The sequence below is a fragment of the Halalkalicoccus paucihalophilus genome (assembly GCF_001593955.1).
Taxonomy (GTDB): domain Archaea; phylum Halobacteriota; class Halobacteria; order Halobacteriales; family Halalkalicoccaceae; genus Halalkalicoccus; species Halalkalicoccus paucihalophilus.
In genome coordinates, this window is sequence record NZ_LTAZ01000001.1 from 488496 (window position 1) to 541466 (window position 52971).

The window sequence follows — 52971 nt, forward strand, 5'->3', positions numbered from 1 at the left end:
GACGTCATCGCGGCCGATCCCGACGCCGAGCGGGTCGTCGGCCACGCGACGCTCGTCCCCGACGGCAATGAGGCGGTCGAACTGGCGATCTTCGTCCACCAGGACTACCAGGGCGCGGGCATCGGCTCGCGGCTCATCCGTGCGCTGTTGGGCTACGGCGCCGAGCAAGGGATCGAGAAAGTCTGGCTCACCGTCGAGCGCTGGAACCACCCCGCCGTGAACCTCTACGAGTCGGTCGGCTTCGAGTCGAGCAGTGTGGAGAGCTTCGAACTCGAGATGGCGTTGCGGTTGAACTAGGTCGAGAGGACGGGCTGGCTCGCGTACAACAGGACGTACTCCGCGGCGCGTTCGAGGACGTCACCGGGCCCGTCGGTCGAGGGTTCGCGGGGGATGACGAGGAAGTCGGCGCCGACCTCGTCGGCACAGTCAAGGACGGCGCTGCCGGGATGGCGGGTCTTCTGGGTGGTCGAAAAGCCGTACGCCGAAGAGGAGGTGACGGAGACGCCGGTTCCCGCGGCGGTCTCGCTCGCGGTCTCGGCGAAGGCCTCGGTGTCGGCGGCGACCGCGTCCCGGTCGACCGTGTCGGTTTCGATCCCGCGGACGATCTCCTCGCCGAGGACGTGGACGACGTGAACCGCGGCCCCGTACTTCTCGGCGATCGCGACGGCGTACTCGATCGCAGTGACCGACTCGTCGCTCCCGTCGACCGGGACGAGGACGGTCTCGACGGACAGTGGCTCGCTCATGAATACCCCTGTGTCACCCCGCATCAAAAACCCACCTCCCAACGGGTGGTCAACGGGTGGTTTTATTCTCGCGGGGGCAGTATCGCCGCCATGTTCGATACCGTCGTCATCGCCACCGACGGCTCCGAAAGCGGGAGCCGGGCCGTCAGCGTGGCTCTCGATTTCGCCGCGCGCTTCGGGGCGAGCGTCCACGCGCTGTACGTCGTCGACGCCGCCGAGATCGACGCCTCGCCCGAGGGGCTCCGCGAGGACCTGCATGACGCCCTCGAAAAACAAGGTGAAGGCGCACTGGAGTCCATCCGCGAGGAGGGAAGCGGCGAGGTGATAACGAGCGTTCGCGAGGGGAGGCCCGTCGCGGAGATCTGTGCGTACGCCCGCGAACACGACGCGGACGCCGTCGCGACCGGGACGAGGGGACGCCACGGCGAGAACCGCCTGCTTCTGGGAAGCGTCGCGGAGGGCGTCGTCCGGACCTGCCCGGTGCCCGTCCTGACGGTCCGCCAGCTCGAAAACGGAGCTGAAGCGTAGGAAAAAATATACGATACGGCATGCGAGTGGCCGTATGGCCGCCATCGAGTTCGACGGCGTCGCAAAGCGCTTCGGGAGCGTCCGCGCACTGGAGGACCTCTCGCTTTCGGTTGAGGCCGGCGAGGTCTTCGGCTTCCTCGGGCCCAACGGCGCGGGCAAGTCCACCACGATCGACATCCTCCTGGATTACGTCCGGCCCACCGCGGGGTCGGTCCGCGTCTTCGGTGCCGACGCCCAGCGCGAGACGCGGGCCGTCCACGAGCGCGTGGGCGTGTTGCCCGATGCCTATCACACCTACGACCACCTGACCGCCCGCCAGCATCTCGCCTTCGCCGTCGAGGCACGGGACGCCGACGAGCGCCCGCTCGCGCTGCTCGACCGGGTCGGACTCGCCTACGAGGCCGACCGCCCCGTCGAGGGGTTCTCGAAGGGGATGACCCAACGGCTCGTGCTCGCGATGGCGCTGGTGGGCGAGCCGGACCTCCTCGTGCTCGACGAGCCGACGACGGGACTCGACCCCAACGGCGCCCGCGAGATGCGCGCGGTCATCCGCGCCGAGCGGGACCGCGGCGCGACGGTGTTCTTCTCCTCGCACATCCTCGAACAGGTCGAGGCGGTCTGTGATCGGGTGGGCATCCTCAGCGGCGGCGAGCTCGTCGCCGTCGACTCGATCGAGGAGCTCCGGGAGGCCGTCGGCGCGGGCACGACCTTGACGGCCACGGTCGATCGGGTGCCGACCGATCTCGATCGGGTACGCGCCCTCGAGGGCGTTTTCGCCGTCTCCGCGGACGGGACGACACTCACGGTCTCGTGTACGGAACGGGCGAAGAAACCCGCGCTCGACGCGCTCGAAGCCGCCGGAGCGAGCATCGAGGGATTCGAGACCGAGGAAACCCCGCTCGAGGAGCTGTTCGCCGCCTACACGGGGGAAGCGTGAGCTGGCGCGGCGTGGCGAGAAAGGACGTCCTCGACGCCTACCGGACGTGGCAGTTGGGGTTCGCCGCGGCGTTTCTCGCGCTGGTGTGTACGTTCCCGGCGTTCGTCGCGGCCAGCGGCCCCACAGGGGGCGGGTTCGTCGGCTCGCTCGGACTCGTACTCTTTTTAGTACCCGCTGGTCGCGCTGCTGCTGGGCCACGGCGCCGTCGCCGGCGAGCGCGAGCACGGCAGCCTCAAACTCCTGTTGGGCCAGCCCCACACCCGGCTGGACGTGGTCGTCGGGACGGCCGTGGGCCGCGCGGCGGTCGTCGCGGTGGCCTCGCTCTCGGGCGTCCTCGCGGCGGCGCTCGTGTTCCTCGCGGTCGGCGGGACGCTCGATCCCCTCGAGGCCCTCGCGTTCTGCGCGCTCGTAGTCCTGCTGGGGACGGCCTACAGCGGGCTGGCCGTCGGCGTCTCGGCCGCCTCGAAGACGACCAGCCGCGCGATGACCGGAAGCGTGATCGCGTTCCTGCTCACCGTGAGCTGGTCGTCGATTCCGCGGCTGGTTCGCTACGTCCTCGGGGGGTTCTCGACGCCGAGCGGGCCGCCTCCGGAGTGGAGCGCCGTCTTCGCGACGCTGGGACCCGTCGACGCGTACAGTACGCTCGCGGCGGGGTTCCGGGAGGGCGGCGGGACGCTGGTTCGATCGAGCGACGCGTTCTATCATACCACCTGGTTCGCCCTTGCCGTCCTGCTGTGCTGGGCGACGATGCCCGTCGCGTTGGGCTACCGCCGGTTCGAGGGGGCGGACCTCTGAAGGCGTCGGCGAACCGGGGACCCTTTGCCCTCGCGGGCGCTCGTCCCCGTATGGACGAGACCCTCATCGACGACCTGCCGCTCGCGCGAAGATCCGTTCTGCCGGGCGCGGGCTTCTTCTACCCCGACGAGTTCGAGGAGGCCGCCGAGGACGCCGCCGCAGAGGAGGCGCTCGCGGGCGTCGAGACAGCGGTGATCGCCGACCCCGACGCCGACGGGCTGGCCTGCGTCGCGATCCTCCGGGAGGTCTACGGGGCTGCCGCCCTGCTCCCGACGGGGCCCCACGAGATCGAGGATTCCTTGGAGCGAGTCGCCGAGTACGGCGGGGCGGGGATCCGGCTGTTCGTCTGTGATCTGTGTCCCGACCGGTACGAGTACGTCGACGAGGAGCTCGACGCCGCGATCGAAACCGCAAGCGAGGTCCGCTGGTTCGACCACCACCAGTGGGACGCCGAGGTGGCAGAGAGCGTCCGGGAGGCCGGCGCCGACCTCGTCGTCGGTGATAGCGACGAGGAGTGTACCGCGGACGTGGCGGTGCGCACGCTCGAGACCGATATCCCGCGCCACCTCGTCGAACTCGCCGCGGTGACGCGCGATCACGACCTCTGGCTGCGCGAAGACCCCCGAAGCGACGACCTCGCGGATTTCTCTTATTGGAGCGAACCCGAGGACTACGTCGAGATCGTCGCCGAACACGGCGCGGACTTGCCGGAAGAAGTACAGGAATTCCTCGCCGAGAAGCGCGTCGAGAAGGAGGCGCTGATCGAGTTGGCGGTCAAACGCGGCGAAACCAAGGAGATCGGGCCCTGGAAAGTGGGCGTCACCTACGGGCGGTGTTCGCAGAACGAGGTCGCAGAAGCCATGCGCGAGCAGGGCGCGGACGCCTCGGTGATCGTCAAACCCGCCGGCTCGGCCTCCATTCGCGGTACGGAGGCGTTTCAGCGGTGTCACGAGGTCGCGGGGGAGGTAAACGGGGGGGGCCACCCGAAGGCCGCGGGCTGTAAGCCCGACGTCTACGACGACATGCTCGATTACGCCCACCACTGGACGACCCGCGGGGCGGTAACGAAGCAGGTGATCCTGGACGCCTTTCGGACGCTGGCCGAGGAGGAGGACGCCGAGGGCGAGGACGAATCAGTCGAGGAGTGACCCGCCGGTTTCGAGCGCGCACTCGATGGTGGAGGCGTCGAGATCGGGGAACGCGACCGGCGGATCCGGATCCGCCGGTCGTTCGTCGAGCATTTTCTCGTACCACCGGACGTCGTGCCAGTTTCCACGTTTGTAGCCGACGCCGTGATACGTTCCGACCGGCTCGAACCCCATCGCCTCGTGGAAGCCGGTGCTCGCGGGGTTCGGGAGCGCGATCCCCGCATAGGCGTTGAACAATCCCTGTTCTCTCGACAGCGCGAACAGCGCGGTGTAGAGCGCGCGGGCGATCCCACAGCGGTGGTGGTCGGGGTCGGCGTAGACCGAGACGTCGACCGACCAGCGGTAGGCCCCGCGCTCGCGGTGGGAGGTGGCGTAGGCGTAGCCGACGGTTTCGTCGAGCGCGCAGACGAGCCACGGGTAGCGCTCGGTGTTCGTCGCGATCCGGGATTCGATCTCCTCGGCGGTGGGAGCCACGGACTCGAAGGAGACGACTGACTCGGAGACGAACGGGGCGTAGATCCGGGCGATTCCGGGTGCGTCGTCTGCTGTTGCGGGACGGAGCGTCGGCATCACAGCTATCTCTCGAAACGGCGGACGAAAAACCTCGCGCTCACTCGCGGCGCGCGAGGAGTCGAAGAACGATCTGGAGGACGTGGACGAACACACCCATCACGGCGATGTAGATCCCGATCCCAGCGAGCGTAGTAGAGATGTCCCGGCGTTCGCGCACGCGCCAGATCTCCCAGCCGAGTCGGAAGAGGAAGCCCGCGAAGACCAGAACGAACCCCGCGAGCAGCAGGGCGGGTGCGACGAACGTCCCGATAGCGATGGCGACGATCCCGAGCAGGAACGAACCAGTGGAAAACGTCGACCAGCGGGCGAAGGACTTCGAACGAGCGTAGACGTAGAGGGCGATGAGGAACGTGAGGCTACCGGTAACGGCGGCGGTGATCGCGAGCGCGGGGATCCGGATGTCGGGCGGCGCAAACGAGAGGACGCCCGCGCCGAAGGTACCGAAGGCACCCTGTAAGATCACCAGTCCGACGAACGCCAGCGGCGCGTTTCCGTCCGTGACGCCGCGTTCGGCGACCCACTGGCCGACGAACAGCGCCGCGCCGTAGACGAGCACGCCGAGGATCGGCGCGGCGAAGAGCGTCGCGTTGATCGCCGCCAGCGGCGTGGTCGCGAGGACGGCCATCAGCGCGACGTTGAGCACCACCAGCGCGGTCGCGACGAGGACGACCTTCCACTCGCGCGTCGAGAGGAGCAATCCGCGGCGGGTCTCGCCGCCCGTTTCGTAGGACATAGTCGAACTAGCCGCCGGAGCCGAATAGACTTCTCGACCGTCTCAGCGCTCGCCGGCGACCCAGCGATCCGAGAAGGCGCTCGAACAGCCACACCGGGCGTAGGCGTGGATCACGTCTCCCTCGGCGTACAGACCGCCGACCTCCTCGTTTCGCTCCTCGGCGAAGGCGAAGACGTAGTCGAGATCGTCGGCGCCACAGGCGGGACACACGCCCCCGGTGAGGTCGGCGTCGATCTCGCCCTCGGCGTCCATCGCCTCCTTCGCAAAGGCCATCGCGTCCGTGCCGGCGACCTTCGAGAAGGCGTTTCGCCCGCTCTCGCCGGGAACGACCAGCACGATCCCCTCTCCCGCGTCCTCGCCGTAGTCGGCGAGTTTGCCGATGTCGTCGACGACGTCCTCGGCAAGGTATATCGCGACGTCCTCGGGCCGGTCGCCCGCCAGAAACTCCTCGCGGCGGCTCATTGCTCCTCCAGATCGCGGGCGATGTTCGCGAGGCTCTCCTTTGGCTTCTCGACGGCCTCGTAGACGACCTCTTCGCCGGGCTTGCGCAGGCCGTAGGCGAACTCGGGCTCGATTTCGTCGAGGAGCACCGAGCCGCCGACCGGGCGCGCAGCCTCGTCGAGCCACGTCTGGAGGTGATTCGGTCCCGATCCCTCGCGGGCCATCTCCGGCGTCTCGTAGGCCCCGCTGATGTGTGGATCGCCGGCGAACCCACTCTCGATCCGTGCGTGGTACGTGGTGTCGTCGATGACGAGGCGGACAACCTCGCCCTCGGGCAGCGAGTCCTCCGGGAGGGCGATCCGCTTTCGGCGCGCGCCGTGGCGGGCGACGCGCGCGCGGAGCGTCTCGACTGCCGGGTTCTCGCTCGAGATGCGGTCCATGAGAAGGGGGTTACTCGTCGTCGTCGTCCTCGTCGCCCTCGCTGAAGAGGTCCTCGACGCTCTCATCGCCGTAGGCGCTGATCTTGGCGTTGATCTGGACGACCTCCTCGCTGATCTCGCGGCCCCGGACGGTGACGCGCTTTCGCTCGCCGTCGCGCTTTGGCTTGTAGCCGGTACCGCCCGTCAAAAGGACCTGTTTGAGGTTCGGGCCCGATACATCCGATCGGAGGGGGCGACCCGCCTTGTCCGACCCGCCGGTGAGTTCGAGCGAGTAGTCCGAGAGGCCCACGGCGCTCCCGTCGACCTCCTCGCCGAGGTCGCGGCCGAGGAATCGGTTCGCGTCCTGCCCATCTACGTCGCGCTGGTAGGTCGCACCCGTTTCGGGGTCCGAGACGACGACCTTGAAGTCTGCCATGCCCGAAATCAGACGGGCGCGGGTAAAAAGGGTGTTGAACCGGGACCGACCCCATCTACCGGCGTTCGGACGTATCGACGGGACCAAATCGCCCGACTTCCAGAGAGGAGGTAATGGACATCGAGTTCCTCGGCGGTGCCGGGGAGATCGGCCGCAGCGCGCTCCTCGTGACGGGGAAAGGAGACAGCGGTTCCCTTCTGCTCGACTTCGGCATGAGCACCGACAACCCCCCGCGCCTGCCGCTCGACTGTGAGCCCGACGCCGTCGTCGTCTCGCATGGCCACCTCGACCACGCCGGGGCGGTGCCCGCCTTGCTGTCGGGTGAGGAACGCCCGCCGGTTCACTGGACACCCCCCACTAGGGAGCTCGCGATTACGCTCGCGCGCGATACGCTGAAACTACACGGGGGAAGCTACCGGTGCCCGTTCACCGAAACCGACATCGCGCGCCTCACGCAGGTCTCCGAAACCCACGGGTATCGAGAGCCCTTCGAGGCGGCGGGCTACGAGGTCACGCTCTACGACGCGGGCCACATCCCCGGGAGCGCGCACGTCCTCGTTACTGACGGCGACACCCGACTGCTCTATACGGGCGATTTCCACACCGCCGACCAGCGACTGGTATCGGGCACGACCGCACGCCCCGACGCTGACCTCGTGATCTGTGAGAGCACCTATTCGGACGTGAGCCACGACCCCCGCGCCGAGGTCGAACAGCGGTTCGCCGAGAGCGTCAAGACCACGCTCTGGGAGGGCGGCACGGTAGTGATCCCGGCGTTCGCCATCGGTCGCACCCAGGAGATGCTGCTGGTCTGTGAGGAGGACGACATCCCGTGTTACGTCGACGGGATGGGCAAGGGAGTCACCGAAATGCTGCGACGGTACCCGGAGTTCCTCCGGGATCCCGAGGCCTTCCGACGGGCGACGTCCCACGCGCGGTTTGTCACCGGCCGGGACGGCCAGCGAAAACGGATCGTCGAGCAAAAGGCGGCAATCATAACCACCAGCGGGATGCTCTCAGGCGGCCCCGCCATGACCTATATCCCCGAGATCCGGGACAATCCCACCAACAAGATCACGATGACCGGCTATCAGGTCGAGGGGACACCGGGACGCGAACTACTGGACACCGGTAGCGCGGAGATCGACGGCCGAGTGATGCCCGTCGCCGCGCGGGTCGAGTCCTACGACTTCTCCGCCCACGCCGACCGCGAGGGACTGTTCGAGTTCCTGTCGAGCTACGAGGACACCCCGATTCTCGTGAACCACGGCGACCGCTGTGGGGCGTTCGCGGCGGAACTCCGCGAGGAGGGCTACGAGGCGAGTGCGCCCGAACTCGGGGAGACGGTCACAGCACCGTCGTCCACGCGAGCACAGCGATGAAGAGGCCGATAACGAGCGCGGAGACGACGTCGAGGGCGAACCCGCTCTCCCCGCGGATGTCCCGGGTGGTGAACGCGAGCGCGAGCAATCCCCCGACCGTCACGAGCAACACGAGCGCGACGTAAACGGCGTTGAGCAGTCCTGCCATGCTCGCGCTATCGGCGGGGTGCAACTAAGCGTTTCGGGAGTCACAACCGTAATGGCTCCACACGGAGTAGCCCGACCATGCGACTGGAACTGCGGATATGCAAACACTGTTTCAACGGCGAACACGGCAACCCCGAGAAGACGGCCGTAACCCAGGACATGGTCGAGTGTGCGAAACGAGTGAGAGAATACAAGGACCTCATCGGCCTCGAAAGCCTCTACATCACGATGGTCGAGGAGGGAGACACGGGCGGTGCCGAAGCGCTTTCGGTCATCGTCGCGAGCATCGACGGCAACCGGGTAACCCTCGCGGACACCCAGCTCGTGATGGAGGACGACGAGGGCAACATGTTGGTGTACCCCGAGCCGACGGACATCCTCGAGGTCCTGACGCGCAACCTGGATCAGATCGACGGCCAGACCAGAAACGACGTAATGGTCGAACTCTCGGAGGAATCGACGGAGCTGGTGGGATAGCGAGGCGAGCCGTTCGATCCGTGCGGGATCGCCTCGTGACCCGACGTGTTCCGAGGCGGCTTGCTGACGCGGGGCGAGGGCCTTTACCTACGCCTCGGATAGAAGGGGTATGGGAACGGATACTGGCGACGGGGACGACTGGAGCGATGGAGGAGACGACTGGGAGGACGGAGCCGATGGGGTCGGAACCGACGGCTTCGAGTGGAGCGTCGAGGACCTCCCGCTATCGGGCGACGTCGAGGCGACCCTCGAGCGTATCGAGTGGGTGGGCGACCTGCTCGACGAGGCGGTCCCGATACCGGGGACGGACTACCGCATCGGCCTCGATCCCCTGCTGGGGATCGTCCCCGTGGGCGGGGACGCCATCGCGACGGTGATCTCGCTGTACATCATCGGGGAGGCCGCCCGCGTCGGGGTTTCGAAGTCCACGATTGCGGTCATGATCGGGCTGGTCCTCACGGACGCCATCGTCGGCTCGATCCCGGTTCTCGGGACGCTGTTCGACGCGGTCTGGAAGGCCAACAAGTGGAACGTCTCGCTGCTCAAGCGGGAACTCGACGCCTAACGGGACGACACTCTCGTCTCAGCGCCCGATTTTCGAGAGATCTTTCGAACGATCGAGAGCGCTGGCTCCGAACTCTCCGGCGGTCCGAAAAATTGACCGATAGGAGTCGGCGCGTCGTCAAGCGGATGAACGCCGTTTTCGACGTAGGTCGGTCAGTCGTCCGTCCTGCCACCGTCGGACCGCTTTACGGTCCGACGTGAATCGCGCTCGCTTACTCGCGCTCACCGCCATCCGTGGCGGCCGTTCGGGCCTCCTGACGACGCTGGCGCATGTAGCGCGCCCGGAGGACGTTGCCGTACATCGAGAGAAAGAGCCCGATGAAGAGGACGAGGACCCCGATGTTGACGCCGACGGTCCGGAGCAGGCTCCCCTCACCGAAGACGAGCGTCCGGCTGATGGGGTAGCCGCCGTAGCTCATGCTCGTCAGCAGGATACTGACGATCCCGATGATCGTGAGCACACCCATGACGTTGGTCACCCAGCCCCAACTGGGCTTCAGCCGGAGGCGCTCGATGCCCGTAACCGACTCGGCCCCGCCGTCGTCGCCATGGTACTCGGGCGTGTCGGATTTCGGGAGGAAGGCCTTCATCTCGACGGGGTAAAAGGCCGGATGGAAGCCGTGTTCGAACGTGTGGAACATCACGCCCATCAGCATGATCACGCCCAGCGCGCCGTGGAACGTGACGAACGCGATGACGACCGACGGGGAGTTGTAGAAGTCGATCAGCATCGCCTTCTGCCAGATGAGGAGGCCGGAAACCATCAACAACAGCAGTTCGACGGCGAAGATGGCGATCACACCCTTGCCCACGTACGAGAGTAGCGGGATCTCGTCGGCGGAGTAGCCGGCGAACTGCCGGGCGTTGGGGTGGCGCTCCTCTGCCATCCCGGCCGCGAACTTCACGTCCTGGACGAACGCGGCGACGTCGCCGGGCGTGGGCAGTACCTCGGTGAGACTGACCGAGCCGCCGACGCGCAACAGCATGTAGAACACCCAGAAGGCCGTCAGGAAGATTAGCGCGAACCCGGCGACGCGGTGGACCGCGAGCACGCCCGTATTGCCGCCCATGAGTTCGACGAGCCACCAGAGTTCGTCGTTGAACGCGACGGCGTAGCCCGTAAAGAAGAGCAGGAACACCGTCAGCGCGAGCAGCGAGTGGAACACCGTCGTCACGCGGGAGAACTTCCCGTGGTCGAGGGTGGTCATTCGGCGTCACCCCCGGCGTTTCCGCTCCCGTCGGTGGCGACGGCCTCGCCGCTCCGGCGCGGGGCGTCGGGCGGGCGCATTCGCGCGGCCAGCCGGCGAAACGCGATCCAGTGAACGAACACCATCACGAGGATGAACACGCCCATGACCACGTCCGCGAGGTGGATCAGCGTGATCAGCCAGTTGAGGATCGGCTCCGTGTTGCCCTGGACCCAGCCCGTGCCGACGCCGCCGCCTTCGACGGTCGGGCGCACGCGTTGGAGCGCCTCGAACTGGATCGCCCGGACGCCGATCAGCCAGACCGACCCGACCGCCAGCGCCAGTGCCAGCACCGCGCTGATCCAGAAGGCGGCGCGATCCGAGAGCCCGCGATTCCCGCTTCCCGAGTCGCCGTGGTCCGATCCGTCGGCCCGCCGGTCCGAACGGGTGGAATCGTCGCTCATCGCTCGAACATCTCCGCGTCGTCGCCGAAGATGATCTCCATAGCGGTGTCGTTGAAGAACGCTCCGCTGTCGCGTTTCTCGAGTTCGTTGGCGATCTGGCCCGGCGAGCCCACGAGGATGGCGTCGGTCGCACACTCCTCGGCGCAGGCCGGTCCCTTGCCGACGTCCTGGCGCTCCTCACACCCGGTACACTTGTCCATCGTCCCGTCCGAGCCGACGACCGCGGTCAGTCCCTCGTTCGACTCGGGGAACTGCGGTGCGCCGAACGGACACGCCGACAGGCAGTACTGACAGCCGATACAGAGGTCGTCGACGACCTCGACGAAGCCGTTGTCCTTTTTCTGGAGGGCGTTGGTCGGACAGACCGACACGCAGGGGGCGTTCTCGCAGTGGTAACACTGCATCGGGAGGCTCGTCTCCCCGGGGTTCATCCCCTCCTCGATCGCGCTGACCTGCCGGCTGTTGAACCCGCTCTCGCCCTCGACGCCCTCGAGCATCGTCGTGATGTCGATGCGCTGGTCGTCGACCGGGACGTCCCAGGTGCGCTTGCAGGCGACCACACAGCCTCCACAGTCGATACAGGCCTCGACATCGGGGAAGATCCGCATCCCGTCGCCGGTGCCCATGACGCCCTGACTGAGTCGCTCTCGTGTCGATTCGTTCGCTGACATTCTAGTCGTCCCCCGTCTGTGGTTGCATGCTCTGATTTCTGACGTCCCACTCGTAGGAGTCGCCGAGTCCGGCCTCCTCCTGTGGGTAGTCGATGAACTCCATGTTCAGTTCCTCGATGCGCTGTTCGGTCGCCTTCTCGACCCGGACGAGCCCCGCCTTCGTCTCCTGCATCTGGGTCTCCGCGTCGAACCCGCTCGACGTGATGAAGTTCGCACTGTCGCCGATCGCGAGCGGCTTCGACCCGTCGGGGTACTTCTCGCTCATGTTCTTCCCGTGTGCGATCCCGCCCCAGTGATACGGCATGAAGATCTCGTTGGCGCCCTGCGGACGGTAGGTGACCTTCGCTTTCACGAGGATCGAGCCCTTGTCGGCGTCCGCGGAGGTGATGATGACGTGGTCCTCGCCGCCGACGAGGTCGAGGTCCTCGGCCATGTCGGGGTGAATCTCCGCGTACATGTGGGGCTGGAGGTCGGCCGTGTACTGGTTGTTGCGCGTCTCGGCGCCGCCACCCTGGTGTTCGACCTGCCGACCCGTGGTGAGGACGGTATCGATTCCCTGATCGTAGGCGCGCTGGGTCGCCTCCTGCTGGGTCGCCGCGTTGTTCTGATCCAGCCGGAAGAAGTTGGTCTGTTGGCCGTTCGCGGGCCACTGCTCAGCCAGATCGGGCCGCGGGCTCTGGATCGGCTCGCGGTGTATCGGGACCGTATCGATGAAGTTCCAGACGACCGCTCGCGCCCGGCCGCGCCCAGTCGGCGGGTCGGGCTGGGGGTTGTCGTACTGCTCGTAGAACGCCAGGTCGTGCTGGTGGCCCCGCTGTTCGTTCAGCGCGGCCGCACAGTCGTAGATCGAGACGTCCTCGCGAAGCGCGTACTCCATCGGGATCGTCATCGAGGAGGCGTCGGCCGGGTCCTCGGGCAGCGTCGTCGTGAAGCCCGGATACTGCGGGACGCCGATGACCTCGCCGTCGAACCACTCGGGCTGGTAGGACTCGCGAAGCATGTCCAGGCCCGCCTCGCCCTCCTGGGCGACGGTCTCGGCGAGCGGGTACTCCTTGTCGACGCCCGTCGACTCCCACTCCCCGGGCGTCGGGGCGTCGATACCCCAGTTCGCGCGGAAGTCGTGGCCGCCCTCGGCGGGGTGGACGTCGTCGCGCCAGATGATCGGCGTTCCGGGGTGTTCGTCGCCCCAGCAGGGCCAGGGCAGCCCCCAGAACTCGCCGCTGACCGGCAGGCCCTCGCTCTCGGCGCGAATGGTCTCGGTGCTGAACGCCTCGTCGTGTTCCTTCTGGCGCTGGAGGCGTTCGGGACTCTGCTGGTAGCCGACCGTGCGAACCCCGAGGTTGATCTCCCGGAGCGCGTCCTCGTAGGTGCTCTTGCCGTTGTAGAGTTCGGGGCCGCTCCCCCAGTCGAAGTGCTGGCCGAAGCCGAAGCGATCGGCCAGTTCCTGCATGATCTGCAGGTCGGGCTTGGAGGCGTGGGCCGGCGGGGACACCGGCTCGCTCCACTGGACCGAGCGATGGGAGTTGGTCACCGAGCGGTGGTGCTCGTACTGGCTCGATGCCGGAAGCAACAGGACGTTGTCCGCCTCGGCGTCGGCGAGCGTCCCCGCGACCGCGGGGAAGACGTCGACGACCACCAGCAGGTCCAGCGCCTCCATCGCCTGTTTCATCTTGTCCATCTCGGTGATGGAGTTGGCCGAGTGGCCCCAGAAGAAGGCCATCTTCAGCGGGTCGGGCTGGTAGAGGTTCGATTCGTGCAGGCGGTCCTCCTGTTGAAGCGCGGCCTCGTACCAGCGGGCGACCGACAGGCCGTCCTGGAGCATCATCGTCCGCGGATCGATCTGGCGCTGGGAGCCGCCCCCTCCGGAGCTGCCGTCCCCGCCCGATCCCCCCTGGGCGGCGGGATCGCCCGTCTGGGAGTCGGCCTCGGTCGGGGACTGGGAGTTTGGACCCGCGCCGGTGTCCTCGGCCTGGGAGACGTCCTCGGAGGCGTCGCTCCGTTCGGTCTCCGCCGACTGGAGCTCCCCGGCGGCTGGCGGGCCGCCCCCGCCCGCCGAGAGCTGTTGCCAGATGTCCTCGGGCATCAGCGCGAAGCGATCGTAGAGGTCCCAGAAGTCCGTCGAGCCGCTCGTCCACGGGCTTTGGTTCCAGACGTTCGTCCAGTGGACCCACGAGCCGGGCGCGCCGACCGAGTAGTAGCCCGGCAGGATCGTACTGTCGACGCCCAGATCGGTCGCGCCCTGGACGTTCGCGTGCCCGCGCATCACCTGCAGGCCGCCGCCGCTTCTGGCGGCGCTACCCGACGCCAGCGAGTGCAGCGCGTACGAGCGGATGTTCTGGGTGCCGTTGTTGTGCTGGGTGCCGCCCATCGCCCACTCGATCTGGATGTTGGGCTTGTTCTCGATGATCAGGTCGCCGATCTCTTCGAGCCCCTCGACGTCGATCCAGGTGATGTCGGCGACCGTCTCGAGGTCGTACTGTTCGAGTTCGGCCGCGGCGTCGGGCCAGCCGTTGACCCGCCCCGAGAGCATCTCCTGATCGAGCTCGCCCTGCTGTTGGAGGTACCGCATCAGCCCCATCATCAGCGCCACGTCGGTGCCGGGGCGCATCCGGTAGTAGTTATCGGCGTGCGAGGAGGTCTTCGTATACCGGGGGTCGATCGAGACGACGGTACCCCCTCGGGCCTGCCCCTCGAGAATGTGCTGCATCGCGATCGGGTGGGACTCGGCGGGGTTCTGGCCGCAGATAATGAGGAGATCGAAGTTCCGATAGTCGTTGATCGTGTTGGTCATCGCCCCGTAGCCCCACGTGTTCGCCAGCCCGGTGACGGTCGGGGAGTGACAGATCCGCGCCTGGTGGTCGCAGTTGTTCGTCCCCATGAACGCCGACAGCTTGCGGAAGGCGTAGGCCTCCTCGTTGGCGAAGTGGGCGCTGCCCATCATCATGACGCTCTCGGGGGTGTACTCCTCGACGATCTGTGCGTACTGCTCCTCGATGATGTCGTAGGCCTCCTCCCAGGAGATCGTCTCCCACCCGCCGTCGGTCCGGTGCATCGGGCGTTTCAACCGGCGATCGGAGTGTTCTGTCTCGAGGATCCCCGCACCCTTCGAGCACAGCGAGCCGTTGTTGATCGGGTTCTCGTGCCACGGCTCCATGCCGACGAAGGAGTCGCCGTCTTTCACCCCGCGAAAGCCACAGCCGACCGCACAGTAGTTACAGATCGTCTTGGTCATCTCGGCGTCCGAGGCGGTCCCCTCGTCCTCGTCGTCGCTCTGGGCGAGCGTCTGGCCCGCCGCACCACCGCCGAGGGCGACCGCGCCCGCGAGCGCGCTCGCCTTCAGGAACGACCGCCGGTCCAGATCCAGAGAGACGGGTTCCGTACTCATCCGCTCGCCTCACCCCGTGGCGAGCGATTCGCGATGGATGGCCCGTGTCGAACTGTGGTAGATATACTCATTTTACATGGCTATCGAACATACACCGATTAACGTTGTGCTTTCTCCTGAAAATCCGGCAAGAGAGATGGGTTTCTGCGTGCGCAAGGCCTTTCAGCGCCCCCCACTACCCACCGCCAATGAAGACCGGTGCGTTCGTCTGTTCGTGTGCTGGCACCTGTGAGGTCGACCTCGAGGCCGCACGGGAGGGGATCGAGGGGGTCGACGTCGCCGCCAGCTCCGAGCTACTGTGTGGGGAGGAAAAGGGACTGCCCGCGATGGAGCAGGTCGTAGAGGAGTACGACCTCGATCAGCTCCTGATCACCTGCCCGGAACCCGGCGTCCAAGAGAGACTCGGGGGCGTCGCCGAGGATCACGGCCTGCATCCGGAGGCGGTCTCCTTTATCGACCAGCGCGAGGGTGCGGGCTGGGTCCACCCCGAGGAGGAAGCGACCGACAAGACGGCGAGGATGGTCAACGCCCGCCACGCCGGTCTCGAAGAGGAGGCGATCTCACGGACCGTCTCGCGGGAGGCCGGAAACGCCGTGGCGGTCGTCGGGGACCCCGAGGCTGCCGCCACGCTCAGCGAGGACTCCGAGGTGACGCTGATCGCGGACGGCGAGGAGTTCGCCGGGGTAGACGGCTTAGAGGACGTGACCATCGAGCGCGGACGAGTCACGGGCGTCGCCGGCGAGTTCGGCGACTTCTCGATCCGACTGGAGTCCAGAGTGACCGACGACTGCATCTCGTGTATGAAGTGCGTCCATGAGGGCCCCGACGGAATGGTCACCCGTCGCCCGGTCGATATCGATCCCGAGGCACCCAGGGGGGAGTGGACCGAGGTCTGTCCGACCGACGCCATCGAGATGGACGGCGTCACCAGCGAGATCGAGGTCGACCAGGTGGTCTACCCCGGCGGCGATCAGAAGGCCCGGGGCGGGCGAATCGGCTACTATACGGACGCGGGACCGGCGACGATGGCCGCCGTCGAGAGCCTGCTGGGAGGGATCACGAAGCCCGACTTCCTCGACTTCGAGATGGACGTCTGTGCCTCCGGCGAGTCGAACCAAGAGGGGTGTCGGGCCTGCTACGACGCCTGCCCGCACGACGCGGTCGCGAAACCCCGGCCCGACGAGGTCGACATCGATCCGATCGCCTGTCAGAACTGCGGGGCCTGCACCAGTTCGTGTCCGACCGGCGCGGTGAGCCTGCGCGAACCCTCGAACGAGCGAATCGCCCGCGAGGTCGAGGCGCTGCTCGGGACCGGCGCCGACCAGGGCGGCTGGCTTTCGAGAGCGTCGGGCATCGAGAACCCCATCGTCGCGTTCGTCTGCGGCGAGCGCGCCGACGACGCCCTGAGCGAGTTCGGCAAGCGCGCCGCTTCCGGGGAGGGGATCGAGTACCCGCCGATCCTGCCCGTCTCGGTGAACTGCGCGGATACGGTCGGCGAATCGCACGTCGCCCACGCGCTGGCCTGCGGGGCGGCCGGAGTCGCCCTGTTTGGCTGTGGCTGTGACTGTCGTCATTCGGGACCCGATCCGAAGGAGGAACTCGTCGAGCGGCTCAACCGTGCGACGCGGGACCTGGGACTGGGCGGGCGCGTAGGCTTTTTCGCGCCCGAGGCCGGCGACCCCGAGGACTTTATCGAGGCGCTGTCGGCGTTCGAGGACTCTCTCGAACCCTCGCCAGTGCCGGAGGGCGAACACCGCGCTGACGGCACCCTGCTCCACAGCGAGCACGAGAACCCCGAGTTCTACAACCACGGCTGGACTCTCGAAAGTGTGCGGACGATCCTCGAACACGCCGAACCCGAACGCGAGGTGATTCGTGGACTAGAGGACTTCGGTCGGATGAAGGTCTCGGATGCCTGTACGCTGACACCGACCTGCTCGAACCTCTGTCCGACCGACGCGATCAGGAGAACCGAATGGGGATTGGAGTTCAACCACGAGAAGTGCGTCAACTGCGGGCTCTGCGAGGAGGGCTGTCCCGAGAGCGCGATCACGATGAGGGATGGGTTAGACCTCTCCCTGCTGCCGGAGAACCGCGCCGAGGAAATCGAGGAAGGCGAGGATCCCGCGTGGACCCAGACCTTCGAGGGCGAGATGCTCGAGTGTGCCCGGTGTGGCGACCCCTTTACCAGCGAGCGCTCGGCCGCGAAGATCGAGGAGGAGGTCGGCGATCTGGTGGCGGGACTGGCTCCGAGCGCCGAGGAGAGCGTCTTCAACTACTGCCCGGACTGTCGGGCCTTCCTGCTCTACGACCGGGGGAACTAGCATGAGCGACGAGGAGATCTACGCCGCGCGGCTCGAACTGGTCGACTTCCTGATCGAGGCGCTCTGGGACACGCCGAGCGAGGAGTTCGTCGGAACCCTGCTCTCGGGGGAGATACGAACTCCAGAAGGCGTCGACGAAGACCTCGATACAGGCTTCGAGAAACTGCGGGCGTTCATCGAGGAAAACGAGGGCCGGGACGTGGCGGCGGTCCAGCAAGAGTTGAACCGCGAGTACACCCGCGTGTTCGTCGGCCCGCGCCCGCCGGTGATGGCCCACGAGAGCTACTACCGCGAGGATATGGACTTCCTGGGGACGGGAAAAGCCGAGGTCGAAGCGAGCTACGGCGCCGCGGGCTGGAACCTCCCGGAGGAGTACCCCGAGGAGGGCGACTTCGTCGCCGTCGAGTTGGCCTTTCTCAGACACCTGATCGAGCGCCAGCGCCGCGGTGCCGAGGAGGCCTTCGGCTACGAGCGGGTCTTCCTCGAGGAGCACATGACCCGCTGGATCGACGACTGCGCGGGCGACATCATCGAGTACGCCGACAGCGAGTTCTACGAGGCGGTCGGACACCTCCTCGCGGGCGTCGTGGAGTTCGAGGGCGAACTCGCGGGTCAGATGGCGTAGAAGGCACAACGTTTTTCGCGGGACACGCACTCAACGGAGTATGGCGCTCAAGACCGCGCTCGAGCACAACCCCGTGCTCACGATCGCCTTCCTGCTCTTCGGCGGGTGGCTCGCGATCACGACGCTGAACGTCGCTTCGAGCATGGGGTCCCTGACAGGTGCCGACTGGGTCGGTCACACGGGACCCGGCGGGATCGTGGGTCTCGGTGTACTGTTCGTCCTCGGCGTGCTGGTGGTCTACCTCTACGCCGAACTCGCCGAATCGGATCCCGCACCCGATAGCTTCCCGCCCGAACGCTGATGTCCGGGACCAGCGAACCGATCGAGATCGAACCCAGCGAGCGCTTTCTCGAGGCCGCCGGCGAGTGGGGCGAGCGCCGGATGCTCGACGACGAGGCGGCGGTCCACGCGAAGGCCGAACAGGCGCTCTTGGAGATCGAACACCTCGTTTCGGGGGCCACCGAAGTCGAGTTCGACGTCGAGGACGGAACCGTGCGGTACGACCCCAGCGAGGACCTCGCGGCCTTCCTCGACGAACAGGCCGCCCTCGCCGGGATCGACCGGGAGACGGTCCTCGAACTGTACGTGAACCTCTTCTCGCGGGTCTTCCTCGAGGAGTAGGGCCAGGGTATAAGCCGGTCGAGCGGTACTGTCGAGACATGACACACGAGATCGAGAAGACCGACCTGCAGACCCGACCGGCGGTCGAGGAGATCGACGGCCACGCGACGTGGTCACACACCGGGCCGCACGTGATCAACACCGGCGTCGTCGACGGCGAGGTCTCCTTCGACCTCGATCCCGAGGACCGCGAGGACGACTAGTCGAGCTCCCACCCGGCCTTCTCCGCGGCGGTCTCGATATCGAGAAACTCCCAACCGGCCTCCTCTGCGATCCACTCCTCACCAGCGCAGCCGAGCACGACCATCCGCTCGGCGAAGAACATCGACATCTCGGTGATCTCGGCGAGGCGTTCGCCCGGCCCCGTCCCGGTGCCGTTGAAGAAGTCGGCGTCGATTCCCTTCTTTCGTTGGAAGGTAGTGATAACGTGGGCGTCGACCTCGCCGACGATGCCGATCCAGTCGGCAAAGGTCGCGCCCGCGAGGACGAGCCCCGGATCCGCGAGGCGTTTCGCCGCCTCGTAGGTGAGTGCCATCGTCATGTCATCGGCCCCGCCGCCGTGGGGCCCCGAGGCCTCGGGCGCGCCCCCGTTTGCCTCGCTGTCCGCAGCCGCCTCGCGCGCCGAGGTGCCGCCCGCCCCGCCCCGATCCTCGGGGAGGCCGACCGGCTTGTCCCGGTTCTCGTGGGGGACGTGCGGGGTCGTCAGGTCCTCGGGCTCGGGCGTCGATTCCGGGCCGGACTCCGCGTTCGCATCGGTCGCCGACACGGACGGGTCGCTCCTGGCCGCCTCGTTCTCCCCCTCGAAGTCGCCCTCGCCGCGCCAGAACCAGTCGCCGCGGTTTGGTCGGGGTTCCTCGTCACTCTCGGTCTCGATCTCGTCTAAGTCGATGCTGTCGGTCATATCGCGTCGCCCCTGTCGAGTCCGTCGAGTCCCAGTCGCTCGAGCGTGTCCGCCGTCGGTCGGCCCCGCTCGTCCCATCCCCGTTCGGCGTAGTACCGATCGAGCAGGTCCTCGAACGCCACGGGGTCGATCGCCTCGTCGCCCGCGGGCCGAGTGAGCGCCTCGGGTACCCGGTCGGCTCCCCTGTCGAGCCCCTCGCGGACGTTGAACAGGCGGGTCAGCGTCCAGACGCGCTCGCCCAGCGTCGCGAGCTCCGCGGGCGAGCACTCGTAACCCAACTCCGAGAGCCACGCCGCGCCCAAGTCGGCAAAGGACTCGCCGACGAAGTCGTCGACGATCAGGCTCCAGAGCACCGACCGGCGGTCCTGTTCCTCGATCACCCGCCGGACGCGCTCCTCGTCGCTCCAGGTACTGAAGGGTTCGTCCTCGATCGGGCGGGCTCGGCGGTGACAGCCCCCGCGGTCGCTCGTGGCGTAGGCCAGGGCCATCGACGGTGCGGCCCGTGGGTCGTAGGCGGGCAGTTCCATTCCCTTGATCGCGGGGACGAAGTCCTCGCCGCCGAATGTCCGTCCTGCCTCCTCGACCCCATCGGCCAGCGCGTCTCCCAACTGCGTCCCGCGGGTCGCGATTTCCGAAAGCAGTTTGCGGGCGGCCGCCTCGTCGCCGAAGTCGAGGTCCCGGTCGATTATCCCTGCGTCGCTCGCCCGGATCGCCCACGCGACGGCGTTTCCCGCCGAGATCACGTCGATGCCCAATCGATCGCACCGCGCGCCCAGCGCCGCCACCGCGTCGAACTCGTCGATCCCCAGCCCCGCACCGAGCGTCATCTGGGTCGCGCCCCGTGGGACGCTCTCGCCTTCCTCCGTACTGACCTCGAACCCGCCCGGAATCGACCCCTCGCGTTCGCGCCCGGTCGATGCGGCGCGGGCGGCCTCGATACCGATCCCCGAAGTCCCCTCGAACCGGTTCTCCTGCCAGCCACGGGTCGCGAGCGCGCCGACCGCGTCCGCGAAGTCGACGGATTCGAGCGTCTCGCTTGCGGCCTGCCAGCGGCCGGTTTCGTCGTCGGCGAAGCGCTCCTCGTAGACCTCCCGGAGGTCCGAGTCCTCCTCCGGCGGGGCGCCACGAGCGACGACGGCCTTCAGCCGCTTCGCGCCCATCACCGCGCCCGCGCCGCCACGACCGGCGTGGTGGTCGCCGCCGTCGGCGGCGATGGTCGCGTAGTTCACCCGGTTCTCGCCGGCGGGGCCGATACAGGCGACCTGCCCCTCGAAGGCCTCGGCGGTCGCGGCGGCGTCGGTACCCCACGTGTCAGTGGGTTCGAGGGTCGCCGTCCCGTCCTCGATCGTCAGGGCCATCGGTTCGTCCGCACGGCCGGTGATCAGAACACCGAGACAGTCCGAGAGCGCATCGGCGAGCGCGCCCGCGAACTCGCCGCCGCTGTAGGAATCGAGAAAGGCCCCCGTGAGCGGGGACTTGGTGATCGCGGCGTAGCGCGGTTCGCCCGGTGCCCGGCCCGTGAGCGGTCCGACCACGAACAGCAGGGCGTTGTCGGGCCCCAACGGGTCGGTCCCCGGTTCGAGTTCGTCGTAGAGATAACGCGCGCCCAGTCCCTTGCCCCCCACGTACCGGTCGAGCCACCGCTCGGGGATCGGCTCCCGTGAAACCGTCTCGGCGGCGAGGTCGACCCGGAGCAGGAAGCGGTCGGGGTGGGCCATGTGTGGGGTTCCTAAGAGCTGAGACGTCCATAAACCCTGCCATGGACGACGGGCGGTCCGGGAAAGGGTTATCCGCGTATTCGTGGTATCAGTGCGCATGGACGACGAGGGCGAGCCGAGCGACGCGGAACTCGACGCGCTCCACGAGTGTCAACTCGCGATCGAGTACCTCAACCGCGCGTACGGGAACCTGCTGGCCTTTCACCACGGGGTCGGCCACGCGATGGACCGCTTTGCGGTCGCCGAGCGGGAACTGCGTGCGCTCGGCTACGACACACTGGCCGACGAGTTGCGCGACGAGCACCTGCCGGCGGGGGCGGTCGACGAGGTGTGGACCTACGAACTCGTCGAGGCGTTCCAGAGCGGGATGCTCGCGGCGGCCACCGACTTCGAGCGCGAGGTTCGCGATGAACTCGCCGACGGCACGCCCCACCTCCACGAACGGCGACAACAGGCGAGGTGGCGCGAACGCGCCGGCTGGGAGGAGTAGGAATCGCTACAAAGCAGGGATTTTATACGAAGACTGGGAGGTGTATCGGTATGGACCGCGAGGCACTGGAGAGGTATATCGATCGCTCTCTCGATCTCGTCGACGCCTCGCCCCAGATGGACGAACAGAACACCAGAGCGAAACTCATCGATCCGCTGGTTCGGGACGTCCTCGGGTGGGACCTCTACTCGACTGAGGTGGAACTGGAGTATCCCATTCAGATGGGATCCTCGAAGACGAAGGTCGACTACGCACTTCTGTTGGAGGGATCGCCGGCGGTGTTTATCGAGGCGAAAGGCTGTGATACGACCATCTCCACGAGCCACGAGGACCAACTCCGGAGCTACATGCAACAGCAGTGGGTCGATTGGGGGCTGATTACCAACGGTGTCGTCCTCAAACTGTTCAAACTCAAGAAGAGCGAGAACCACCCCTCGGTCGATCTGCTCGGCGAGTCGACGGTCGAGGAGCTACGTCGACAGTCGTGGATCGTAAAAACACTCTCAAAGGAGTCAATCCAGTCGGGAGCCGCGGACGGCATCTATCGTTCAGTGGAACGGCGGCGGAAAGCGGTTTCACAGCTCACACAGAACAAAGACGAGATCGCCGACGAACTCCTCGAAGTCCTGAGCGAACGCGTCGGCGACTCGATCGCACGGGAGGCCGAATCGGAGGCGAAGTCGTTCATTGACGACCTGATCGGGATCCTCTCGAATGGAGATGAGTCCGGCGGAAAACCGATACGGGAACCGGAACCAACAACCCGAGAGACTCGATCTGAGGCGACAAACGGGGGAACGGAAGGGAAGTACGTCGTTAGATTCGGTAAGGACGGAAGCGACGTATTGCACCGTTCAGAGTCACAGAGCGACGTCATGGCGAAGGCTGTCGAGTACCTCATATTCGAACACGAACTAATCGAGAACCTCCCTTCGTTTCCGTACGTTCCGGGAAAGAAGAGTGCAATTCTGAACGATGAACCGGTCCATAGGAACGGAGAGAGGATGAGACAGTATCGAGAACTGGGAAACGGATACTACGTTTATACCTCGCTCAATCAGGAAAGTAAGAAGCGGCAGATCCGCCGATTCGCGGAGATGTGTGGCGTCAAGGCGGAGTTCGGCGGAGCGTGGTGATCTGTTCGAACTGCTCGCTACTGCTGTCGACACTCACTAGACACGGGTAGCTCACGACTGGCAACAAAAATCCGGAGATCGGTAATCGAAAACCGAACGCTTCAGTCCCAGTCGTCGTCCAGCGCGTCCTCGTCGGCGGTCTCGTCGCTGCCGCGCGCCCGGAGCGCGAGGGCGATGAGGACGACCACGAGCACGAACGCGACCTTCACGCCGAGGCCGCGTCCGGAGTCGTCGGCGTCGGTTTCCTCGTCTTCCGCTTCGGCTTCGAGTTCCTCGGTCTCGTCGGCGTCGGCCTCGTCCGACTCGTCGCCGACGACGCTCTCGACGAACGATTCGGCCTCTTCCTCGCCCGCGTCCGCCGTGTCCTCCTCGTCGAACAGCGACTCGGCCTCGTCCTCGACCGTGCCCTCGTTCTCACGGAGGCGTTTGAGGACGCCCGCGATGGTCGTCACCGCGGTGAGGATCGTGCTGACGGTCTTGAGCGTGTCGCCGAGGCCGTCGTCTGTGGACGTGCTCTCGCCGGATTCGTGCTGGTCGTCCTCGTCGCCCGGGAGAACGCCGCCGTCCTCGTCGGTGGCTCGCTGTTCGTCCTCGCCGGTGCTGATCAGTGACGGGCGATCGACGGTGATCTCGATGAGTGCCATACCCCTACCCACAGCGGTCACGTTCTTAAAAGTGCAGGCGGTCGACCGAGCGCGACCCGTAACCCTCACGCCCGCCGGGACCCTCGGACGGGTATGAGCCACTCGCGGGAGGCCGCTGGATCCGAACCCGAGGACGAACCCGCGCTTCCGATCAACGAACTGTTCTACTCGCTACAGGGCGAGGGGCGCTTGGCGGGAGTGCCCTCAACGTTCGTCCGCACGAGCGGCTGTAACCTCCGGTGTTGGTTCTGCGACTCGTATCACACCTCCTGGGAGCCCGCGGGCGACTGGATGGGCATCGAGGAGGTTCTGACGAAAATCGACGGGCGCGGCGCGGACCACGTCGTGATCACCGGTGGGGAGCCGCTGATTCACGACGCGAGCGAAGTCCTATTGACTCGGCTCGCCGAGCGGGGCTATCACACCACCGTCGAGACCAACGGCACCGTGGTCCCCGACGCGCCCGTGGATCTGGCGAGCGTCAGTCCGAAACTCGCGAGCAGTACGCCGATCCCCGAGAAGGACCCGAAGGGCGAGGGCGAATGGGCAGAACGCCACGAGGCCCGACGGATCGATCTGGATGCGCTCGCCACCATATGCGAGCGCTACGACCACCAGTTGAAGTTCGTCGTTACCGGCCCGGACGATATGAGCGAGATCACGGACCTGCTCACGCGCCTGCGCGAGCGGGTCACGGTGAGGGACGAGGACGTACTCCTCATGCCCGAGGGCGCGACCCGCGAGCGACTGGACGAGACCCGCAACACGGTCGCCGACCTGGCGATGGAGTACGGCTTTCGCTACACACCCCGGTTGCACGTCGACCTGTGGAACGACGCGCCCGGCACCTGATCCGAGGGGTCTATCCACACCCGACACCTCCACCGACCCATGAGCGAAGCCGTCGTCCTCCTCTCGGGGGGCATGGACAGCGCGACCGCCGCCTACGAAGCCAAGGAACGGGGCCACGAGATCGTGGCGCTTCACACCTCATATGGCCAGCGCACCGAGGGAAAGGAGTACGAGTGTGCCCGGTGGCTCGCCAAGGACCTCGACGCCGCGGACTTCCTGCACATTGAGACCGATCACCTCGCCGCGATCGGCGGCTCCAGTCTGACCGACGAGTCGATGGCGGTCGGCGACGCCACGGTGGGTGAGGAGATCCCCGACACCTACGTTCCCTTCCGGAACGCGAACCTGCTCTCGATGGCGGTCTCGTACGCCGAGGCCCGCGGCGCGAAAGGGATCTACATCGGCGCCCACTCGGAGGACTTCGCGGGCTATCCCGACTGCCGGCCCGCCTTCTTCGAGGCCTTCCAGGAAGTCGTCGAGACGGGGACGAAACCAGGTACAGAAATCGAAATCGAGGCGCCCTACGTCGAGTGGAGCAAGACCGAGATCGCGAGACGGGGACTCAAACTCGGGGTGCCCTACGAGCACACCTGGAGCTGTTATCGTGAGGAAGCGCCCGCCTGCGGGACGTGTGACTCGTGTACCTATCGGAAGGAGGCCTTCGAGCGCGCCGGCAGCGAGGACCCGGTTCCCTACGCGGGGGACTGATTCGCCCGAGCGACCCGATGTTCGAGAAACGCCCGGATCCGTTCGCCAACGGCGTCCCACGTCGGGTGGCGCTCGTACCGCCGGCGGGCCGCGAGGCTCATCGCGGCGAGGCGGTCGCGGTCGGTCGCGAGCCGGTCGACTGCGCGGGCGATCGCCCGTTCGTCGCCCGGCGCGACGAGGTGGCCCGTTTTCCCGTCGGTGACGAGGTCGCTCGCCCCGCCCGAGGCGGACGCGAGCGCGGGGAGCCCGAAGGCCATCCCCTCTAGATAGACGATGCCAAAGCCCTCGTGGATCGAGGGCACAGCGAGGAGATGAGCCGATCCGAGGCGTGCGGCGAGGTTTCCATCGTCGAGCCAGCCGGTGAACTCGACGCGGTCGGCGAGCCCCTCGCGCCGGACGAGGTCGCGGACCTCGCGTGCGTAGGCGGGGCCGCTTTCGTCGCCGACGACGGTGAGGTGCCAGTCGCGCTCGACGCCCGCGAGCGCGCCGAGTAGCGTGTCGAGACCCTTCCGAGGGAGCAGGTTGCCGACGAAGACGACCTCGAAGGGGTCGCGTTGGGCGCGCGCCGTGATCTCCGCGTCGGTCGGGAACCCCTCGAACCGATCGACGCCGGGCCAGGCGATCAGCCCCGGCGTGTCGGTCAGTTCGGCGACCGCCGCCCGCGTGGGCCGACTGTTACAGATGACAGCGTCGACCGTCGAGAGGTACGCGCGTTCGAGTTCGCACGAGAGGCGCCGACTGAGCCCCGAGAGTTCGCTCGCCCGGAGGTGGTGGACGATCGAGACGATCGGGTACTCGCGGTCGAGTCGACGGTTCAGGCCGACCAGCGAGGGATGACAGAGTTCGTCCTGAAGGAGGACGTCGAACGAGCGGTCGAGGTCGCGGACGAGACGCCCCGAGAGGTTGTGCGCGAAACTGCGCGCCCTGCTCGTTTCGGGCAGCGAGATCACGTCAACGCGATCCCCGCGTTCTCGGAGCCCCTCAACGAGCCGGCGGTCGTAGCGATAGCCCCCCGACCGGGGTTCGAGGTCGCCGTAGACGACGAGGCCGACCTTCATACGGCCCGCTCGTAGGCCGCCCACGCGATCTCGTCCTCGTGGATCTTTACCCGCAGGGTCTCGACCTCGCTAGCGAGGTCCTCGGCCAGTCGGTCGGCGACGATCCGACAGAAGTGTTCGACGCTCGGGTTCAGCCCCGAGAATTCCTCGAGATCGTTGAGCAGTTCGTCCCGGTAGCGCTCCTCGATCGCGTCGAGCGCGCGGGTCAGGTCGTCGATATCGAGCAGGTAGCCGTATTCGTTCAGGTCGGAACCCTCACATTCGGCGGCGAGTTCGTAGTGATGGGAGTGGACCTCGCCCTCAGGGCCGGGGTCCGGTACCGTGAGGAAATGCTGGGCGACGAAGTCACGCGAGACGGTGACGGTGTACATGGACCGACGTTGGGGCCCCGCGAGTAAATAGGTCGGCCCCGAGGGATGCGTCGACTCCCCTCGCTAGTTGTACAGCAGGCGGTGGAGCTTCGTGCGTTCCTGGGCGCGCAGACGGGGGAGCGAGGCGACGATCGAATCGTTCTCGCCGCGCAGCGGGCACGTCGAGACGAGCTCCGCGTTCCGGAGGGCGGTCAGCGCGTCGTAGGCCGCGGCCTCGTCGAGCGAGAGGCGCTCGGTGAGGTCGCTGAACCGCACGTTGTTCTGCCGGCTGACCGCTTCGAGGATCGCGAGCCGGTCTTCGACGCTCGTCGTCTGGGGGGTCTCGTAGGTGCTCATGGTGTGGTACTGTAGCGCATGGCACTTAGCCGTTTCGGTAATTAACTACAGTCCGAATAAGAGTTGTGCGTGGCTGGATCGCGAGTCACCGGCGGCTATCGGGAGATCGAATCGGTGTCCGGCGCGGTCGTTCCGGGAGATCAGTCGTCGGCGGTCGCCGTCCGCTCGACGCGGGTGCCGTTGTGGCGACACTCCTCGAGGGCGTGTTTGGCTGCCATGCCGGCGTCGTGGGCGCTCGATCCACGACCGACGCCGACCTGCAGGTCGACGTCGACCTCGCCCGAGACGTGGCTGATGGCGTCCTCGTAGGAGGGTTCGGAGAGGCCGGGACAGGCCGCGATGACGTTGTCGCCGCCGACGAAAAAGGAAAGCGAGTCGTGTTCCTCGTACAGGTAGCGCATCAGGGCGGCGTAGCCCTGTTCGATGGCGATGAATGTCTCGAAGGCGTCGACCCGGTCGGTGTAGGTGCCCGTGACGTCGATCACGTCGAAGTGGGCGATCTGGACGTCCTCCGTGGTTCGCTCGCCCTCGGGGAGGACCTCGCCGCCGAGGATCTCGGTTCGCGCGCCGTCCTGTGCGCTGCCGGCGGTCTGGAGCACCTCGGTGGCATCTACGAGCGCCGTCCGAGGGCTGGCGTCGCTGCCGATCCCCATGCTGACCGAGACGGGATACCGGTTGTCGATCGACTCCTGGATCAGTTCGTGGTCCGCCCGGTCGAGGCCGTTGGTGACGGCGATCATGTTGTCGAAGCGGGTGAAAAAGACGTAGCCGTCCTCCCGCCCGATCTGTTGGCAGAGATCGGCATAGAGGCGCGACTGTAGCGTCTGGAGATCGACCTCCCGGCGGGGTTCGGGCGTGACGGTCCACGGTCCGTAGTTATCGATCTGGACCAACGTGATCTGTGTCGTCGTCACAATGACAGTACTGAGGGGCTATGCCCTTATTTCGTTTTGGAAATGTCCCACGGGGAGCGAACGCGCCCGAGCAGCCCCCGGAGTCGCTGGACGAACGGTTCGAGGACGGGGTTCGCGCCGACACAGAGGTACGCCGGCAGCGGGTCGTAGGTCGCGCCCCGCTCGACGGCCAGCGCCGCCGCGACCGCCCGGTGGTTGCCGTCGGCGACGTGCCACGGGACCGCCCCGCGCCGGGTCGAGAGCACGAGCGGGTCGGCGGTCGGCGGCGCGCGCGCGAGGCGCTCTACGTCGGGTACGTCGACGCCCGTCTCGCGGGCCAGTTTTCGGGGATCTCCCCGGTCGATTCGCCGAGCACAGTCCCGCACCGTGCCCTTGGGCGAGAGCGCCCGCCAGCGGAGGTCGCTGGGCCCCTCGACGACGTGCAGGCGGTCGAAACGCGCCCGCGAGAGGGTCAGTCGATAGCAGGTAACGGGGGCGTCCCGCCAGAGGAACGCCGCCGCGCCGGGGTTCTCGCCCAAGAGCGCGTCGAACACCTCGCGGTCGGTGAGTCCCTCGGGTGGCGGCGCGTCGTGCTTCTCGCGCTCGCGGGCGAGCCAGGTGCGGATCACCGTCCCGCGGGGGACGCGCTCCACCGTCTCACCACCGGCCGGCACGGGGCGTGCTGATTCCGGATTGCATCTCAGTGGAACTTGAGTTCGACCCGCCGGCCGTCGGGGTCCCGAACGTAGGCCGCCCAGTCCCGGCCGTAGGCCCCGAGACGCTCGCGCGGTTCGCCCTTCTCGACGGTGACGCCCGCTTCCCGAAGTTCCGAGAGGTAGTCCTCGATCGCCCCGCGTGAATCGGTGTCGTCCGAGCGAAGCAGGAGGCAGACGTGTTCGCCACCCACGTCGAACTCCCCGTCGGTGGGCACGAGATGCAGGTGTCTGCCCCCGGCGACGACCGCGACGAACGGCAACTCGCCCTCGTCGAAGTTCGCTCGATCTCGAACCGGGAGGCCGAGCAGGTCGTGATAGAACCCGAGCGCCGTCTCGATGTCGCCGACGCGGATCGCGACGTGATCCAGATCGCTAACCTCGATCATACCGACCGGAGGGGCCCGACCGTCAAAGCTTCGGGGGAGCGTTTATGCGGGTGTCGACCCTCGTGGCGGTATGTTCGGACGCACGGTAACGGAGCGGGTGTGAGATGGTCGCTCGCGAGCGCGTCGAGCGCGATCCCCATGAGTTCGAGCGGACGTTTCGCCGGCTCACCGAGAGCGCCACGGAGGGGTTCTGGATCAGCGATCCCGGGTTCGAGGCCGTCTACGTCAACCCGGCGTTCGAGGAGATCTGGGGCCGCCCGCGCGAGCAGCTCTACGGGGACCCCGAGACGATGATCGAGGCGATCCACCCCGAGGACAGAGAGCGTATCAAACGGGCGATCGGGGGGATGGTCGAGACCGGCGAGTTCGACGAGACCTACCGGATTCAGCGCCCGGCCGGCGAGGAACGGTGGGTCCACGACCGGGGCTTTCCCGTCTACGATTCGGAGGGAGAACCCGTCCATCTAGCCGGGATCGTCACCGACGTCACCGACAGGAAGCGGACCGAGGCCGACCTGCGCCTGCAGCGCGACCGCATCGAGTGGATCGTCGAGACCAGCCCCGTCATGTTGCTCGTCATGGACGCCGACCGGACGATCACGTTTGCCAACGGGCGGACGGCGGAGGTGACCGGGGTCGACGAGATCGTCGGGACGACGTTCGAGGAGTTCCCGTGGGAACTGCTCCGGGACGAGGAGGACCGCGAGCCCCTCGCCGTCGATCGACTGCCGTTTGCGGTCGTCAGGGAGCGGGGCGAACCGGTCTACGACCTGCAGTACCCCGCGCGGGTCGGCGGCGAGTTCCGCTGGCTCAGCGTCAACGGCGCGCCGCTCTTCGACGATGGCGCGTTCGCCGGCGCGGTGTTCGCCGTCGAGGACATCACCGAGCGAAAGCGCCGCGAGGAGGTGCTGTCTGCGCTCCACGAGACCTCCCGCGAGATGATGCGCGCGGACTCACGGACGGCGGTCTACGAGATCGCCGTCGCGGCCGCGAGCGACCTGCTTTCGTTCTCCCGGGTCGCGTGCTACCGCCTCGAAACCGACGGGTACGCGCTCGAACCGGCGGCCCACAGCGCCGACGCCGCGGGGTTCGTCGGGGAACACGACCGCATCGAGGACGGGGGACCGATCTGGGAGGCGTTCGTCGGGGATACGGTCGAACACGAGGGTGAGATCACGGCGATCGCGCTCGGCTCGCACGGCGTGTTCGCACTCCTCGGAACCGTCTCCGAGGAGGCGCTCTCGCTCGCCCGCGTGCTCTGTGACAACGCGGAGGCCGCCCTCGACCGGACCGACCGCGAGGGCGTCGTCGAGGCCCAGAGCGAGGCGCTCAGGCGGACCAACGACGAGCTCCAACGGGTCACACACGTCAGCGACCTCGTGCGCGACGTGACGGCGGCGCTCGTCCGGGCGAGTTCGCGTGAGGAGATCGACGCCGCCGTCTGCGAGCGCCTCGCGGCGGCCGACCGCTACCGGTTCGCGTGGATCGGTGACGATCGGGGGGAGCCGACCGCGTGGGCCGGCATCACCGAGTCGGCGCTCGCGGGGATCGAACGCGAGGGGGCGGGCTACGAGCCGCCCGCGGGGCGCGCGCTCCGGGCGGACGAGCCCGCAATCGACCGGAAACTGCTCGATTCGGCCCCGCCCGATCAGCGCGCCGACGCCCTCTCGAAGGACTACCGCTCGGTCGCGGCCGTCCCGCTCGTCCACCGCGACCGAACCTACGGCGTGTTGAGCGTCTACGCCGACCGCGGGGAGGCCTTCGACGGGGACGAACGCGAGGTGCTCGCCGAACTCGGTCGGACGGTCGGCTACGCGATCGACGCCGTCGAGACGCGGAACACGCTCGCGAGCGACGGCGCCACGGAACTGCGGTTCTCGGTCGCCGACGCGGGGACGCTTCCGTCCCTGCTCGCGGCGGGTACGCACCTCGAACACCGAGGGATCGTCCCCCGAGCGGACGGCTCGATCCGCTGGTTCGTCACCGTCGACGCCCCGCCGGATCGGGTGCGGTCGACGGCGGCCGATATCGGGTCGATCGAGCGCGTTCAACCGATCGTCACGGAGGGGACGACGCTACTCGAGTGTGTCGTTCGCCCGCCGTGTCTGCTCTCGGCGTTCGTCGAACACGGCGTGACGATCGCCGAACTCGCGGCGAGCGGTGCGGAGACGACCGTCACCGTCGAGGCCGCCGACGCCGACGTGCGATCGCTGTGTGAGACGCTCGAATCGCGGTACGACGCCGAGTTGACCGGGAAACAACGGCTCGAGCGCCCGCCCCGGACCCCCGAGGAGCGCTACTCGGGGGTCGCCACGGACCTGACCGACCGGCAACACGAGATCCTCGAGATCGCCCACCTCAGCGGCTACTTCGAGACCCCCCGGCGGATCACGGGCGCGGAACTCGCCGAGCGCCTCGGGATCAACCGCTCGACGTTCCACCGCACGCTTCGGGCGGCCGAACAGGCGGCGTTCGACGCGCTGCTGGAGTGAGTGCAACCAGTTGCATCGGTCCCGAAACGACCCGCAACGGGTTGCGCCCCAACGTTTCCCCGTCGGGAGCGGTACGGTCGGACTGGCGTGTCACGCAGGACACGTACGTCAGAGGCACCTACTCTAATCGAGGCGCGTCGCACCGACCGTCCGCGGCACAACGGGCTGGGGTTAGTCTGCCCGTTGATACTCGCTCGCCTCTCGCCGGGCACGAGGAGGTCCACGCAGCCACACCACATCCACACGACACGCTCGCCGGGACGACCCGTCTCCTCTTGCAGTCGTTCTCGCTCGATTCGCTCGCCGAGCGATCCGTTTCCGGCTACGGAACCCACAGCACCACTTGACCCGGAACCGGTCGTCCGTGCGGGGCAACGGCTACAGCCTCCGGTGTCGTAGATCGATCACGATGAACGGGGGGCGACCGTGGACGAGGCCGTAGCTCGGACGGCGTATCGCGGCGAGGCGAGCCGCCGGCGACTCCTCGAAATCGCCCGGTACTTCCTCTTTATCGGGACCGTCGGCTTCGGCGGCCCGCTCGTCCACATCGCGATGATGGAGGACGATCTGGTGGGCGAAAACAGCAGGGAGTGGACTGAGCACTCGACGTTCATGGAGGGGCTCGCCATCTGTAACGTGCTTCCGGGGCCGGCCTCGACCCAGTTGGGGATCTTCATGGGCTGGGTCTACGCGGGGGTGCCCGGTGCGCTCGTCGCCGGCGTCTTCTTCATGCTTCCCACGTTCGTCATCGTCGTGGTCTTCTCGTGGCTCTACTTCGCCTATCGAGCGCTGCCGGCGGTCGGGGCGGTGTTCTACGGGATCAACCCCGTCGTGATCGGGCTGATCGTCGGCGCGTGTCACTCGATGGCCCACAGCGCCCTCGCGGCGGGAGAGGGAGGTCGCGAGGTCGGCATCGGCTCGAACCGCTGGACGGTCGACCCCTTCCTGTTGGCGCTCCTGATCGCCGCGACGGTCGTGGTCGCGACCTTCAACCCGAACCCCGTCCTCGTGTTCGTCGTCGCCGGGCTGTTCGCGGTCGCGGTCTACCGGACCGACTGGGTGCGCGAGAACCGCGACCGCGTCACCGGCTGGGGTATCGTAGCGGTTGCCACCGGCGCTCTCTACGCCCTCCGCGAGCGGCTGTTGGGCCTGCTCGGACCCGCGGCGAGCGGGGCGCTCGAGGCCAGCCCGGTCTGGGGGCTCGCGCTCGCCCTCTGGTCGAACCCGTGGGTCCAGCTGTTCGCCTTCATGGTCTATACGGGTTCGTTCATCTACGGCGGCGGGCTCGTCCTGATCCCCTTCATCGAACTCTACGTGGTGCGGGAGTTCGGCTGGCTCACGGGAACCGAGTTCGTGGATGGGATCGCGATCGGCCAGCTCTCGCCCGGTCCGGTGGTGATGACGACCGCCTTCGTCGGGTATGCGCTCATGCTCGATACCTACGGGCTGATCGCGCTCGCGGTCCTCGGTGCGCTCGTCGCCACGGTAGGTGCGTTCGGCCCCTCGTTTCTGTTCATCGTCGGCTTCTTCCCATACTTCGCGAGGGTGCGCGAGAACGAACTCGTCCAGTCGGCGCTCGTGGGGGTCAATGCCGCCGTGGTCGGTGCGATCCTCGGTGCGACCGTCGTCCTCGCTGCCGGGTCGTTCGTCGTCGCGGTACCGACCTTTCCCGTACGGATCGCCGGGACCGTCGTCGACCTGTTCACGGTGGGGATCGCGGTCGTCACCTACTGGCTGTTCGTTCGCGGGGTTCACGCCGCCGCCCTCGTCCTCGGAGGTGGCGCAGTCGGCGTCGGGGCCGTCCTGTTGGGGTAGCTCGACGAGCCCAACGACGGTCACCACAGCGACCGAAGCGATTTACGTCGTGGGCCGAGTAGCGGCCGTCACGAGGCCATGAGCGGGGACTCCGATTCACCGGACACGATCGCGGCGTACCGGCGGTTCGTCTCGCTCGAACGCGACGTGTTCGTCCTCTCGGTCGCGATGTTCGCCTTCAGTCTGGGGTTCCAGATGACCTCGCGGTACGTCCCCGAGTACATGGCCGCCCTCGGGGCCAGCGCGGTCGTCATCGGGCTGTTCGGAACGGTGGGAAACGTCATCAGCGCCCTGTACCCCTATCCGGGTGGCGCGCTCTCGGATAGAATGGGGTCGCGGCTCTCGCTGACCGTCTTCGGCCTGCTGTCGAGTCTCGGCTTCCTGTTCTGGCTGATCGCTCCGACGCTCGGACCCATCGAACTCGGGGCGGTCACGCTCGAACCGTGGATCTGGATCTTCGTCGGGCTGTTTCTGGCCCAAGCGTGGAAGTCCTTCGGGCTGGGTGCGACCTTCGCCATCGTCAAGCAGTCGGTCCCGCCCTCCCAGCTCGCCCGCGGCTTCGCCAGTACCGAAGTCTTTCGCCGGTCGGCCTTCCTCGTCGGCCCGCTGATCGCCGCCGGCGTGCTGTACTTCTTCGCCGACTTCGCCGTCGGTTTTCGGTACGTGCTCGCGGTCGCGGTCGTCTTCGGCGTCGCCGCGACCGCCGTCCAGCACTACCTGTACGACTCGGAGGAGGACTCCTTCGGCAAGGAGTTCGAGGGGCTGATCGCGATTCGCAACGACCTTCGAAACCTCCCGTCCGAACTCCGGCCCCTGCTCGTGGGTGACATCCTCGTCAGGTTCGGAAACGGCATGGTCTACGTCTTCTTCGTGATCGTCGTCACGCAGTTCCTCGAAGTCGGACTCGAACTCGGCCCCCTTTCGCTCTCGCCCGCCGTCTTCTTCGGCGTTCTCCTGGCGATCGAGATGGTGGTCGCGCTCGTCTCGATGCCGCCCGCCGCGAAGATCGCCGAATCGGTAGGGCTGAAGCCGGTCGTCGCGCTCGGCTTTGCGGTCTACGCGGTCTTTCCCGTCCTCCTCGTCTCCGCGCCCGACGACGCCCTTGTCGTCGCCCTGCTCTTTGCCTTCTCGGGGCTTCGATTCGCGGGGCTCCCCGCCCACAAGGCGCTGATCGTCGGGCCCGCAGAACGCGACACCGGGGGACGGGTCTCGGGATCGTACTACCTCGTTCGGAACCTGCTGGTTATCCCGAGCGCCGCCCTCGGAGGGGTGCTCTACGGCGGGCTCTCGATTCCCGGCACCGACCTCGCCTACGCGGGCAGTCCGACGCTGGCGTTCGCGCTCGCGAGCCTGATCGGGGTCGTCGGAACCGTCTATTTCCTCGTCTTCGGCGAGGAGTTCGAGGCCTACGCCTAGTCGCCCGGCGTCGGGTGCGGCGCCCGGTCGACGACGCCCTCGGTCCAGGTCCCCCGGAGGAACCACGCGCAGGTGGTGAGCGCGCTCAGGACGTACGAGATCGCGACGGCGTACCAGACGCCGGTGACGCCCATGCCGACCCAGACGAGGAGGGCGTACGAGATCGGGATCCGGTAGAGCCAGAGCTCCTGTGTCGAGAAGACCATCGCGAGGCGCGTGCTACCGCTGCCGCGAAAGCCACCCAGCGCGATCTGGAAGACGCCCAAAAAGAGGTACGCCGGCCCGGCGATGGTGATGTAGGCCGCGCCGATCTCGATGACGCTTTCGGTACTCTCGCCGCCGCCGGCCGCGAGGAAGAAGCCGACGATCCCCTCTGCGAAGGGGTAGGCCAGCGCGGTCACGACGGCGAAGATCGAGACGACGACCACGCCGCTGACGTAGACCGCGCGCTTCGCGCGCTCGACCTGGTCGGCCCCGAGGTTCTGGCCGACGACGGTCTCGGTGCCGCGGGCGAGCCCGAGCGCCGGGAGGAAGAGCAGCGACGAGAGCCGGTTGACGATCCCGTAGGCGGCGACGGCGTCGTCACCGGCCAGCGCGATGATCGCGGTCAGGGCGGCGATCCCGAGCCCGCGAAGCCCCTGTTCTGCGGCCGTCGGCGCGCCGATATCGAGGATCTCGCGGATCGTCTCGGGATCCGGGCGAAGATCGTCGAAGGAAGGTTCGAGTCCGACACTCCCGCTAAAGAGGAGGTACAGGCCGACTGCCGCGGCGGTCCCCCGTGAGAAGACGGTGGCGATGGCCGCGCCGGTCACGCCGTAGCCCGAAAAGCCCGTCAGCGAGTGAAGCGTCGCCTCCAGTCCGGAGAGCCCGACCCAGCCGAAGACCGGGTTGCCCGAAAAGCCGAGGATCAGGAACGGATCGAGGACGACGTTGAGCGCGACGCTGATGACCATCAGGTACAGCGGCGTCTTCGTATCGCCCCAGCCCCGCGAGAGCGCATCGAAGATGAAAAACCAGAACATGAACGCGATCCCCAGAAAGACGATTCTGGTGTACTGCACCGCGAACGTATACGGATCGGTTCCGGGCGTCGCCCCGATCACGGAGACGAGCCACGGCGTCAGAACGTAACCGACGGCGGCGAAGACGGCCGCGACGAGCGTTACGAACGAGAGGGTCTGGCCGGCGACGTGATGGGACTGGACGAACGAGCCCGCCCCCTTGTGCTGGGCGACCAGCACCGTGCCCGCGACCGTCAGCCCGCCGCCGACGCTCACCATCAGGAAGACGATGGGCCACGCATACGAGAGAGCGGCCACCGCCTCGGGGCCCAGCCGACCGACCCAGTAGGTGTCGGCGAGGTTGTAGCCGACGTTGAGTACCTGCGAGGCGACGATCGGGGCCGAAAGCAACAGGAGGGGTTTCGCGAGCGCCCCGTCGATGACGTCCACCGAGCGGTCGTGCTTGCTCATTCGCTCACCACGAGATCCGAGAGAACGTGGTCGTAGAGGGCATCACGGACGGCGGCGGCGTAGCCGTCCTCGGCGAGGGTGGCCTGCCGGATGCGTGCACCGTCCATCGTCGCGAACACCAGACGTGAAATCGCATCGGGATCGGCGTCCGCCCGAAAGACCCCACTCTCGATGCCGTCCTCGACGATCCCGACGATCGTCTCCCTCACCAGCTCGTCGCTGCGGACCAGCTGCTCGCGGTAGGCCTCGGTGAAGGGTGCCTGCGAGCGCAGTTCGAGCAGGGCGATGTGAAACGCCGCCCGGTCGTCCTCGGGCGAGAAGACGAACCAGTCGACGAATTCCCGCAGACGAACGTCCGCCGGCTCTGCCGCGTTCTCCCCGCGTTTCTCCTCGAACTCCTCGATCAGGAACCCGATGAACGCGACCAGCAAGTCCTCTTTCGTGTCGAAGTGGTAGTGGAGCAACGACTTGCTCTTGCCCACCTCGTCGGCGATGTCCTGCATCGTCAGATCGGCGTACCCCTGCTCACAGAGGGCTCGATAGGTCGCTTCCATGATCTCCGTACGCGTATCCGCACTCCCGTCGCTCATTGACTGACTAGTCAGTCAGCAACGCTGAAAGCGGTTTCGGTTCGAAGGATCGGAAAGCCATTCGACCGTATTTCTCGGATAAATACGCTCTATCGGCGCGTCCGGAGCGGATCAGTCCGCCGAAAGCGACTCGGGCGGGAGGCGAGACAGCGCGTCGGCCGCGGGCGCGTCGAACCGGTCGGGGTAGAGCGCGCTCGCAAGGAGTTCGAGCGAGTCGATCAGCCGGTGGCTCGGTCGGTTCATGTACGCGGAGCCGTCGATCAGATAGACGCGGCCCTCGCGGACGGCGGTCAGTTCCGACCAGCCCTCCAGACCCCTCAGTTCCGCGATGTTCCGTTCGGTCTGTTCGATCCCGAACCCACACGGCGCGACGACCAGCGTTTCGGGGTCGAACTCCACCACGGAGGACCATTCGACGGGCGTCGAAGCGTTTCCGGCATTGACCAGTCCGTACTCCCCACCCGCTATCTCGACCAGTTCGGGCACCCAGTGGCCCCCGATCATCACGGGGTCCATCCAGTCGATGTCGAGGACCCGGGGTCGGGTGGAGTCGTCGGGAACGCGCTCGCGGACCGCCTCGACGCGCGCCCGGCCCTCGGCGACCAGTTCGTCGGCCCGTTCCTCCCGATCAAGCGCCCGCCCGATCCGCTCGATATCCGAGAACACGTCCTCCAGTCCGTGGGGATCGGTCGTCAGGACCTCACAATCGAGCCCGAGTTCCTCGACGGCCTCGCGGACCAGAACGGTGTCGACCGCACAGACGTCACAGATCCCCTGCGTGACGATCAGATCCGGGTCGGCGCGAGCGAGTTCCTCCAGTCGGATCTCGTAGACCCCGCCCGCGCGTTCCGCGCTCAGCACCTGCTCGTCGATGGTGGCACTGTCTGCGGTTGCGTCGACTGACGACCGGGTGATCGCGGGCAGGTCGCGCACCGCGGGCGGGTGATCACAGCTATGGGAGACCCCGACGGGCTCGATCCCGATCGCACAGGCGATCTCGGTCGCCGAGGGCAACAGCGTGACGACGTTCATACCCCTCGTAGGAGATGGAGCGAAATAGCTTCCGGGACCGATGGGGATTTCGGGGCGGGCCGGAGAGCCTAGCCCGATGGGACGATGGACGTATCGGGTGACGGTCATCACGCTGTGTACGCTCGCGTTCTTCGCGACGATGGTCGCTCGCCTCGTCATCAGTCCCGTGGTCCCCGAGATCGAGGCCGCGTTCGGCGTCTCCTCGGCGATCACCGGGATCGCGTTGACGGGGATGTGGATGGCCTACTCGCTCTCGCAGTTCCCCTCGGGACTCCTCGCGGACCGCTACGGCGAGCGCTTGGTGATCCTCGTGGCGGTGGGCCTTACCGCCGTCGCCAGCGGGGCGCTCGCGCTCTCGCCGTCGATATGGCTCTTCGTCGTCCTGACGATCGTTCTGGGTGCGGTCGCGGGGCTTCACTACAGCGTCGCGACCACCCTGCTGACCAAGGAGTTCGACGACATCGGCACCGCGATCGGGATCCACAACTCCGGGGCGCCGCTGGCGGGCCTGCTCGCGCCGCTTGCGGCGGCCGCGGTCGCCGGTTGGGTCGGCTGGCGCTACTCGATCGCATTGGGGGCCGTGACCGCCGCCCCGATCTTCCTCCTGTTCGCGTGGAAGGTTCGGGGAACCGAGCCCGCACGGCCGAACCAGCCCATGCGCGAGCGGATCGCACTCGGACCCGTCCTCGAACTATTGACCCGCCCACAGATCGCTTTCACCGCGCTGCTCGCGATCTGTTTCGAGTTCGTCTGGCAGGCCACCGCCTCGTTCCTCCCGGCGTTCCTCGTCGCCCACCACGGCTACTCGATCGGGCTCGCGAGCGCGATGTTCTCGGCGTACTTCGTGGTCCACGGGCTGACCCAGCCGGCGGTCGGCTCGCTGTCGGATCGCTTCGGCCGCGATCGGGTGGCGGCGGGCTGTGCCCTGCTCGGGATCGCGGGCTACGGGCTGTTGGTCGGCGGCTCCGGGCTCCCCACACTCGGAGTCGCGATACTGTTGGTCGGGATCGCGATGAGCTGGGGGGCGGCGGTCCTCCCGCGGTTCATGGATCACCTCTCGGCCGAGGAGCGGGGCGCGGGCTTCGGCCTCGTCCGGACGAGCTACATGCTGGTGAGCGCGACCGGCAGTGCGGTCGTCGGAACCGTCGCGGACCTCGCCTCGTGGGGCGTCGCCTTCTCGGTGTTTCTCGCGTTGCTCTCGGTCGTCGTCTGTGCGCTGGGGGCGAATCGAGCGCTGGACCTCGGCCTGTAGAGGGGCAACCTTATGCCGAGGGTCGATCGACACACGACCATGTCCGGATCGACCGACTCGGGGGTAGGCGGATGGAACTGACGCTGGTCCTGATCGCGGCGACCCTGCTGTTGGGGCTGCTCTCGCCGGTCGCGTTCGCACTCGTCCTGTTCACCCGGGACCGTGAGGACGGAACGGCAGGATCGACGACCGAGAACTGATCCCTCAGGGCACTCAGGGAGCCCATCCCGGGTCGTCGAACGGGAAAAGACGCGGCAACTGGCCGAACATGTTCGGGGTCGGGGTTTCGGTCGACCGGCGCCTACGGTCCGACGTGAGCACGACAGCCGAATCCCGAGCGAGCGACGCGCGAACCACCGTCACGGTCGTCTGTACCGGCCATGTCTACGACGCGGTCGGGAAACACCGTTTCCCCTATACGTTCGAGGGGACGACCCTGCGCGAACTCCTCGACGACCTGTTCGCCGAGTACGACATCGCCGAGATGCTGATCGCCGAGACCGAGGCCGACGCGACCGCCCACGGCTGGGCGACCCCGCCCGAGGAACTGCCCGGAACGTGGAAGAAGAACCCCGAGGGCGAACAGACCCGCGCGTACGCCCGGGTCACGGTCAACGGGCGGTTCAACGAGCATTACGAGGGACTCGACACCGTACTCGAAGACGGGGACCGCGTGGGCCTGATCTACCCGTTCATGTTCTGTTGTTAGCGTGCCCCACGAACCGCCCGCGGGTCGCGTCGGATCGAAGCCGGTGAGTCACCCCGGCGATCCGGGCGTACTTGTCGCCGCCGGTCGAGGACAGCGTATGGACGGCACCTACACGCTCGTGATCCCGCTTCCGGAACCGGCGGAGATCGAGATCGGCGCGCTCGGCGCTCACGACCTTTCGGCGGGGTGGTACGCCTACACCGGCAGCGCGTTCGGCCCCGGCGGTTTCTCCCGGATCGACCGGCATCGAGAACTCGCTCGGGGCGAGCGCGAGACCCGCCACTGGCACGTCGACTACCTGCTCGGACACGACGCGACCCGCATCGAGCGGGCGGTCCGTACCCCCGAGCGGGACGTCGAGTGTGAGGTCGCCCGCACGCTGCCCGACGCCGGGATCGCGGGGTTCGGATCCTCCGATTGCGACTGCCCGTCACACCTCGCGTACGCCGAGGGCCGCAGGACGCTGCTCGAAGCGACCGAGCGGGCACACGAAACGGCGTGAGTCACTCGGCTTTCAGCGAGTAGGCGATCAGCGAGAAGCCAGCCAGCACGAACAGCCCCTCGACGAGGACGCCGAGGCCGAGCCACACGTCGAGGATCTCGAAGCCGAATCCGCCGAGGACGCTGCCGAGCGTCACCAGCGCGAATCCGGCGGCGAGGAAGCCGAGCGGGCGACTGTGCGTGCGGCGGAACGCCTTGAACGCGAAGTAGGTGATCGTTCCGCCCATGACGACAAGCAGCGTCTTGACGACGGCGAGCGCGATCGTCACCCACTCGGGGGCGGTCCCGTGGGGCATTTCAGGCCTCCTTGCTGATCTCGGACCACATGGTCGCGAGCCGTTCGTCGGCGCTCCGGGCCGGCCGGGAGACCGTCAGGTCGAACCTACGTTCCTCGTCGATCGAGAGCACCACCTCGTCGAACCCGAGGCGATACCGGGTGGTGTGACGACCGTCCGACCGGATCTCGATCGCCTCCTCCAACAGCGTCGCGTCGGTCATCGCGTCCAGTTTCCGATAGGTGGTCGAGAGCGGGACGTCACAGGCCTCCGAGACGTCGCTTGCGGTCATCGTTCCCTGTAGGTTTCGAACGATCGTCCGACAGTCCTCGTCGCAGAGCGCATCGAGGACGTCCTCGAGTGCCGGTTCGTCCTGCTCGGCGAACGGGTCCCGAACCATCTCCCTCGACCTTCACGACGGTATCGTATAACTCACACGGGGATAGGAACGAGCCATCGGAAGTACCGATCGAGACGGTCTGACGCTGGGTTTAATCGATCGGCAGGGAAATCCCAGGATATGCCACGGGCGAAACTCAACGTCACGCTTCCGAACGGGCTGTGGGTCGCCCGGCTTTCCCGGGAGCATCCGGAGGTCCAGTTCCTCGTGCTGGCGGCGCTGCCGGCCGACGGGACGGGTATCGGGCTGGTCGAACTCCGCGGGCCGGACCTGCAGGCAGTCGTCGGGGCGATGGCCGAGGCGGCGGCGGTGATCAGCCTCGAATCCCTCCAGTCAGCCGACGAAAAGGAGATCGTTCGGTTCGAAACCGACGAACCGCTCCTGTTGTTCGCGATCCAGCAGTCTGCGATCCCCCTCGAACCGCCGGTCGAGATCAGAGACGGGGTCGCCTCGCTCGAAGTGACCGCACCGCGCGAGCGCCTCTCGACGCTCGGAACCCAGTTGGGGGGGTTCGGAATGAACTTCGACGTCGAGTACATTACCCAGTCGATCGACACCGACGACCTCCTGACCGACCGACAGCGCCGTCTCGTCTCCGCGGCGATCGAGCGGGGCTACTATAATACACCCCGTGAGTGCTCGCTCTCGGAGCTCGCCGAGGCCGTCGGTATCGCCAAATCCACCGCGAGCGAGACGCTCCACCGCGCCGAGGGGGCCATTATTAAACGCCACATGTCGACCCCGTCGATCGACTGATCGAGCGGGACGTTTACGGCGGCGTCGAGGGCCGCCCTTCGACGCCGCGACCACGACCGCACCCGCCCGCGGGGCGCGACGGCGGGTCCACGGATCGGAGGTAACCACGACACGTTACGATTTCAATAGACGTAACTACCGATAGTTGTATAATGGGGGCGAACGATCGATCACGTATGGCCGTGGCCGATGTGGTCTCGCGGCAGGCGTTGTGTGCCCACTCGCGGGTGATCGTCAAGACGCTCTGCTATCGGGTGTTCATGTTCCTGCTCACGGCGGCCGTCGCGCTGGCGGTGACCGGCAGTCTCGGCGAGGCGCTCAGCATCGGGGTGGCGACGAACCTCCTGAAGACGGTGACGTACTACGCCTACGAGCGCGTGTGGGCGCATGTGACGTGGGGAACGCGGTAGCTACCGGCGCTCCTCGAGGTCGACGACCGTTGCGGGATCGGCGCTGATCCAAGCGGTAAAGCGCTCGTCGGCGTCGAGGTCCGCGGGGACGAACGTCCAGCGATCGAGCGGCTGGCCGTCCTCGTGGGTGATGAGACGGAGCGATCCCGAGCCGCGTGAAATGGATGCCGTCGTCACGATAGAACGGAGGGGGCGAGAACGTAACTACCGGAGGCTTGCACACGCCAGCGGCCGAAACAGGGGGGCGGCGAGCGGGTCCGGGTGCTACTCGCCGCCGACGATCGCCTCGACGTCGGCGTGTTCGGAGAGCAGTTCGCCCATCCGCTCGACCGTCTCGGGACTGCGGGTCCGCCCCCGCCTGACGACGTCCTCCGCACGGTCGATCGTCGAGAGCGTATCCGAGCGGACGACCATGACCGGGACACCCTTCTCCTCGGCTGTACCGATCACGGCACCGGAGGGCCGAAGTCCGCCCGTGAGGACGAGACACTTCACGCCGGAGGCTTCGAGCGCCACCGTCTGGATGTCCGAGCGGTCCCCGCCCGTGATCAGCGCGGCGTTTCGGGCCCGCCGGAAGTGCCTGAGCGCCGCGTCCCCGCCCATCGCGCCGACGAGGAACCGCTCGACGAACTCGTCGGTAGCGACGCCCGTCAGCACCTGTGCACCGAGTTCCTCGGCGAGTTCGGCGACGGTGACACCCGCGAGTTCCCGCGTGCGGGGGAGCGCGCCGAGGACCGGGATCCCCCGCCCCTCGAGGAAGGGGACGACGTCGGATTCGAGCGAGTCGAAACTCGCGTCGGCGACGGCGTTGAAGACGACCCCCGAGAGCCGCTCGCCCAGTCGGTCGGCCGCCGCGAGGATCGCGTCGGTGTCGCCCGCACTCGTGTAGGGCGCGACAAGCACGACCTCGGCGTCGAGCAACGCGGCGATGTCGGCGTCCGTGAGGTCGACGATCCCGCCCGTCGCGAGGCTGCTCGCACCCTCGATCAACATCAGGTCCGTGTCCGCGGAGAGCGCCTCGAAGTTCTCACGTACGGTTTCCCGAAGCTCGTCGGGGTCCTCCCGACCGCGGATGGCCTCCTCGATGAAGGTCGGCGAGTAGACGATCGGCTCGAGTTCGTGCATCTCCGCATCGAGGCCGAGGACCTCCCGTGCGAGCATGGGGTCCTCGTCGATCGTCTTCCCGACGTTGCTCTGCAGGCGGGTCCCCTTCGGCTTCATGTAGCCGACGCTCTTTCCGGCCGCCCGTGCCCGCTTGCCGAGCGCGAGCGCGATGGCGGTCTTTCCTGTGCTGTCCTCGGTGCCGGTGATGAGTACGGTTCGGGTCATTGCTCTACGGTGAGGGCGATGTCGATGGCCGTCGCCCCGTCAGGGGTGACGACCAGCGGGTTGATGTCCAGTTCCACGATCTCGGGGAAGTCACACACGAGCTGCGAGAGGCGCTGGATCGTCTCGATCACGCTCGCCTCGTCGACGGGCTCGCGCCCGCGTGCACCCCGCAACAGGGGCGCGGCGTCGATCTCGTCGATCATCGCCGTCGCCTCGCTCCCGCCCACGGGTGCGACACGGAAGGTCACGTCCTCCAGGGTCTCGACGAAGATCCCGCCGAGGCCGAAGAGCAGTAGCGGGCCGAACTGCGGGTCGCGGTTCATCCCGACGATGGTCTCGACCCCGGAATCGAGATCGAGCATCTCCTGAACCTGCACACCCAGCAGGGTCGCGTCGGGCTGGTAATTGCGCGCGCGGGTCACGAGGTCCTCGTAGGCGTCGTAGACGTCCTCGCGGGCGACGCCGACTTTCACCCCGCCGATGTCGGACTTGTGCATGATGTCGGGCGAGACGATCTTCATGACGACCGCCTCGCCGATTTTCTCGGCAACGCGTTCGGCCTCGGCGGGATCGGAGACGACCTCGCCCGCCGGGATTGGAATACCGTAGGCCTCCAGAATCCCCATCGCCTCGACGCCGATCCGGTTGTCCCCTCGCCCGTCGGCGCGATCGAGCAACTCCCTGACTCGCTCGCGGTCGACGTCGAACTCGGCGGGGTCGTCGTACTCCCGTCCTCTGATCTCGCGGTACTCCGCGAGCGAATCGAGGCTCTCGACCGCGCGGGCGGGGTCGAAGTAGTTGGGGATACCGGCCTCCCGGAGCAGTTCGGCCGCGGGCGCGACCCGTTCGCCGCCCATGAAGCAGGCCGCGACCGGCTTGCCGTGTTCCTCGCGCAACTCGACGGTCGCCTCGGCGAGTTCCTCGTAATCCAATACTGCGGTCGGGGCCGAGAGGACGAGGGCCATCCCGACGTTCGGATCCCCGAGCGCCGTATCGAGCGCGCCCGCGAAGCGCTCGACGTCGGCGTCACCGACGATGTCGACGGGGTTGTAGACGTTCCCCTCCGCCGGGAGCGACTCGCGGAAGCTCTCGAGGGTGCCCTCCGAAAAGGCGGCCATCGAGAGCCGGGAATCGCCGACCGCGTCCGTCGACATCACGCCGGGGCCGCCCGCGTTGGTGATGACGGCCACCGTTTCGGAGTCCGGTAGTGGTTGGTTCGCGAGCATCTGGGCCGAATCGAACAGCTCCTGTACCGATTCGGCCCGGAGGACGCCTGCCTGCTCCAGACCCGCCTCGTACGCTCGTTCCGAACCGGCAATGGTCCCCGTATGGGATGAGGCGGCCTGCGCGCCCGCGTCCGTGCGCCCGGACTTGACGAGCACGACCGGCGTGTTCCGTGTGACCTCGCGGGCCGTCTCGATGAACTCACGGCCCTCGTCGATCCCCTCGAGGTAGCCGATGATCACGTCCGTCTCCTCGTCCCGATTCCACGCCTCGACGAAGTCGCCCTCGTCCAGTACCGCTTTGTTCCCCAGCGAGACGACGTCCTTGAAGCCGATCCCCTGATCGTTGGCCCAGTCGACGACCGCCGTGATAAAGGCCCCCGACTGGCTCATAAACGAGAGATTGCCGTCGAGAGCGTCGTCCGGGCCGAAGGTGGCGTTCAGTCCAACGGGGGTGCTCATCACGCCCAGACTGTTGGGCCCGACGAGGTTCAGGTCGTACTCGCGTGCGGCCTCGCGCAACTCCCGTTCGCGGGTCGCTCCTTCGCTTCCGGTCTCGGCGAAGCCGGCGGTGATCACGACGACGTTTTTTACCCCACTCTCGCCGGCCTCGCGGACGGCGGCGATCGCGATGTCGGGAGGGACGACCACCACCGCGAGATCGGGATCGCCCGCCTCCCCGAGGGAGTCGACGCAATCGACACCGAGTACCGCCTCGTAATTCGGGTTGACGCCGACGACCTCGCCGTCGAAGCTCGCGAGCAGGTTCGACGTGATGGCGTGGCCGACCGACCCGTCTCTGGGGGTCGCTCCGATCACCGCGATCCGATCGGGTGAGAACAGCCCCGTCAGGTCACCCACGAGTGATTCACCCCCGATACCGGCGAGTCACGACTCACATCCGGCATGGTAGCCATACGCCGTCGCCTTCGTCCGGCGCGGGTATAACTCGTGTGGCGCGGTCGGTGGGAACGGCCGCAGGCGGCGGCTCAGACGTCCTCGGGGAGCCACCCGCCCGAGACCTCGAGGTTCGTGCCGCTGATGTAGCCGCTTCCCTCCTCGAGGAACGTAAAGACGGCCTGAATCACGTCCTCGAAGCCCGCGGGTCGGCCCCGCGGGAGGTCCTCGGGGAACTCGTCGCTGTTCTCGATGACGTACGGCGAGACGGCGTTGGCGGTGATCCCCTGTTCGCTCGTGTCGGCGGCGAGCATCCGGGTGAACATCAGGACGCTCGATTTGGCCATGAAGTAGGGCGCGTTCTTCGGGTTGATCAGTCCCTTCTCGGCGGAGGCGTAGCCGACGTTGACGATCCGCCCCCAACCCGCCTCGCGCATTCCCGACAGCGCGCGTCTCGAACAGAGGTACGTGCCGGTGACGTTCGTCTCCATGACCGTTTGCCACGTCTCGAAGTCCATCTCCGCCCAGTGTTCGGGTGCGAACGCGCCGACGTTGTTGACGAGAACATCGACCGGTCCCAGCTCCGCCTCGATCGCCTCGAACAGCCCCTCGACGGCCTCGGGGTCGGTCACGTCACCGCGAACGGTCGTCGCCTCGACGCCCTCTCGTCGAGCCTGCTCTGCGATCTCGTTGGCGTCGTCCCCGCTGGTGTGGTAGTGGACGGCCACGTCCGCGCCCCGCTTTGCGCACGCGAGGGTGAGCGCGCGGCCCAGTCCCTTCGCGCTGCCGGTGACCAGAACGGTATGGCCCTCGAGGTCGGGTTCGATCATATCCCCGATTGAACCGAACGCCCCATAGCCCTTGGCGATGGCGACCCACGTTTATAATGGAGGGGTGTGTACGACCGGCATGGCCATCGAAACGATCGTTCTGGCGGTCGGCCAGGAGGACGAGGACAGAGCGAAACGACTCGCCGAAACCGCGATCGAGATCGCGAAACCGACCGGGGCGCACGTCGTACTCTCGCACGTGTTCAGCGACCAGGAGTTCGACGAGGTGGTCGAGCGCCTCGACTTCGAGGCGAGCGTGAACCCCGATCCCAGCGACGTCGCCGCCCGGCACGTCACGACCCGAACGGTCGCCCAGTCGCTCGACGCCGTGGACATCGACTACGAGATCCGCGGCGAGGTCGGGGACCGCGGCGAGGCGATCGTCGACCTCGCGAAGGCGGTCGACGCAGATCGGGTCATCGTCGGCGGACGACGCCGGAGTCCCACCGGCAAGGCCGTCTTCGGCAGCACCGCCCAGGAAGTGATGCTCTCTGCGCCCTGTCCGGTCACGTTCGTCCGGGACTAGCTCGATCGCTCGTCGGGATCGTCGTCACGACCGAGGTCGGCGTCCTCCTCGGCCCCGCGGGTCGTGGCTTCGGCCGACGACGGCTGGTCCTCGGGGTCGGCATCCGATTCGGGGTCCAGTTCCTCGGCGTTTTCGCGGATGTCCTCGGTGTCTCGTGGCTCCTCGGGAACCGGGTCCTGGACGTCCTCCGTACCGCGTAGCTCGTCGAGTTGGGCGTCCTGAACGTCGTCGCGACCCGCCGAGTCCTCCGCACCCGGTGGCCGCTCATTGGCGTCCCGACCGTCCATTCCGCCCACGGCGTCGCCCGCAGGGTCGTCCTCGCCGGACGGGACGCCCCGTTCGTCCCTGCCTGTCTCGCCGGTCGTTCGATCGGTGGTCGGATCGCCCGCGTCGTCCATCTCCGCTGCGGTCTCGTCACCCGAGAGGTCCCCGTCTATCGGGTCGTCCCGGCGCTCCTCGAGTGGGAGGTCGTCCCTGTCGGTCGAGGCGTCCTCGTGGCCGGTTCCGGTGCCCGTCTCGGCCGTCGGATCGGGCGTGGTATCGGACCTCTCCCCGTACTCGGCGTCGTCGACGTCCGTCACGGTGGAGTCGGTGGCCCCGAGGTGGACGGCGTCGTCGGTGATCTCCGAGACGTGGACCGGTTCGACGGACTGGGTACCCTCTGTGTCGCCCCATCCCAGCGTCGCTTTGATGTTGCCGGTGAGACCGGGGTCGGTCTCGACGTGGATCGTCCCGCCCTCGACGGCGCTGACGATGCCGATCTCCTCACCGGTTGAGTCGATAACGGCCTTTCCGGTGTCGCCCTCGGTCGGCTGGGTACGGTCGTCGTGTGCCATACCGGGGAGACGGTAGCGGGCCGGATAAAGACAGACCCGGAGTGTGCATGGTGTCTCGGTTGGCCAGTCAGCCGAATCTATGCAGTTAAGTGCCGGGCCGGTCGTTTCCTGAAACGAGAATGTACTACGCCGGCGTGGACCTCGGGGCGACGAACATCCGGGCGGCGGTCGCGGACGACGGCGCCGAGATACTGGCCATTGCGCGCCGGGACACCCCACGGGGCCCGACGGGGATCGACGTCACCGAGGCCGTCCTGCGCACGCTTCGGGAGGCCTGCGGGAAGGGGGACGTCGATCCTCGGGCGGTCGAGGCGGCGGGGATCGGCAGTTTCGGCCCGTTCGATCTGGCGTCGGGTACCATCGAGAACCCCGCGAACCTCCCCGATACGGTGGAGACGATCCCGCTGACCGGCCCCATCGAAAAGCTCATCGACTCCGAGAAGGTGTACCTCCACAACGACACCATCGCGGGCGTCATCGGCGAGCGCTTTCACTCCGATAGGAACCCCGACGACATGGTCTATCTCACCATTTCGTCGGGGATCGGCGCGGGGGTCTGTGTCGACGGGAACGTGCTCTTGGGCTGGGACGGCAACGCCGGCGAGGTCGGCCACATGACGATCGACCCCGAAGGCCTCAGAACGTGTGGGTGTGGGCACGACGGCCACTGGGAGGCCTACTGCTCGGGCAACAACATCCCCCGGTACGCCCGCCTGCTGTACCAGGACGCACAGGGGATGGACACCGTTCTCCCGATCGAGGACCCCGATTTCTCTGCGGTGGACGTCTTCGAGAACGCCGAAAACGACGAGTTCGCCCGATACGTCATCGAGCAGGTCGGCCACTGGAACGCGATGGGCGTCGCCAACATCGTCCACGCGTATGCCCCGCTCGTGGTCTACGTCGGCGGTGCGGTCGCGATCAACAACCCCGAACTCACCCTCGATCCCATCCGGGAGAAGCTAGAGGAGATGGTTTTCATCAACATCCCCCAGATCGAGTTGACGACGCTCGGCGACGACGTGGTGCTCCACGGGGCCATCGCGAGCGCGATGACCGCCGGTACCGGTGATCGGACGCGGATCCGGGGGTAAGTTCCTATGTCGGTATCGGTGCAGGCGCCACCGGTGATCGGGGCCCGCCTTCGAAGCCGCGACCAACCCAAACCCTTTCGAGTTCTCGGGGTCTACAGGTGACAATGAGTATCGACACCGGCGAGTCCGAGGTCGCGGAGACCGAGGAGGCCCTCAGGTCGAAGGTCGAAACCTGGCTCGCAAAACAGATGCCGATCATCCAGATGCACGGCGGGACCAGCGCCGTGAGGAAAGCCGACCCCGGCGGCGAGACCATCATCGAACTCGGCGGTGGCTGTCGGGGCTGTGGGGTCAGCGAGATCACCACGGGCAACATCGAGGCCGAACTGCTCCAGTGGCCCGAGATCGAGGAGATTACAGTCAGGGCGCCCGACGCCGGCGAGAGCTTCGGAATCGATCAGCCCGAAAGCATCATGGGTATCGACCGGAGCGAAGGCGGGCGGGGCTTCTGATTATCGGCCGAGTTTGCTCCGGTTGACCGAGACGCCCGTCGGCGTGACGATGATCTGGTCGTCGCCCTTCTGGACGATGTCGCCGTTTACCTCGTGGGCGACCTGCCGGAGTTCGTCGATGATGTGTTCGACCGTGCTGTCGCTCGTGCGGAGCCGAACGATGTCGGCAACGACGATGTCGCCGTCGTAGATGGCGTCCTTGATCGCGATGAGATCGCGCTGGCCGTCGATCTCCGCGATGTGTACCTTCGTGCCCGCCTCGTCGGGGGCCGCTTCGATGTCGCCGACGTCGACCTCGACGTAGTCCTCGACGCTTCGCCCTCGGCGATGGGAGCCCTGTTCGCCGAGCAGCTTGTCCATAAACCCCATAGGCGTGGGTCCGCCCGTGCGCGTATAGTTCTTACGTCAGACGGGCGTGAGGACACCCGAACCCGCCCCGCGAACGGTCCGAACCGCCTCAGACGGCGAAGGTATAGAGGTCGTCGCCGACGTGGTGGATCGACTCGATCACCTTCCCCGAATCGCCGACCATCTCGGTTCCGTCGGTCTTCGCGCGCCCGATCGCGAGCACCTTGCCGTGGGACTCCTCGGCGACGGCGACCAGATCGCCGGCCTCGATCCCCTCGTCGGCCTCGACGATCCCCGGACGCATCACGTCCGCACCGTCCGAGACGAAGGAGATCGCGCCCGTATCGACGGTGACGACCCCGCGTTGTGGGGTGTGTTCGTTCGCGCCGCGAACCGTGAGAAACGGGTCGTCCTCGTAGTAGCAGGCGTCGGGTCGGCCGTCGACCAACACGAGGTCGAAGGGACTGTCGGCGAGTTCGACGAGTTCGTAGGTGTCGCCGTCGAGGGAGACACCGAGACCCTCCGAGAGGGCGGCTTCGAGGTCCCGAACCTCGTCGTTGCGCAGGTGGTGGCGGGATCTGATCTCCATGTCGGGGATCTCTCGGGGCGACCCAATAAACGATCGGTTCCTCAGGGCCCCAGGTCCAGGTCCTGGGCGTGCTCGGCGGCCAGTTCCGTGACCTCCTCGACGTCCAGTTCGGACTGGCTCGCGAGCACCCGGGTGAGCATGCTTAGCTGTCGGACGGCCATCTCCTGGAGGTCCTCCTCGTCGACGTCGTTGGCGAAGTAGTAGGCGTCCTGCCGGTCCTCGCGGACGAGGCCGACGTACAGCGAGATCACGTCCTCCTCGTCCAGCCCCTCGCTCGCCCGCTCGCGAAGCGTTTCGAACTCCTCGGTCGAAGCCATCGCCTCGGGAATGGCACATCGCACACTAAACGCCGGCGACAGGGGACGCCGGATCTCTCGGATATCGCGCGAAAAGTGCTAAGTGACCCCCCGCCATCTATGCGGGTATGTGGGGCCCCCGCAAACAGGGCCAACGGACGGTCACCTGTATCGCCTGCGGAACCGCCGTCAACAGGTCCGACGCACGCGAATACGACAAGTACGGCGACCGCTGGGACCGCGACGGAAAGGAGTTCGAACACCTCTGTAAGGACTGTTATCGCGGGCTCTGTCACCAGCCGCGCGCGGAGTTGGAGGGGTTGCTCGTCGAGATCAACGCCGGGCACCATCCCCAAGACGAGTTCCTCTCGTGGTACTGTGCGCTCGTCGACGAGCGCTACGGGTCGCTCTCCGAACACGAGCGCGAGCGGTAGGCGACACCTATACTTTTCTTTCGCTCATAGACGCGGGCATGACCGATCAGGAGGCCGCTCGATGAGCGACGCCCAGTCGGAAGCGGGCACCGTCGAGGGCCAAGGCCCCGTCGAGATCGACGAGGAACTCGCACGCCACCTCGAGAACAAACGCGAGGAACTGTTCGAGAAATTCGAGATCCCCGACGAGTTCCCACCGGAGGTGATGGAGGAAGCGGAGACCCGTACCGAAGACATCCAAAGCGAGATCCGGTCCGAGGTCGACGAACGGCGCGATCTGCGTGATCTCACCACGTGGACGACCGACCCGATCGACGCCCAAGACTTCGACGACGCCATCTCGATCGAAGAACGCGAGGAGGAGTACGTCCTGTGGGTCCACATCGCCGACGTGACTCATTATGTGACTCCCGAGACCTCAATGTGGTCTTCCGCTGTGGAGCGGGCCAACACGGTCTACCTGCCGGCCTACACGGTCCACATGCTGCCGCCGACGCTCGCCGAGACGGTCTGTTCTCTGGTCCCGAACGAGGACCGACTGGCGCACACCGTCGAGATGCACCTCGGCAAGGAGAACCTGGGTTACGACGAGATCGAGATCTACAAGTCGGTGATCGAGTCGGACGAACGCCTGACCTACGCGCAGGCCGAGAAACGCCTCGAAGACCCCGATTCGCCGCTTCACGAGGAGTGTGGGCTCGTCTACGAACTGGCCGACCGGATGCACGAGCAGCGAAAGGCGGACGGTTCGTTGGTGCTGAATCCGAGTCGGGACCGGGCTCACACCATCATCGAGGAGTGCATGCTGAAGGCGAACAAGGCCGTGACCCACGAGCTGATGTGGGGTCGCGGCGTCGAGGCCATGTACCGCGTCCACCCCCAGCCCAGCCCCGACGAATGGGACAAGGCGCTTCAGGAGATCCAAGAGCTCGACGGGGTGTCGATCCCGGGCGAGGCGTGGGACGACCCCCGGAAGGCGGTCAACGCCACCCTCGAGGAAGCCCCCGAACGGCAACTGGGCAAGATCCAGTGGGCGGTGATGAAGGTGATGCCCCGCGCCCGGTACATGAACGACCCCTTCGGCGGGCACCACGCGCTCAACTTCGAGATCTACGGGCACTTCACCAGCCCCATCCGACGCCTGTCTGACCTCATCAACCACTGGATCGTCCACACCAACGACGTGCCCGAGGACCTCGTGGCGCTCTGTGACCGGGCCTCCGACCGACAGAAGGCCGCAGAGCGGTGCGAGCGCGAGTACAAACAGTTCCTCGAAGAGGTCGGACTGGACCCCAACGCGGTGAACAACCGCGGGATCGAAGTCGTAGAAGAGGACGAGACCGACTGAGCGCAGCGCGGGAAACCCCCGAGACACGAGCGACGAGGTCCCGAGGACCGTGCGAACGGTACGTCATACCGTGAGCGGACGGCGGGGGGCGAGACGTCGCCGAGTTGATCGCCGGACGGTGGTGGCTGCCGTGGTCGGTTCCGAGCAAGAGTCGGTCCGCCGGATCGCTCCGTGACCGTCTCCAACGGATCGGACTAGACCGCCGGGAGGACACCGTTCCCCGTCAGCGGCTTCGATTGGACTCGATGAGGGGAGACGGCCTCCTGTCTCGGGCGGAGACGGGACTCTCACGGGGTCGAATCGGGAGGAAAAACGAAAACCGCGGGACCGGCCCGGTCGGGCGTTCTACCGGGAGGAGTGGAGGAAAGCGCCAGCGGTTCAGTAGTGGCGTTCGCTACCGTTGACCTTCTTCTCGGCCCATTTCTTCGCGTCCTGTGCGAGCAGCTTGTAGTTCTCTGCTTTACTCATACACGAGTTAATATGCGGGCACGGGTTAAAAGTCTAACGGATCACTGACATATTCTGGATGATTGACAGATATATACTTATGTTGAAATTAAGAACAGTGAAATTTGTTAAACGATCGTTGAGGACAGGGGCACGGGACGGGTAGCAGGGAGGACGGGAGCAGGTGTCAACCGAGACACAATCACACTATTGCGTCTCGCGGTCGGTAGTAGGGACATGGAAGAGGAAAGCGAGATCGACCCACAACTCGCGGACGAACTGCTAAGCGTGTGTCGGACCGTCGTCGGCGACGAACTGCGAAGCATCACCCACTTCACCGAGGAGAGCGTCGGGCAGATCTACCTGCGCTCGGACCTCGACCGAACCGCC

At 66.9% G+C, this 52971-nt stretch carries 65 protein-coding genes (2 of these 65 running past the window's edge); 32 read left to right on the forward strand and 33 right to left on the reverse strand.

Features of this window, described 5'->3' with window-relative positions:
• Positions 1-297: the 3' portion of a GNAT family N-acetyltransferase gene (locus HAPAU_RS02585; protein WP_066379160.1), read on the forward strand. The gene continues 237 nt to the left of window position 1, outside the view; the window shows 297 of its 534 coding nt (coding positions 238-534); the start codon falls outside the window, past its left edge; the stop codon is at positions 295-297.
• Here HAPAU_RS02585 and HAPAU_RS02590 read toward each other — a convergent pair.
• Positions 294-746 (reverse strand): universal stress protein, encoded by a 453-nt coding sequence (locus tag HAPAU_RS02590; protein ID WP_066379411.1) that lies wholly within the window; start codon positions 744-746, stop codon positions 294-296. The two genes, HAPAU_RS02585 and HAPAU_RS02590, sit on opposite strands and share 4 nt — an antisense overlap.
• Positions 747-836: 90 nt before the next feature.
• Between HAPAU_RS02590 and HAPAU_RS02595 the strand changes: the two genes are divergently transcribed.
• The 4 genes from HAPAU_RS02595 (at position 837) to HAPAU_RS02610 (ending at position 4154) form a co-directional block, all read left to right on the forward strand.
• On the forward strand, positions 837-1274 hold the full coding sequence (locus HAPAU_RS02595) for a universal stress protein (protein ID WP_066379161.1): 438 nt from the start codon (positions 837-839) through the stop codon (positions 1272-1274).
• A gap of 34 nt (positions 1275-1308) precedes the next feature.
• Positions 1309-2211 carry an ABC transporter ATP-binding protein gene (locus tag HAPAU_RS02600; RefSeq protein ID WP_066379163.1) on the forward strand — a complete coding sequence of 301 codons (903 nt, stop codon included), beginning with the start codon at positions 1309-1311 and terminating at the stop codon, positions 2209-2211.
• A 189-nt stretch (positions 2212-2400) separates the two neighbouring features.
• The gene (locus HAPAU_RS02605) at positions 2401-3006 is read left to right on the forward strand and encodes an ABC transporter permease subunit (RefSeq protein ID WP_245634019.1); all 606 of its coding nucleotides are present in this window, start codon (positions 2401-2403) and stop codon (positions 3004-3006) included.
• 50 nt (positions 3007-3056) lie between these two features.
• On the forward strand, positions 3057-4154 hold the full coding sequence (locus HAPAU_RS02610) for a DHH family phosphoesterase (RefSeq protein ID WP_066379167.1): 1098 nt from the start codon (positions 3057-3059) through the stop codon (positions 4152-4154).
• On the opposite strand, the gene HAPAU_RS02615 is transcribed toward HAPAU_RS02610, so the two are convergent.
• Genes HAPAU_RS02615 through HAPAU_RS02635 form a run of 5 tightly spaced genes read right to left on the reverse strand, consistent with a single transcriptional unit; the run spans position 4140 to position 6756 of the window.
• Positions 4140-4724, reverse strand: coding sequence for a GNAT family N-acetyltransferase (locus tag HAPAU_RS02615; RefSeq protein ID WP_066379170.1), 585 nt, complete (start codon positions 4722-4724; stop codon positions 4140-4142). The two genes, HAPAU_RS02610 and HAPAU_RS02615, sit on opposite strands and share 15 nt — an antisense overlap.
• 40 nt (positions 4725-4764) lie before the next feature.
• Complete coding sequence (locus HAPAU_RS02620; RefSeq protein WP_066379173.1) at positions 4765-5460, reverse strand: US12 family protein; 696 nt, start codon at positions 5458-5460, stop codon at positions 4765-4767.
• Between the two features lie 42 nt (positions 5461-5502).
• Positions 5503-5922, reverse strand: a complete 420-nt coding sequence (locus HAPAU_RS02625; protein ID WP_066379176.1) for a DUF5807 family protein — start codon at positions 5920-5922, stop codon at positions 5503-5505.
• A complete protein-coding gene (locus HAPAU_RS02630; protein ID WP_066379179.1) occupies positions 5919-6341 on the reverse strand; it encodes a DUF7112 family protein in 423 nt (140 codons plus the stop codon). The genes HAPAU_RS02625 and HAPAU_RS02630 overlap by 4 nt, the downstream gene beginning before the upstream one ends.
• 10 nt (positions 6342-6351) lie before the next feature.
• The gene (locus HAPAU_RS02635) at positions 6352-6756 is read right to left on the reverse strand and encodes a 30S ribosomal protein S6e (protein ID WP_066379182.1); all 405 of its coding nucleotides are present in this window, start codon (positions 6754-6756) and stop codon (positions 6352-6354) included.
• A 113-nt stretch (positions 6757-6869) separates the two neighbouring features.
• Between HAPAU_RS02635 and HAPAU_RS02640 the strand changes: the two genes are divergently transcribed.
• Positions 6870-8138: an MBL fold metallo-hydrolase gene (locus HAPAU_RS02640; RefSeq protein WP_066379184.1), complete on the forward strand. Its 1269-nt coding sequence runs from the start codon at positions 6870-6872 to the stop codon at positions 8136-8138.
• Here HAPAU_RS02640 and HAPAU_RS02645 read toward each other — a convergent pair.
• On the reverse strand, positions 8104-8286 hold the full coding sequence (locus HAPAU_RS02645) for a hypothetical protein (RefSeq protein ID WP_066379186.1): 183 nt from the start codon (positions 8284-8286) through the stop codon (positions 8104-8106). The genes HAPAU_RS02640 and HAPAU_RS02645 overlap by 35 nt on opposite strands.
• Positions 8287-8363: 77 nt before the next feature.
• On the opposite strand from HAPAU_RS02645, the gene HAPAU_RS02650 reads away from it, so the two are divergent.
• Together HAPAU_RS02650 and HAPAU_RS02655 are read left to right on the forward strand one after the other, a co-directional pair.
• Positions 8364-8762, forward strand: a complete 399-nt coding sequence (locus HAPAU_RS02650; protein WP_066379188.1) for a hypothetical protein — start codon at positions 8364-8366, stop codon at positions 8760-8762.
• Between the two features lie 109 nt (positions 8763-8871).
• Positions 8872-9327 carry a DUF4112 domain-containing protein gene (locus tag HAPAU_RS02655; protein ID WP_066379190.1) on the forward strand — a complete coding sequence of 152 codons (456 nt, stop codon included), beginning with the start codon at positions 8872-8874 and terminating at the stop codon, positions 9325-9327.
• 211 nt (positions 9328-9538) lie between these two features.
• Here the strand turns inward: HAPAU_RS02655 and HAPAU_RS02660 are convergent, their stop codons facing one another.
• From HAPAU_RS02660 to HAPAU_RS02675, 4 genes are read right to left on the reverse strand one after another with little or no spacing between them, the layout of a single operon-like run.
• Positions 9539-10534 (reverse strand): cytochrome b/b6 domain-containing protein, encoded by a 996-nt coding sequence (locus tag HAPAU_RS02660; protein ID WP_066379193.1) that lies wholly within the window; start codon positions 10532-10534, stop codon positions 9539-9541.
• Positions 10531-10977: a hypothetical protein gene (locus tag HAPAU_RS02665; protein WP_066379195.1), complete on the reverse strand. Its 447-nt coding sequence runs from the start codon at positions 10975-10977 to the stop codon at positions 10531-10533. Before HAPAU_RS02665 ends, HAPAU_RS02660 begins: the two co-directional genes overlap by 4 nt.
• Positions 10974-11648: a 4Fe-4S dicluster domain-containing protein gene (locus HAPAU_RS02670; RefSeq protein WP_066379197.1), complete on the reverse strand. Its 675-nt coding sequence runs from the start codon at positions 11646-11648 to the stop codon at positions 10974-10976. The genes HAPAU_RS02665 and HAPAU_RS02670 overlap by 4 nt, the downstream gene beginning before the upstream one ends.
• Before the next feature lies 1 nt (position 11649).
• Complete coding sequence (locus HAPAU_RS02675) at positions 11650-15033, reverse strand: formate dehydrogenase subunit alpha (RefSeq protein ID WP_066379199.1); 3384 nt, start codon at positions 15031-15033, stop codon at positions 11650-11652.
• Between the two features lie 188 nt (positions 15034-15221).
• Between HAPAU_RS02675 and HAPAU_RS02680 the strand changes: the two genes are divergently transcribed.
• From HAPAU_RS02680 to HAPAU_RS21515, 5 genes are read left to right on the forward strand one after another with little or no spacing between them, the layout of a single operon-like run.
• Positions 15222-17357 carry a 4Fe-4S binding protein gene (locus HAPAU_RS02680; RefSeq protein WP_066379202.1) on the forward strand — a complete coding sequence of 712 codons (2136 nt, stop codon included), beginning with the start codon at positions 15222-15224 and terminating at the stop codon, positions 17355-17357.
• Between the two features lies 1 nt (position 17358).
• The gene (locus tag HAPAU_RS02685) at positions 17359-17982 is read left to right on the forward strand and encodes a TorD/DmsD family molecular chaperone (RefSeq protein ID WP_066379204.1); all 624 of its coding nucleotides are present in this window, start codon (positions 17359-17361) and stop codon (positions 17980-17982) included.
• A gap of 40 nt (positions 17983-18022) precedes the next feature.
• Positions 18023-18283, forward strand: a complete 261-nt coding sequence (locus tag HAPAU_RS02690) for a hypothetical protein (protein WP_066379207.1) — start codon at positions 18023-18025, stop codon at positions 18281-18283.
• Positions 18283-18603, forward strand: a complete 321-nt coding sequence (locus HAPAU_RS02695) for a hypothetical protein (RefSeq protein ID WP_066379209.1) — start codon at positions 18283-18285, stop codon at positions 18601-18603. The genes HAPAU_RS02690 and HAPAU_RS02695 overlap by 1 nt, the downstream gene beginning before the upstream one ends.
• A 38-nt stretch (positions 18604-18641) precedes the next feature.
• Entirely contained in the window at positions 18642-18806 is a 165-nt protein-coding gene (locus HAPAU_RS21515) for a hypothetical protein (protein WP_169802609.1), read from the forward strand.
• Here HAPAU_RS21515 and HAPAU_RS02700 read toward each other — a convergent pair.
• Positions 18803-19504: a DUF7124 domain-containing protein gene (locus tag HAPAU_RS02700; RefSeq protein WP_066379211.1), complete on the reverse strand. Its 702-nt coding sequence runs from the start codon at positions 19502-19504 to the stop codon at positions 18803-18805. The genes HAPAU_RS21515 and HAPAU_RS02700 overlap by 4 nt on opposite strands.
• The gene (locus tag HAPAU_RS02705; RefSeq protein WP_066379213.1) at positions 19501-21222 is read right to left on the reverse strand and encodes an aldehyde ferredoxin oxidoreductase family protein; all 1722 of its coding nucleotides are present in this window, start codon (positions 21220-21222) and stop codon (positions 19501-19503) included. Before HAPAU_RS02705 ends, HAPAU_RS02700 begins: the two co-directional genes overlap by 4 nt.
• Before the next feature lie 97 nt (positions 21223-21319).
• Here HAPAU_RS02705 and HAPAU_RS02710 point away from each other — a divergent pair, with 97 nt between their 5' ends.
• Positions 21320-21712 carry a hypothetical protein gene (locus tag HAPAU_RS02710; protein ID WP_066379215.1) on the forward strand — a complete coding sequence of 131 codons (393 nt, stop codon included), beginning with the start codon at positions 21320-21322 and terminating at the stop codon, positions 21710-21712.
• Positions 21713-21762: 50 nt separating this feature from the next.
• On the forward strand, positions 21763-22848 hold the full coding sequence (locus HAPAU_RS02715) for a type I restriction enzyme HsdR N-terminal domain-containing protein (protein ID WP_066379217.1): 1086 nt from the start codon (positions 21763-21765) through the stop codon (positions 22846-22848).
• Positions 22849-22949: 101 nt separating this feature from the next.
• Here HAPAU_RS02715 and HAPAU_RS02720 read toward each other — a convergent pair whose 3' ends face one another.
• Positions 22950-23492, reverse strand: a complete 543-nt coding sequence (locus HAPAU_RS02720) for a hypothetical protein (protein WP_066379220.1) — start codon at positions 23490-23492, stop codon at positions 22950-22952.
• Between the two features lie 93 nt (positions 23493-23585).
• Here HAPAU_RS02720 and HAPAU_RS02725 point away from each other — a divergent pair, with 93 nt between their 5' ends.
• Entirely contained in the window at positions 23586-24344 is a 759-nt protein-coding gene (locus tag HAPAU_RS02725; RefSeq protein ID WP_066379223.1) for a 7-carboxy-7-deazaguanine synthase QueE, read from the forward strand.
• A gap of 39 nt (positions 24345-24383) precedes the next feature.
• Positions 24384-25052, forward strand: coding sequence for a 7-cyano-7-deazaguanine synthase QueC (gene queC, locus HAPAU_RS02730; RefSeq protein WP_066379226.1), 669 nt, complete (start codon positions 24384-24386; stop codon positions 25050-25052).
• On the opposite strand, the gene HAPAU_RS02735 is transcribed toward queC, so the two are convergent.
• From HAPAU_RS02735 to HAPAU_RS02760, 6 genes are all read right to left on the reverse strand, one after another.
• The gene (locus HAPAU_RS02735; RefSeq protein ID WP_066379229.1) at positions 25037-26110 is read right to left on the reverse strand and encodes a glycosyltransferase family 4 protein; all 1074 of its coding nucleotides are present in this window, start codon (positions 26108-26110) and stop codon (positions 25037-25039) included. The genes queC and HAPAU_RS02735 overlap by 16 nt on opposite strands.
• Positions 26107-26481 (reverse strand): 6-pyruvoyl trahydropterin synthase family protein, encoded by a 375-nt coding sequence (locus HAPAU_RS02740; protein ID WP_066379231.1) that lies wholly within the window; start codon positions 26479-26481, stop codon positions 26107-26109. The genes HAPAU_RS02735 and HAPAU_RS02740 overlap by 4 nt, the downstream gene beginning before the upstream one ends.
• Positions 26482-26544: 63 nt before the next feature.
• Entirely contained in the window at positions 26545-26817 is a 273-nt protein-coding gene (locus tag HAPAU_RS02745; protein ID WP_066379233.1) for an ArsR family transcriptional regulator, read from the reverse strand.
• Positions 26818-26957: 140 nt separating this feature from the next.
• Positions 26958-27731 (reverse strand): GTP cyclohydrolase III, encoded by a 774-nt coding sequence (locus HAPAU_RS02750; protein ID WP_066379235.1) that lies wholly within the window; start codon positions 27729-27731, stop codon positions 26958-26960.
• Positions 27732-27757: 26 nt separating this feature from the next.
• Positions 27758-28363: a hypothetical protein gene (locus tag HAPAU_RS02755; protein WP_245634015.1), complete on the reverse strand. Its 606-nt coding sequence runs from the start codon at positions 28361-28363 to the stop codon at positions 27758-27760.
• A gap of 47 nt (positions 28364-28410) precedes the next feature.
• Positions 28411-28812 (reverse strand): VOC family protein, encoded by a 402-nt coding sequence (locus HAPAU_RS02760; RefSeq protein ID WP_066379238.1) that lies wholly within the window; start codon positions 28810-28812, stop codon positions 28411-28413.
• 104 nt (positions 28813-28916) lie between these two features.
• On the opposite strand from HAPAU_RS02760, the gene HAPAU_RS02765 reads away from it, so the two are divergent.
• The 3 genes from HAPAU_RS02765 (at position 28917) to HAPAU_RS02775 (ending at position 34535) form a co-directional block, all read left to right on the forward strand.
• Positions 28917-31304, forward strand: coding sequence for a PAS domain S-box protein (locus HAPAU_RS02765; RefSeq protein ID WP_066379240.1), 2388 nt, complete (start codon positions 28917-28919; stop codon positions 31302-31304).
• 426 nt (positions 31305-31730) lie between these two features.
• Positions 31731-33119 carry a chromate efflux transporter gene (gene chrA / locus HAPAU_RS02770; RefSeq protein WP_157078411.1) on the forward strand — a complete coding sequence of 463 codons (1389 nt, stop codon included), beginning with the start codon at positions 31731-31733 and terminating at the stop codon, positions 33117-33119.
• Positions 33120-33197: 78 nt separating this feature from the next.
• Positions 33198-34535, forward strand: coding sequence for an MFS transporter (locus HAPAU_RS02775; RefSeq protein WP_066379250.1), 1338 nt, complete (start codon positions 33198-33200; stop codon positions 34533-34535).
• Here the strand turns inward: HAPAU_RS02775 and HAPAU_RS02780 are convergent.
• The 3 genes from HAPAU_RS02780 to HAPAU_RS02790 all read right to left on the reverse strand — a co-directional run bounded on the left by HAPAU_RS02780 (position 34532) and on the right by HAPAU_RS02790 (position 37629).
• The gene (locus HAPAU_RS02780) at positions 34532-36007 is read right to left on the reverse strand and encodes an MATE family efflux transporter (RefSeq protein ID WP_066379253.1); all 1476 of its coding nucleotides are present in this window, start codon (positions 36005-36007) and stop codon (positions 34532-34534) included. The genes HAPAU_RS02775 and HAPAU_RS02780 overlap by 4 nt on opposite strands.
• Positions 36004-36597 (reverse strand): TetR/AcrR family transcriptional regulator, encoded by a 594-nt coding sequence (locus HAPAU_RS02785; protein WP_066379256.1) that lies wholly within the window; start codon positions 36595-36597, stop codon positions 36004-36006. Before HAPAU_RS02785 ends, HAPAU_RS02780 begins: the two co-directional genes overlap by 4 nt.
• Before the next feature lie 111 nt (positions 36598-36708).
• Positions 36709-37629, reverse strand: a complete 921-nt coding sequence (locus HAPAU_RS02790; RefSeq protein WP_066379258.1) for a cobalamin-binding protein — start codon at positions 37627-37629, stop codon at positions 36709-36711.
• Between the two features lie 76 nt (positions 37630-37705).
• Between HAPAU_RS02790 and HAPAU_RS02795 the strand changes: the two genes are divergently transcribed.
• The 4 genes from HAPAU_RS02795 to HAPAU_RS02805 all read left to right on the forward strand — a co-directional run bounded on the left by HAPAU_RS02795 (position 37706) and on the right by HAPAU_RS02805 (position 40092).
• Positions 37706-38881: an MFS transporter gene (locus HAPAU_RS02795; protein ID WP_066379260.1), complete on the forward strand. Its 1176-nt coding sequence runs from the start codon at positions 37706-37708 to the stop codon at positions 38879-38881.
• A gap of 71 nt (positions 38882-38952) precedes the next feature.
• The gene (locus HAPAU_RS22720; protein WP_281177855.1) at positions 38953-39081 is read left to right on the forward strand and encodes a hypothetical protein; all 129 of its coding nucleotides are present in this window, start codon (positions 38953-38955) and stop codon (positions 39079-39081) included.
• A gap of 68 nt (positions 39082-39149) precedes the next feature.
• Positions 39150-39590 (forward strand): MoaD/ThiS family protein, encoded by a 441-nt coding sequence (locus tag HAPAU_RS02800; RefSeq protein WP_084383646.1) that lies wholly within the window; start codon positions 39150-39152, stop codon positions 39588-39590.
• Between the two features lie 97 nt (positions 39591-39687).
• On the forward strand, positions 39688-40092 hold the full coding sequence (locus tag HAPAU_RS02805; RefSeq protein WP_066379262.1) for a GIY-YIG nuclease family protein: 405 nt from the start codon (positions 39688-39690) through the stop codon (positions 40090-40092).
• Position 40093: 1 nt separating this feature from the next.
• Here the strand turns inward: HAPAU_RS02805 and HAPAU_RS02810 are convergent, their stop codons facing one another.
• Together HAPAU_RS02810 and HAPAU_RS02815 are read right to left on the reverse strand one after the other, a co-directional pair.
• Positions 40094-40387, reverse strand: a complete 294-nt coding sequence (locus HAPAU_RS02810) for a DUF7521 family protein (RefSeq protein WP_066379269.1) — start codon at positions 40385-40387, stop codon at positions 40094-40096.
• Between the two features lies 1 nt (position 40388).
• A complete protein-coding gene (locus HAPAU_RS02815) occupies positions 40389-40766 on the reverse strand; it encodes a winged helix-turn-helix domain-containing protein (protein ID WP_066379271.1) in 378 nt (125 codons plus the stop codon).
• A gap of 120 nt (positions 40767-40886) precedes the next feature.
• On the opposite strand from HAPAU_RS02815, the gene HAPAU_RS02820 reads away from it, so the two are divergent.
• On the forward strand, positions 40887-41522 hold the full coding sequence (locus HAPAU_RS02820) for a helix-turn-helix domain-containing protein (RefSeq protein ID WP_066379274.1): 636 nt from the start codon (positions 40887-40889) through the stop codon (positions 41520-41522).
• A gap of 176 nt (positions 41523-41698) precedes the next feature.
• Positions 41699-41932 carry a DUF2061 domain-containing protein gene (locus HAPAU_RS02825; protein ID WP_066379277.1) on the forward strand — a complete coding sequence of 78 codons (234 nt, stop codon included), beginning with the start codon at positions 41699-41701 and terminating at the stop codon, positions 41930-41932.
• Here HAPAU_RS02825 and HAPAU_RS21520 read toward each other — a convergent pair whose 3' ends face one another.
• The 4 genes from HAPAU_RS21520 to HAPAU_RS02840 all read right to left on the reverse strand — a co-directional run bounded on the left by HAPAU_RS21520 (position 41933) and on the right by HAPAU_RS02840 (position 46211).
• Positions 41933-42109, reverse strand: coding sequence for a DUF7511 domain-containing protein (locus tag HAPAU_RS21520; protein ID WP_169802610.1), 177 nt, complete (start codon positions 42107-42109; stop codon positions 41933-41935). It abuts the gene before it with no gap.
• Positions 42110-42196: 87 nt separating this feature from the next.
• Entirely contained in the window at positions 42197-43261 is a 1065-nt protein-coding gene (locus HAPAU_RS02830; RefSeq protein ID WP_066379278.1) for a phosphotransacetylase family protein, read from the reverse strand.
• On the reverse strand, positions 43258-45345 hold the full coding sequence (locus HAPAU_RS02835; protein ID WP_066379280.1) for an acetate--CoA ligase family protein: 2088 nt from the start codon (positions 45343-45345) through the stop codon (positions 43258-43260). Before HAPAU_RS02835 ends, HAPAU_RS02830 begins: the two co-directional genes overlap by 4 nt.
• Positions 45346-45473: 128 nt before the next feature.
• Positions 45474-46211 carry an SDR family NAD(P)-dependent oxidoreductase gene (locus tag HAPAU_RS02840; protein ID WP_066379281.1) on the reverse strand — a complete coding sequence of 246 codons (738 nt, stop codon included), beginning with the start codon at positions 46209-46211 and terminating at the stop codon, positions 45474-45476.
• A 79-nt stretch (positions 46212-46290) separates the two neighbouring features.
• Here HAPAU_RS02840 and HAPAU_RS02845 point away from each other — a divergent pair, with 79 nt between their 5' ends.
• A complete protein-coding gene (locus tag HAPAU_RS02845) occupies positions 46291-46737 on the forward strand; it encodes a universal stress protein (protein ID WP_066379283.1) in 447 nt (148 codons plus the stop codon).
• Here HAPAU_RS02845 and HAPAU_RS02850 read toward each other — a convergent pair.
• Positions 46734-47573, reverse strand: a complete 840-nt coding sequence (locus HAPAU_RS02850; protein WP_066379285.1) for a hypothetical protein — start codon at positions 47571-47573, stop codon at positions 46734-46736. The genes HAPAU_RS02845 and HAPAU_RS02850 overlap by 4 nt on opposite strands.
• Positions 47574-47692: 119 nt before the next feature.
• On the opposite strand from HAPAU_RS02850, the gene HAPAU_RS02855 reads away from it, so the two are divergent.
• Complete coding sequence (locus HAPAU_RS02855; RefSeq protein WP_066379288.1) at positions 47693-48667, forward strand: ROK family protein; 975 nt, start codon at positions 47693-47695, stop codon at positions 48665-48667.
• A gap of 104 nt (positions 48668-48771) precedes the next feature.
• Positions 48772-49119, forward strand: a complete 348-nt coding sequence (locus tag HAPAU_RS02860; protein WP_066379291.1) for a NifU family protein — start codon at positions 48772-48774, stop codon at positions 49117-49119.
• Here HAPAU_RS02860 and HAPAU_RS02865 read toward each other — a convergent pair whose 3' ends face one another.
• The 3 genes from HAPAU_RS02865 to HAPAU_RS02875 all read right to left on the reverse strand — a co-directional run bounded on the left by HAPAU_RS02865 (position 49120) and on the right by HAPAU_RS02875 (position 50373).
• Positions 49120-49488, reverse strand: a complete 369-nt coding sequence (locus HAPAU_RS02865) for a cell division protein SepF (RefSeq protein ID WP_066379297.1) — start codon at positions 49486-49488, stop codon at positions 49120-49122. It abuts the gene before it with no gap.
• A gap of 88 nt (positions 49489-49576) precedes the next feature.
• On the reverse strand, positions 49577-50056 hold the full coding sequence (locus HAPAU_RS02870; protein WP_066379299.1) for an RNA-binding protein: 480 nt from the start codon (positions 50054-50056) through the stop codon (positions 49577-49579).
• A 41-nt stretch (positions 50057-50097) separates the two neighbouring features.
• Positions 50098-50373, reverse strand: a complete 276-nt coding sequence (locus tag HAPAU_RS02875) for a hypothetical protein (protein ID WP_066379302.1) — start codon at positions 50371-50373, stop codon at positions 50098-50100.
• A 107-nt stretch (positions 50374-50480) separates the two neighbouring features.
• On the opposite strand from HAPAU_RS02875, the gene HAPAU_RS02880 reads away from it, so the two are divergent.
• The 3 genes from HAPAU_RS02880 to HAPAU_RS02890 all read left to right on the forward strand — a co-directional run.
• Complete coding sequence (locus HAPAU_RS02880) at positions 50481-50786, forward strand: DUF7562 family protein (protein WP_066379304.1); 306 nt, start codon at positions 50481-50483, stop codon at positions 50784-50786.
• Between the two features lie 61 nt (positions 50787-50847).
• Positions 50848-52134, forward strand: coding sequence for an RNB domain-containing ribonuclease (locus tag HAPAU_RS02885; protein WP_066379307.1), 1287 nt, complete (start codon positions 50848-50850; stop codon positions 52132-52134).
• A gap of 684 nt (positions 52135-52818) precedes the next feature.
• On the forward strand, positions 52819-52971 hold the start of the coding sequence (locus tag HAPAU_RS02890; RefSeq protein WP_066379308.1) for a DUF7522 family protein. Its footprint extends 243 nt past the window's final position; the window shows 153 of its 396 coding nt (coding positions 1-153); its start codon is at positions 52819-52821; its stop codon lies off the right edge, out of view.

Coding starts and splice junctions, on each gene's coding strand:
- HAPAU_RS02610 (WP_066379167.1), top strand. CDS start 3,057: ATGGACGAGACCCTCATCGACGACCTGCCGCTCGCGCGAAGATCCGTT.
- HAPAU_RS02690 (WP_066379207.1), top strand. CDS start 18,023: ATGGCGCTCAAGACCGCGCTCGAGCACAACCCCGTGCTCACGATCGCC.
- HAPAU_RS02825 (WP_066379277.1), top strand. CDS start 41,699: ATGGCCGTGGCCGATGTGGTCTCGCGGCAGGCGTTGTGTGCCCACTCG.
- HAPAU_RS02865 (WP_066379297.1), bottom strand. CDS start 49,488: ATGGGGTTTATGGACAAGCTGCTCGGCGAACAGGGCTCCCATCGCCGA.
- HAPAU_RS02625 (WP_066379176.1), bottom strand. CDS start 5,922: ATGAGCCGCCGCGAGGAGTTTCTGGCGGGCGACCGGCCCGAGGACGTC.
- HAPAU_RS02630 (WP_066379179.1), bottom strand. CDS start 6,341: ATGGACCGCATCTCGAGCGAGAACCCGGCAGTCGAGACGCTCCGCGCG.
- HAPAU_RS02725 (WP_066379223.1), top strand. CDS start 23,586: ATGAGCCACTCGCGGGAGGCCGCTGGATCCGAACCCGAGGACGAACCC.
- HAPAU_RS02845 (WP_066379283.1), top strand. CDS start 46,291: ATGGCCATCGAAACGATCGTTCTGGCGGTCGGCCAGGAGGACGAGGAC.
- HAPAU_RS02715 (WP_066379217.1), top strand. CDS start 21,763: ATGGACCGCGAGGCACTGGAGAGGTATATCGATCGCTCTCTCGATCTC.
- HAPAU_RS22720 (WP_281177855.1), top strand. CDS start 38,953: ATGGAACTGACGCTGGTCCTGATCGCGGCGACCCTGCTGTTGGGGCTG.
- HAPAU_RS02780 (WP_066379253.1), bottom strand. CDS start 36,007: ATGAGCAAGCACGACCGCTCGGTGGACGTCATCGACGGGGCGCTCGCG.
- HAPAU_RS02740 (WP_066379231.1), bottom strand. CDS start 26,481: ATGTACACCGTCACCGTCTCGCGTGACTTCGTCGCCCAGCATTTCCTC.
- HAPAU_RS21515 (WP_169802609.1), top strand. CDS start 18,642: ATGACACACGAGATCGAGAAGACCGACCTGCAGACCCGACCGGCGGTC.
- HAPAU_RS02645 (WP_066379186.1), bottom strand. CDS start 8,286: ATGGCAGGACTGCTCAACGCCGTTTACGTCGCGCTCGTGTTGCTCGTG.
- HAPAU_RS02595 (WP_066379161.1), top strand. CDS start 837: ATGTTCGATACCGTCGTCATCGCCACCGACGGCTCCGAAAGCGGGAGC.
- HAPAU_RS02760 (WP_066379238.1), bottom strand. CDS start 28,812: ATGATCGAGGTTAGCGATCTGGATCACGTCGCGATCCGCGTCGGCGAC.
- HAPAU_RS02860 (WP_066379291.1), top strand. CDS start 48,772: ATGAGTATCGACACCGGCGAGTCCGAGGTCGCGGAGACCGAGGAGGCC.
- HAPAU_RS02695 (WP_066379209.1), top strand. CDS start 18,283: ATGTCCGGGACCAGCGAACCGATCGAGATCGAACCCAGCGAGCGCTTT.
- queC (WP_066379226.1), top strand. CDS start 24,384: ATGAGCGAAGCCGTCGTCCTCCTCTCGGGGGGCATGGACAGCGCGACC.
- HAPAU_RS02850 (WP_066379285.1), bottom strand. CDS start 47,573: ATGGCACACGACGACCGTACCCAGCCGACCGAGGGCGACACCGGAAAG.
- HAPAU_RS02685 (WP_066379204.1), top strand. CDS start 17,359: ATGAGCGACGAGGAGATCTACGCCGCGCGGCTCGAACTGGTCGACTTC.
- HAPAU_RS02795 (WP_066379260.1), top strand. CDS start 37,706: ATGGGACGATGGACGTATCGGGTGACGGTCATCACGCTGTGTACGCTC.
- HAPAU_RS02735 (WP_066379229.1), bottom strand. CDS start 26,110: ATGAAGGTCGGCCTCGTCGTCTACGGCGACCTCGAACCCCGGTCGGGG.
- HAPAU_RS02700 (WP_066379211.1), bottom strand. CDS start 19,504: ATGACCGACAGCATCGACTTAGACGAGATCGAGACCGAGAGTGACGAG.
- HAPAU_RS02620 (WP_066379173.1), bottom strand. CDS start 5,460: ATGTCCTACGAAACGGGCGGCGAGACCCGCCGCGGATTGCTCCTCTCG.
- HAPAU_RS02800 (WP_084383646.1), top strand. CDS start 39,150: ATGTTCGGGGTCGGGGTTTCGGTCGACCGGCGCCTACGGTCCGACGTG.
- HAPAU_RS02785 (WP_066379256.1), bottom strand. CDS start 36,597: ATGAGCGACGGGAGTGCGGATACGCGTACGGAGATCATGGAAGCGACC.
- HAPAU_RS02710 (WP_066379215.1), top strand. CDS start 21,320: ATGGACGACGAGGGCGAGCCGAGCGACGCGGAACTCGACGCGCTCCAC.
- HAPAU_RS02670 (WP_066379197.1), bottom strand. CDS start 11,648: ATGTCAGCGAACGAATCGACACGAGAGCGACTCAGTCAGGGCGTCATG.
- HAPAU_RS02815 (WP_066379271.1), bottom strand. CDS start 40,766: ATGGTTCGGGACCCGTTCGCCGAGCAGGACGAACCGGCACTCGAGGAC.
- HAPAU_RS02875 (WP_066379302.1), bottom strand. CDS start 50,373: ATGGCTTCGACCGAGGAGTTCGAAACGCTTCGCGAGCGGGCGAGCGAG.
- HAPAU_RS02660 (WP_066379193.1), bottom strand. CDS start 10,534: ATGACCACCCTCGACCACGGGAAGTTCTCCCGCGTGACGACGGTGTTC.
- HAPAU_RS02870 (WP_066379299.1), bottom strand. CDS start 50,056: ATGGAGATCAGATCCCGCCACCACCTGCGCAACGACGAGGTTCGGGAC.
- HAPAU_RS02745 (WP_066379233.1), bottom strand. CDS start 26,817: ATGAGCACCTACGAGACCCCCCAGACGACGAGCGTCGAAGACCGGCTC.
- HAPAU_RS02775 (WP_066379250.1), top strand. CDS start 33,198: ATGAGCGGGGACTCCGATTCACCGGACACGATCGCGGCGTACCGGCGG.
- HAPAU_RS02680 (WP_066379202.1), top strand. CDS start 15,222: ATGAAGACCGGTGCGTTCGTCTGTTCGTGTGCTGGCACCTGTGAGGTC.
- HAPAU_RS02650 (WP_066379188.1), top strand. CDS start 8,364: ATGCGACTGGAACTGCGGATATGCAAACACTGTTTCAACGGCGAACAC.
- HAPAU_RS02790 (WP_066379258.1), bottom strand. CDS start 37,629: ATGAACGTCGTCACGCTGTTGCCCTCGGCGACCGAGATCGCCTGTGCG.
- HAPAU_RS02615 (WP_066379170.1), bottom strand. CDS start 4,724: ATGCCGACGCTCCGTCCCGCAACAGCAGACGACGCACCCGGAATCGCC.
- HAPAU_RS02830 (WP_066379278.1), bottom strand. CDS start 43,261: ATGACCCGAACCGTACTCATCACCGGCACCGAGGACAGCACAGGAAAG.
- HAPAU_RS02820 (WP_066379274.1), top strand. CDS start 40,887: ATGCCACGGGCGAAACTCAACGTCACGCTTCCGAACGGGCTGTGGGTC.
- HAPAU_RS02885 (WP_066379307.1), top strand. CDS start 50,848: ATGAGCGACGCCCAGTCGGAAGCGGGCACCGTCGAGGGCCAAGGCCCC.
- HAPAU_RS02600 (WP_066379163.1), top strand. CDS start 1,309: ATGGCCGCCATCGAGTTCGACGGCGTCGCAAAGCGCTTCGGGAGCGTC.
- HAPAU_RS02655 (WP_066379190.1), top strand. CDS start 8,872: ATGGGAACGGATACTGGCGACGGGGACGACTGGAGCGATGGAGGAGAC.
- HAPAU_RS02765 (WP_066379240.1), top strand. CDS start 28,917: ATGGTCGCTCGCGAGCGCGTCGAGCGCGATCCCCATGAGTTCGAGCGG.
- HAPAU_RS02880 (WP_066379304.1), top strand. CDS start 50,481: ATGTGGGGCCCCCGCAAACAGGGCCAACGGACGGTCACCTGTATCGCC.
- HAPAU_RS02635 (WP_066379182.1), bottom strand. CDS start 6,756: ATGGCAGACTTCAAGGTCGTCGTCTCGGACCCCGAAACGGGTGCGACC.
- HAPAU_RS02640 (WP_066379184.1), top strand. CDS start 6,870: ATGGACATCGAGTTCCTCGGCGGTGCCGGGGAGATCGGCCGCAGCGCG.
- HAPAU_RS02705 (WP_066379213.1), bottom strand. CDS start 21,222: ATGGCCCACCCCGACCGCTTCCTGCTCCGGGTCGACCTCGCCGCCGAG.
- HAPAU_RS02855 (WP_066379288.1), top strand. CDS start 47,693: ATGTACTACGCCGGCGTGGACCTCGGGGCGACGAACATCCGGGCGGCG.
- HAPAU_RS02720 (WP_066379220.1), bottom strand. CDS start 23,492: ATGGCACTCATCGAGATCACCGTCGATCGCCCGTCACTGATCAGCACC.
- HAPAU_RS02675 (WP_066379199.1), bottom strand. CDS start 15,033: ATGAGTACGGAACCCGTCTCTCTGGATCTGGACCGGCGGTCGTTCCTG.
- HAPAU_RS02590 (WP_066379411.1), bottom strand. CDS start 746: ATGAGCGAGCCACTGTCCGTCGAGACCGTCCTCGTCCCGGTCGACGGG.
- HAPAU_RS02665 (WP_066379195.1), bottom strand. CDS start 10,977: ATGAGCGACGATTCCACCCGTTCGGACCGGCGGGCCGACGGATCGGAC.
- HAPAU_RS02805 (WP_066379262.1), top strand. CDS start 39,688: ATGGACGGCACCTACACGCTCGTGATCCCGCTTCCGGAACCGGCGGAG.
- HAPAU_RS02810 (WP_066379269.1), bottom strand. CDS start 40,387: ATGCCCCACGGGACCGCCCCCGAGTGGGTGACGATCGCGCTCGCCGTC.
- HAPAU_RS02840 (WP_066379281.1), bottom strand. CDS start 46,211: ATGATCGAACCCGACCTCGAGGGCCATACCGTTCTGGTCACCGGCAGC.